50 protein-coding genes, 1 tRNA gene and 1 riboswitch (1 of these 52 running past the window's edge) are annotated in these 57,671 nt (G+C 42.3%); of the genes, 17 read left to right on the top strand and 34 right to left on the bottom strand.

Annotated features, from left to right (window positions below; genetic code table 11):
* Together D0T51_RS00255 and D0T51_RS00250 are read left to right on the top strand one after the other, a co-directional pair.
* Positions 1 to 1,020 carry the 3' portion of an ABC transporter permease gene (locus D0T51_RS00255; protein WP_163723734.1) on the top strand. Its footprint begins 282 nt before the window's first position, so only the last 1,020 of its 1,302 coding nucleotides appear in the window; its start codon lies beyond the left edge, outside the window; its stop codon occupies positions 1,018 to 1,020.
* A gap of 5 nt (positions 1,021 to 1,025) precedes the next feature.
* Positions 1,026 to 2,321, top strand: coding sequence for an ABC transporter permease (locus tag D0T51_RS00250; RefSeq protein ID WP_163723732.1), 1,296 nt, complete (start codon positions 1,026 to 1,028; stop codon positions 2,319 to 2,321).
* 108 nt (positions 2,322 to 2,429) lie between these two features.
* On the opposite strand, the gene D0T51_RS00245 is transcribed toward D0T51_RS00250, so the two are convergent.
* The 5 genes from D0T51_RS00245 to pruA form a co-directional block, all read right to left on the bottom strand.
* Positions 2,430 to 2,987: a phosphatase PAP2 family protein gene (locus tag D0T51_RS00245; RefSeq protein WP_163723730.1), complete on the bottom strand. Its 558-nt coding sequence runs from the start codon at positions 2,985 to 2,987 to the stop codon at positions 2,430 to 2,432.
* 3 nt (positions 2,988 to 2,990) lie between these two features.
* Positions 2,991 to 3,494, bottom strand: a complete 504-nt coding sequence (locus D0T51_RS00240) for a gliding motility lipoprotein GldH (protein ID WP_163723728.1) — start codon at positions 3,492 to 3,494, stop codon at positions 2,991 to 2,993.
* A complete protein-coding gene (locus D0T51_RS00235; protein WP_239056599.1) occupies positions 3,448 to 4,788 on the bottom strand; it encodes a regulatory iron-sulfur-containing complex subunit RicT in 1,341 nt (446 codons plus the stop codon). Before D0T51_RS00235 ends, D0T51_RS00240 begins: the two co-directional genes overlap by 47 nt.
* 142 nt (positions 4,789 to 4,930) lie before the next feature.
* Positions 4,931 to 6,106 (bottom strand): proline dehydrogenase family protein, encoded by a 1,176-nt coding sequence (locus D0T51_RS00230; RefSeq protein ID WP_163723726.1) that lies wholly within the window; start codon positions 6,104 to 6,106, stop codon positions 4,931 to 4,933.
* A gap of 35 nt (positions 6,107 to 6,141) precedes the next feature.
* Positions 6,142 to 7,773 (bottom strand): L-glutamate gamma-semialdehyde dehydrogenase, encoded by a 1,632-nt coding sequence (gene pruA / locus D0T51_RS00225; RefSeq protein ID WP_163723724.1) that lies wholly within the window; start codon positions 7,771 to 7,773, stop codon positions 6,142 to 6,144.
* Positions 7,774 to 8,001: 228 nt separating this feature from the next.
* On the opposite strand from pruA, the gene D0T51_RS00220 reads away from it, so the two are divergent.
* The 5 genes from D0T51_RS00220 (at position 8,002) to D0T51_RS00200 (ending at position 13,597) form a co-directional block, all read left to right on the top strand.
* Positions 8,002 to 8,556: a helix-turn-helix domain-containing protein gene (locus D0T51_RS00220; RefSeq protein WP_163723722.1), complete on the top strand. Its 555-nt coding sequence runs from the start codon at positions 8,002 to 8,004 to the stop codon at positions 8,554 to 8,556.
* Between the two features lie 25 nt (positions 8,557 to 8,581).
* Positions 8,582 to 10,237: an AMP-binding protein gene (locus tag D0T51_RS00215; RefSeq protein ID WP_163723720.1), complete on the top strand. Its 1,656-nt coding sequence runs from the start codon at positions 8,582 to 8,584 to the stop codon at positions 10,235 to 10,237.
* Positions 10,234 to 11,307 carry a glutamate 5-kinase gene (gene proB, locus D0T51_RS00210; RefSeq protein ID WP_163723718.1) on the top strand — a complete coding sequence of 358 codons (1,074 nt, stop codon included), beginning with the start codon at positions 10,234 to 10,236 and terminating at the stop codon, positions 11,305 to 11,307. The genes D0T51_RS00215 and proB overlap by 4 nt, the downstream gene beginning before the upstream one ends.
* 23 nt (positions 11,308 to 11,330) lie before the next feature.
* A complete protein-coding gene (locus D0T51_RS00205; RefSeq protein WP_163723716.1) occupies positions 11,331 to 12,578 on the top strand; it encodes a glutamate-5-semialdehyde dehydrogenase in 1,248 nt (415 codons plus the stop codon).
* Positions 12,579 to 12,643: 65 nt separating this feature from the next.
* Positions 12,644 to 13,597, top strand: a complete 954-nt coding sequence (locus D0T51_RS00200) for an N-acetylornithine carbamoyltransferase (RefSeq protein WP_163723714.1) — start codon at positions 12,644 to 12,646, stop codon at positions 13,595 to 13,597.
* 1 nt (position 13,598) lies between these two features.
* Here D0T51_RS00200 and D0T51_RS00195 read toward each other — a convergent pair whose 3' ends face one another.
* Entirely contained in the window at positions 13,599 to 14,483 is an 885-nt protein-coding gene (locus tag D0T51_RS00195) for a 1,4-dihydroxy-2-naphthoate polyprenyltransferase (protein WP_163724582.1), read from the bottom strand.
* A 99-nt stretch (positions 14,484 to 14,582) separates the two neighbouring features.
* On the opposite strand from D0T51_RS00195, the gene D0T51_RS00190 reads away from it, so the two are divergent.
* The 3 genes from D0T51_RS00190 to D0T51_RS00180 all read left to right on the top strand — a co-directional run bounded on the left by D0T51_RS00190 (position 14,583) and on the right by D0T51_RS00180 (position 16,232).
* Complete coding sequence (locus D0T51_RS00190; RefSeq protein WP_163723712.1) at positions 14,583 to 14,984, top strand: hypothetical protein; 402 nt, start codon at positions 14,583 to 14,585, stop codon at positions 14,982 to 14,984.
* 154 nt (positions 14,985 to 15,138) lie between these two features.
* Complete coding sequence (locus tag D0T51_RS00185) at positions 15,139 to 15,345, top strand: hypothetical protein (protein WP_163723710.1); 207 nt, start codon at positions 15,139 to 15,141, stop codon at positions 15,343 to 15,345.
* Positions 15,346 to 15,623: 278 nt separating this feature from the next.
* Complete coding sequence (locus tag D0T51_RS00180) at positions 15,624 to 16,232, top strand: LysE family translocator (protein WP_163723708.1); 609 nt, start codon at positions 15,624 to 15,626, stop codon at positions 16,230 to 16,232.
* Between the two features lie 12 nt (positions 16,233 to 16,244).
* On the opposite strand, the gene D0T51_RS00175 is transcribed toward D0T51_RS00180, so the two are convergent.
* The 4 genes from D0T51_RS00175 to D0T51_RS00160 form a co-directional block, all read right to left on the bottom strand.
* Complete coding sequence (locus tag D0T51_RS00175) at positions 16,245 to 17,924, bottom strand: putative transporter (protein WP_163723706.1); 1,680 nt, start codon at positions 17,922 to 17,924, stop codon at positions 16,245 to 16,247.
* Between the two features lie 69 nt (positions 17,925 to 17,993).
* Positions 17,994 to 18,197: riboswitch (cobalamin riboswitch) on the bottom strand.
* A 77-nt stretch (positions 18,198 to 18,274) separates the two neighbouring features.
* On the bottom strand, positions 18,275 to 19,006 hold the full coding sequence (gene pflA, locus D0T51_RS00170) for a pyruvate formate-lyase-activating protein (protein WP_163723704.1): 732 nt from the start codon (positions 19,004 to 19,006) through the stop codon (positions 18,275 to 18,277).
* 98 nt (positions 19,007 to 19,104) lie between these two features.
* Complete coding sequence (pflB, locus tag D0T51_RS00165) at positions 19,105 to 21,342, bottom strand: formate C-acetyltransferase (RefSeq protein ID WP_163723702.1); 2,238 nt, start codon at positions 21,340 to 21,342, stop codon at positions 19,105 to 19,107.
* Positions 21,343 to 21,507: 165 nt separating this feature from the next.
* Positions 21,508 to 22,290, bottom strand: coding sequence for a formate/nitrite transporter family protein (locus tag D0T51_RS00160; protein WP_163723700.1), 783 nt, complete (start codon positions 22,288 to 22,290; stop codon positions 21,508 to 21,510).
* A 177-nt stretch (positions 22,291 to 22,467) separates the two neighbouring features.
* Between D0T51_RS00160 and D0T51_RS00155 the strand changes: the two genes are divergently transcribed.
* Both D0T51_RS00155 and yidC read left to right on the top strand, forming a co-directional pair.
* A complete protein-coding gene (locus D0T51_RS00155; RefSeq protein WP_163723697.1) occupies positions 22,468 to 24,081 on the top strand; it encodes a CTP synthase in 1,614 nt (537 codons plus the stop codon).
* 5 nt (positions 24,082 to 24,086) lie between these two features.
* Positions 24,087 to 25,994, top strand: a complete 1,908-nt coding sequence (gene yidC, locus D0T51_RS00150) for a membrane protein insertase YidC (RefSeq protein WP_163723696.1) — start codon at positions 24,087 to 24,089, stop codon at positions 25,992 to 25,994.
* Positions 25,995 to 26,107: 113 nt separating this feature from the next.
* Here the strand turns inward: yidC and D0T51_RS00145 are convergent, their stop codons facing one another.
* Complete coding sequence (locus tag D0T51_RS00145; protein WP_163723694.1) at positions 26,108 to 26,401, bottom strand: hypothetical protein; 294 nt, start codon at positions 26,399 to 26,401, stop codon at positions 26,108 to 26,110.
* 203 nt (positions 26,402 to 26,604) lie between these two features.
* On the opposite strand from D0T51_RS00145, the gene D0T51_RS00140 reads away from it, so the two are divergent.
* Positions 26,605 to 27,807: a multidrug effflux MFS transporter gene (locus D0T51_RS00140; protein WP_163723692.1), complete on the top strand. Its 1,203-nt coding sequence runs from the start codon at positions 26,605 to 26,607 to the stop codon at positions 27,805 to 27,807.
* Positions 27,808 to 27,863: 56 nt separating this feature from the next.
* On the opposite strand, the gene D0T51_RS00135 is transcribed toward D0T51_RS00140, so the two are convergent.
* The 3 genes from D0T51_RS00135 to mltG all read right to left on the bottom strand — a co-directional run bounded on the left by D0T51_RS00135 (position 27,864) and on the right by mltG (position 31,170).
* Positions 27,864 to 28,445, bottom strand: a complete 582-nt coding sequence (locus D0T51_RS00135; RefSeq protein WP_163723690.1) for an indolepyruvate oxidoreductase subunit beta — start codon at positions 28,443 to 28,445, stop codon at positions 27,864 to 27,866.
* Positions 28,442 to 30,043 (bottom strand): thiamine pyrophosphate-dependent enzyme, encoded by a 1,602-nt coding sequence (locus tag D0T51_RS00130; RefSeq protein WP_163723688.1) that lies wholly within the window; start codon positions 30,041 to 30,043, stop codon positions 28,442 to 28,444. Before D0T51_RS00130 ends, D0T51_RS00135 begins: the two co-directional genes overlap by 4 nt.
* Before the next feature lie 83 nt (positions 30,044 to 30,126).
* Positions 30,127 to 31,170, bottom strand: coding sequence for an endolytic transglycosylase MltG (gene mltG, locus D0T51_RS00125; protein ID WP_163723687.1), 1,044 nt, complete (start codon positions 31,168 to 31,170; stop codon positions 30,127 to 30,129).
* A gap of 135 nt (positions 31,171 to 31,305) precedes the next feature.
* Between mltG and D0T51_RS00120 the strand changes: the two genes are divergently transcribed.
* Positions 31,306 to 31,392 (top strand) — tRNA-Ser (locus tag D0T51_RS00120).
* 404 nt (positions 31,393 to 31,796) lie between these two features.
* Here D0T51_RS00120 and D0T51_RS00115 read toward each other — a convergent pair.
* The 17 genes from D0T51_RS00115 to D0T51_RS00035 all read right to left on the bottom strand — a co-directional run bounded on the left by D0T51_RS00115 (position 31,797) and on the right by D0T51_RS00035 (position 48,648).
* On the bottom strand, positions 31,797 to 32,909 hold the full coding sequence (locus D0T51_RS00115; RefSeq protein ID WP_163723685.1) for a universal stress protein: 1,113 nt from the start codon (positions 32,907 to 32,909) through the stop codon (positions 31,797 to 31,799).
* Positions 32,910 to 33,022: 113 nt separating this feature from the next.
* Positions 33,023 to 33,298 (bottom strand): DNA-binding protein, encoded by a 276-nt coding sequence (locus tag D0T51_RS00110; RefSeq protein WP_163723683.1) that lies wholly within the window; start codon positions 33,296 to 33,298, stop codon positions 33,023 to 33,025.
* A 126-nt stretch (positions 33,299 to 33,424) separates the two neighbouring features.
* Positions 33,425 to 34,126, bottom strand: coding sequence for a phosphatase PAP2 family protein (locus D0T51_RS00105; protein ID WP_163723682.1), 702 nt, complete (start codon positions 34,124 to 34,126; stop codon positions 33,425 to 33,427).
* 3 nt (positions 34,127 to 34,129) lie between these two features.
* Positions 34,130 to 34,897 carry a tetratricopeptide repeat protein gene (locus D0T51_RS00100; protein ID WP_163723680.1) on the bottom strand — a complete coding sequence of 256 codons (768 nt, stop codon included), beginning with the start codon at positions 34,895 to 34,897 and terminating at the stop codon, positions 34,130 to 34,132.
* 4 nt (positions 34,898 to 34,901) lie between these two features.
* Positions 34,902 to 36,722, bottom strand: a complete 1,821-nt coding sequence (locus D0T51_RS00095; RefSeq protein ID WP_163723678.1) for a BatD family protein — start codon at positions 36,720 to 36,722, stop codon at positions 34,902 to 34,904.
* A 29-nt stretch (positions 36,723 to 36,751) separates the two neighbouring features.
* Positions 36,752 to 37,474: a tetratricopeptide repeat protein gene (locus D0T51_RS00090; RefSeq protein ID WP_239056598.1), complete on the bottom strand. Its 723-nt coding sequence runs from the start codon at positions 37,472 to 37,474 to the stop codon at positions 36,752 to 36,754.
* A gap of 44 nt (positions 37,475 to 37,518) precedes the next feature.
* Positions 37,519 to 38,538, bottom strand: coding sequence for a VWA domain-containing protein (locus D0T51_RS00085; protein WP_163723675.1), 1,020 nt, complete (start codon positions 38,536 to 38,538; stop codon positions 37,519 to 37,521).
* A gap of 15 nt (positions 38,539 to 38,553) precedes the next feature.
* The gene (locus D0T51_RS00080) at positions 38,554 to 39,540 is read right to left on the bottom strand and encodes a VWA domain-containing protein (RefSeq protein ID WP_163723673.1); all 987 of its coding nucleotides are present in this window, start codon (positions 39,538 to 39,540) and stop codon (positions 38,554 to 38,556) included.
* A 2-nt stretch (positions 39,541 to 39,542) separates the two neighbouring features.
* Entirely contained in the window at positions 39,543 to 40,544 is a 1,002-nt protein-coding gene (locus D0T51_RS00075) for a hypothetical protein (protein ID WP_239056596.1), read from the bottom strand.
* A gap of 8 nt (positions 40,545 to 40,552) precedes the next feature.
* Entirely contained in the window at positions 40,553 to 41,422 is an 870-nt protein-coding gene (locus D0T51_RS00070; RefSeq protein WP_163723671.1) for a DUF58 domain-containing protein, read from the bottom strand.
* 88 nt (positions 41,423 to 41,510) lie between these two features.
* A complete protein-coding gene (locus D0T51_RS00065) occupies positions 41,511 to 42,506 on the bottom strand; it encodes a MoxR family ATPase (RefSeq protein ID WP_163723669.1) in 996 nt (331 codons plus the stop codon).
* A 157-nt stretch (positions 42,507 to 42,663) separates the two neighbouring features.
* Positions 42,664 to 43,800, bottom strand: a complete 1,137-nt coding sequence (locus tag D0T51_RS00060; protein ID WP_163723667.1) for an HU family DNA-binding protein — start codon at positions 43,798 to 43,800, stop codon at positions 42,664 to 42,666.
* Complete coding sequence (locus tag D0T51_RS00055) at positions 43,793 to 44,083, bottom strand: HU family DNA-binding protein (protein WP_163723664.1); 291 nt, start codon at positions 44,081 to 44,083, stop codon at positions 43,793 to 43,795. The genes D0T51_RS00060 and D0T51_RS00055 overlap by 8 nt, the downstream gene beginning before the upstream one ends.
* Before the next feature lie 77 nt (positions 44,084 to 44,160).
* Positions 44,161 to 45,453, bottom strand: a complete 1,293-nt coding sequence (gene rimO / locus D0T51_RS00050) for a 30S ribosomal protein S12 methylthiotransferase RimO (RefSeq protein WP_163723662.1) — start codon at positions 45,451 to 45,453, stop codon at positions 44,161 to 44,163.
* A gap of 92 nt (positions 45,454 to 45,545) precedes the next feature.
* On the bottom strand, positions 45,546 to 46,499 hold the full coding sequence (ftsY, locus tag D0T51_RS00045; RefSeq protein ID WP_163723660.1) for a signal recognition particle-docking protein FtsY: 954 nt from the start codon (positions 46,497 to 46,499) through the stop codon (positions 45,546 to 45,548).
* 70 nt (positions 46,500 to 46,569) lie between these two features.
* The gene (gene nspC, locus D0T51_RS00040; protein WP_163723658.1) at positions 46,570 to 47,709 is read right to left on the bottom strand and encodes a carboxynorspermidine decarboxylase; all 1,140 of its coding nucleotides are present in this window, start codon (positions 47,707 to 47,709) and stop codon (positions 46,570 to 46,572) included.
* 126 nt (positions 47,710 to 47,835) lie between these two features.
* Positions 47,836 to 48,648 carry a DUF3108 domain-containing protein gene (locus D0T51_RS00035; RefSeq protein ID WP_239056594.1) on the bottom strand — a complete coding sequence of 271 codons (813 nt, stop codon included), beginning with the start codon at positions 48,646 to 48,648 and terminating at the stop codon, positions 47,836 to 47,838.
* Between the two features lie 210 nt (positions 48,649 to 48,858).
* Here D0T51_RS00035 and D0T51_RS00030 point away from each other — a divergent pair, with 210 nt between their 5' ends.
* Together D0T51_RS00030 and D0T51_RS00025 are read left to right on the top strand one after the other, a co-directional pair.
* A complete protein-coding gene (locus D0T51_RS00030) occupies positions 48,859 to 49,785 on the top strand; it encodes a cation diffusion facilitator family transporter (protein ID WP_163723657.1) in 927 nt (308 codons plus the stop codon).
* Between the two features lie 17 nt (positions 49,786 to 49,802).
* Positions 49,803 to 51,371 (top strand): PepSY-associated TM helix domain-containing protein, encoded by a 1,569-nt coding sequence (locus tag D0T51_RS00025; RefSeq protein ID WP_163723655.1) that lies wholly within the window; start codon positions 49,803 to 49,805, stop codon positions 51,369 to 51,371.
* A gap of 33 nt (positions 51,372 to 51,404) precedes the next feature.
* On the opposite strand, the gene D0T51_RS00020 is transcribed toward D0T51_RS00025, so the two are convergent.
* Complete coding sequence (locus D0T51_RS00020; RefSeq protein ID WP_163723653.1) at positions 51,405 to 52,004, bottom strand: nitroreductase family protein; 600 nt, start codon at positions 52,002 to 52,004, stop codon at positions 51,405 to 51,407.
* 252 nt (positions 52,005 to 52,256) lie between these two features.
* On the opposite strand from D0T51_RS00020, the gene D0T51_RS00015 reads away from it, so the two are divergent.
* Positions 52,257 to 53,393: an acyltransferase gene (locus tag D0T51_RS00015; RefSeq protein ID WP_163723651.1), complete on the top strand. Its 1,137-nt coding sequence runs from the start codon at positions 52,257 to 52,259 to the stop codon at positions 53,391 to 53,393.
* A gap of 16 nt (positions 53,394 to 53,409) precedes the next feature.
* Here the strand turns inward: D0T51_RS00015 and D0T51_RS00010 are convergent, their stop codons facing one another.
* Positions 53,410 to 55,623 carry a cation-translocating P-type ATPase gene (locus tag D0T51_RS00010; protein ID WP_163723649.1) on the bottom strand — a complete coding sequence of 738 codons (2,214 nt, stop codon included), beginning with the start codon at positions 55,621 to 55,623 and terminating at the stop codon, positions 53,410 to 53,412.
* Positions 55,624 to 55,886: 263 nt separating this feature from the next.
* On the bottom strand, positions 55,887 to 57,167 hold the full coding sequence (gene eno, locus D0T51_RS00005; RefSeq protein WP_163723646.1) for a phosphopyruvate hydratase: 1,281 nt from the start codon (positions 57,165 to 57,167) through the stop codon (positions 55,887 to 55,889).
* Positions 57,168 to 57,671: the final 504 nt, after the last annotated feature.

Here is a 57,671-nt window from a genome sequence, read left to right as displayed (position 1 = left end):
GCTGTGTCGGTAATGATAGATTGGGATGAAGAGCATTATGCCCAGTTGCCCAACAATAAAGAGCAGTTGCAAATCATTCTGAAGTTTGTCGATGTTCCTTTCTGGACGGTTTTCCCCTTTCATTTTATCGAAGGGAAGCCTTTTTCGGAGGCGGAGTTTGAGTCGGGTATAACCTCAGTGGTTGTCTCTGCCTCTACTGCCAAGCGGCTATTGGGCAGAACGGATGTTGTAGGTGAATACATCAGTATTGATTTCAAACAATACCGGATCAGCGGGGTTGTAAAGGATGCCTCGTATGCCACCGCCACTACCTATGCCAATGTATGGCTGCCCTATACGATCAATCCAACCTATAAAGAAAGCTACGGAAAGGGGAATAACATCGGTGATATGAAAGCTTTTATACTCGCATCTTCCGTTGCTGATATTGCCGGCATCAAAGGGAAAATAGAAGCACGCGTAGAGCAACATAACCGCCAGGAAAAGGAGTTCACCCTTAATCTCAACGGACAGCCCGACCGCTACTGGCAGTCGACCTTCCGCTTCTGGTCGAATGTAGGGCCTAACTTCAGGATAATAACCATGCAGTATAGCCTTCTTTTCCTTATTCTGTTGTTGGTGCCGGCCATTAGTCTTTCCGGTATGACCGATTCACGTATGGAGAAAAGGCTTGCCGAGATGGGTATACGCCGTGCCTTTGGGGCACCTTCGGGCAACCTGATTACACAGATCATCTCCGAGAACTTCCTCTTCACTCTCTTGGGTGGACTGGCAGGTCTGTTGTTCTCTTATGTGTTGATTCTTTTCAGTGCCGATTGGGTGATGAGTATTGGCGAGAATTTTGTCGATCTGCCACCCGAAGGAACGAAGGTGTTGTTTACTCCCTCTATGCTAATCAACCTGCCGGTTTTCTTTATCACGCTATTGATTTGCTTCCTGTTAAACCTATTGACGGCTGTGATTCCTGCCTGGCGGGCTTCACGTAGAAATATTATTTATTCCCTGAACGCTAAACAATGACGATTATGTGGAGAACATTATTAAAACAAATGTGGAATCGCCGACGCAGCAATATCTGGATTGCCCTTGAACTATTGTTTGTATTTTGCTTAGTCTGGTACATTGTCGATTATCTTTTTGTCTACAACTATAATCTGTGTATTCCCGATCACCGTGACATGAACCATACTCTGCAGGTGAACCTTGCCGAATTGCCCGAAGAACATCCTGAATACCGGGCGGAAGAGAGCGAAGGCGAAGCGAAGCTGAGTAATTACAAGCGCATCATTCGCGTAATAGAGGACTTTCCGGGAGTAGAATCTCTTGCTGTTTCTTTCTATGGAGGGGCTCCGGGCAGTGGTAGTTATTCGAGCAGGACAATCATCAATAGCAATGACACCACCTTATATTCCGGCGGACAATGGATCACGATCGACCCAACGTATGATTTCTTCGGGGTATTCAAATACACCACGGACAATGGAAACAAATCAGTCTCTACTGCCGATTTTGATTGGGATGCCGCTAACGGAATTGTTATTGGACAACAGGTGAAGCAATCTCTTTTCCGCGAAGAACCTTTCTTTAGGAAAGAGGTAGAGGGGTGGCGACGCCCGGAGAGCCGCTATCTTATTATAGGGGTGGTCGACGACATAAAGCGGTTCGATTACAATCGTCCACAGAGCGCTATTTATGCAGCGCAACTGCTACAGGCCAATAATGTGGGCAATGCGGAAATATCTATTCGTCATACCTCTACCGTTTCTACCCAGGCATTCCGTGAGAAGTTCAAGACGGAGATAGCGGAGCGGCTGCGCATTGGCAACTATTACCTGTTGAGCGTTATTCCCTACACAAAGATCGGGGAGGACACGAAGCAGGTATTTGGAGTGACAAACGACATCAGGCTACGCCTCTATCTGATGTTCTTCTTTCTTGCCAATATTTTGCTTTGTGTGATGGGCACTTTCTGGTATCGTATCAACCAACGCCCGGCGGAAATAGGCTTGCGCAAAGCCTTGGGAGCTACCCGTATAAGTATCCATGGCAGCCTTGTTCTGGAAGCCCTGCTGTTACTTGCACTGGTCACAATTCCTGCCATGATTATTGAATATCAGTTTATACATACGGATGTAATCAGAACTTTGGGACGCCAGGGTGCTCCGAATCCGGCTTACCTGCCCGACCGCACCCTGTTGCGTTTCCTGATAACCAATGGCATTACCTTTGTTTTTATGGCTTTTATCACAACCATTGCCACCTGGCTGCCAGCTCGCAAAGGAGCGTTTCTGGCTCCAGCGGAGGCATTGCATCATGAGTAGTGATTAACGATTAGTGTTTAGTGATTAATAGTGGCCGCAAGCGACCATAAAGTATTTAACATATAGACATAACTAATGACCGGTACGGTCACCATTAATCACTAATCACTAAAATATTATCGAGGCATGGAGTCCATAACATCCTTTTCCTGCTACAGGGTTAATGGAGAGATTGTATTTTTCAGCAAAAGGACGGGTAAAGAGGTATGCGCTTCCTACTCCAAGAGCAGCACCGGCAGCTACATCCCACCAGTCGTGTTTCTTGGCATAAGTTCTACTCCATCCTACATAAGAAGCTACCGCGTATGCCGGTACTCCCCACTTCCATCCATATCGTTTCTGGATAAAGGCGGCTCCGGTAAATGATACCGAGGTGTGCAATGATGGAAAAGAATGATTGTTGCTCATGTCCGGACGGTCTTTGTCGACCAGATATTTCAATGCATAAGAAACGCCGACAGTCGTTGCAGCGGCAAAAGCGCCCTGCTTCATCCCCTCCCAATCCTGCATGACCAAAACAGTAGCTATACAAGCCACCGGTGTAACGGCAGCCATTATATCACTCGATGTTTTAACGGATTTACGCCTACCGGATATTTCTGTTTGGGCATAAACGGTAGAGAAAGAGAGTAGAAGAAGACTAATGAAAGACAGAAAACGCACCATAACTTATTGTTTTTCTTTTTCCACCCGAAGTCCTATCTTCTGAATGCCTGGCAATTTGTCTGTACGCATCCCCTGACGAATACTCAAGGTATAAGTCCCTGTTTCGGGGAAAAAATAATGCGTCCGTAATGGGAAGTTGGAATCAAACAAAGAGATTCCTTTGCCAAGCCATTTGCCATAATCATCCGCCAATATACATTCAAGCGTATCCCGACTGATACTACCTGCCGGTAGTGTCTCCTGCCAGAATATCCACAAATTCTGGTAAGGATACAGGTTGTTATTCCTTATATCTAACGTCAGATCATAAGGAATTGTATTATCCTCTATCTCAAAGGTAAAAGAATATGCCTTTTCTTTTTCCCAATGTTTGTTCTCTATGGATAGGTATTGATTATATACACTGCCTCCTCCACAGGACAAAAGGAAAAAGCTAAAGACTGAAATGACAAGAATACTCTTAAGCTTCCGGATTCGGTTGACTCGGTTTATTGTGATTGTTCCCATTTCCTTTTCCTTTGGAATGATTCCGGTTATTATTCCTCGGATTATTATTCCGGTTGTTTTCATTATTTCGGGGCGTTTGCTGCGGTCCTCCGTTCCCGTTTTCACGGGGAGTGACTTGTTTGGGACCATTTTCACGAGGTCTTACTTGCTTCGGTCCGTTTTCACGTGGCGGATGTTGTCCTCCGTTCCCATTCGTGTTGTTTGCCGGTCTCTTTTTCTTCTTCTTCTTTACATTATCAAAGCGAGTCACACTCTCCTGACCAAGAATATCCAATGCATCACGTTTGGGCGGTTGCGGTTTGACATCCGCTTCCAGGGTAATAGGTCTATTCCCTTTTTTGTTCATATTGATCACATCAAAGGCACGGCTGGCGGGAATGGTAACCAGGTTAGCAGCAAACGATTTGTCTGTTGAATAGGTAATCTCCCGTTTGAAGATGTCCGTTTTGAAATGATAATAATTATTGTCTTTTGTCTCCAATACGATCTCCCGGGAGGGTAAGCGTTTTTGTGCTTCGACGTAAGCATCGACCTCATAGTTGATACAACATTTCAGTTTGGCACATTGTCCGGCCAGTTTCTGCGGGTTCATGGAGATATCCTGATAACGGGCTGCGCCGGTAGCAACGGAAACAAAGTTAGTCATCCAGCTGGAACAACAGAGTTCGCGTCCACAAGGGCCAATTCCTCCAATGCGTCCGGCCTCTTGTCTGGCTCCGATCTGTTTCATTTCGATACGTACACGGAAAGCATCGGCTAAAACCTTTATCAGTTGGCGAAAGTCTACCCGTTCATCTGCGATATAATAAAAGATAGCCTTATTTCCATCTCCTTGATATTCCACGTCTCCTATCTTCATATTCAGTCCGAGATCGGCTGCTATCTGACGGGATTTAATCATGGTCGCATCTTCTTTTGCTTTGGCTTCCTCGTACTTTTCGATGTCGGTTTGCTTGGCTTTGCGGTATACTTTTTTGGGTTCTGTTCCTTCTGTGCGGACATTGTTCTTTTTCATCTGCAAAAGAACCAATTTACCTGTAAGAGTAACTGTACCAATATCATGCCCTGGGCTGGCTTCAACAGCAACAATATCCCCTTTTTCCAAAGGCAGTTTTGCCGTATTTACATAATATGCTTTGCGGGTGTTCTTGAATTGTACTTCTACATAGTCGGTTGCATTTTCCGCATCAGGTACGTCGCATAGCCAGTCATATGTATTGAGTTTATTATTTTGTTTTCTGCAGCAGCCTTTTTCACCCATGCAGCCACTGCCTTTATTTAGTTTAAAATCCATTGTTCGGAATATATAGTATTGTAAATTGTCTCGCGCAAAAGTAGTTAAATATTTGCAGATATGGAGGTCTAAATAAAAAGAATTCCTTTCAAGGAGAAGAGTTTCTCTTCGAAAGGAATTCGAAATGAATGTATAACACAGCTTACTTTGTTTCTTTTTTCCGCCGCTCCATCTCTATCTGTAGCATCCGAAGTTCCCGTCCGGTCTGTCCTGCCACAGAGGTATTTTCTTCTGCCCGACGAAGTAAATAGGGTAATACATCCCGTACAGGTGCATAAGGAACATATTTGGTTACGTTGTAGCCTTCGTGTGCCAAATTGAAAGAAATATTATCACTCATTCCCAAAAGCTGGGAGAAGTACACCCGTGAATCATTCCGTTTTAACCCTTTTTGATCTATCAAAGCGGCTAACTTATAATTACTCTCCTCATTATGCGTACCCATAAAAAGTTCCATCCGGTCTATATGCTCCATCACAAAATGCACCCCGGCGTCGTAGTTTTCATCCGTTGTTTTTTTATCTTTACAGATAGGATCGGGATATCCCATGATAGCAGCCCGCGCCCGTTCTTCTTCCATATAGGCTCCACGTACAAACTTTATGCCGGGAAAATATCCTTTTTCCATAGAATCATCCAGTATCCGGCGCAGGTAAGGCATCCGGTCATGCCGATACATCTGCAAGGTGGCAAAAACAATCGGACGTTCTTTGTTAAACTCACGCATAGCCGTATCTGTCAATTCATCAATAGCATCCTGAAAGCAATAATCTTCAGCATCTACAAGGATACGTACGTCATTCTCATAGGCACGACGGCATAAAGCCATAAAACGTTCTTTGAATGCACGAAATTCCTGTATTTCTTCTATCGTCATCTCTTCCCTCTTCTCAGAAGCTTTACAAAGAACTTCATCCCGGGTAATTGTTGACGGCTTGAATACAGTATAGGCAATATCCGGATTGCCTTTGGCATAATCAATGGAAGAGAGTGTCTCTTTAAAAGTGGCTTGTATACCTTGAGGCGTCTGCTCCCCTTCAGCAGAGAAATCCATTGTAGACTTTACATTAAACTTTTTCAGGTGATGAATTTGCTTTTCACACTCTTTCAGTGTCTCACCGCCTACAAATTGTTTATACAAAGTAGGTTTGACAATCCATGCCAAAGGGAAATGAATCTTTATCGCTATCAGAGAGGCATATTTACCTAATTTCACTACCCACGGATATTTCATTACCGTGTACAACATATACGCATTTTTTAATTCCTTCTTCGATTTTGACGAAAAAGCAATCTCGGTATTCATAAAGTCCAGCATATACTTCGTTTTAAATTGACAGTAGGCAATGACTATTATTTCTCTCCTAAGAATGGATAACTGAAATGCGTTGGTGGCACAAAAGCCTCTTTGATACAACGGGCATTGGTCCAACGAGTCAGGTTTAACGGCCCTCCGGCTTTGTCATTTGTTCCTGAAGCACGGGATCCTCCAAAAGGTTGCTGAGCAATTACGGCACCGGTCGATTTGTCATTGATATAAAAATTACCTGCCGAGTAGCGTAGTTTATCAAATGCCATCTGAAGGGCGTAACGATCACGGGCAAAAATAGAACCTGTCAAGGCATAAGGAGATGTACGGTCGCAAAGTTCCAGGGTTTCTTCGTACTTATTATCGTCGTATACATATACTGTAATAACCGGACCGAAAATCTCTTCCACCATACTTTTGTATTGCGGATTGGTAGTCAGAATGACTGTCGGTTCAACAAAATAACCTACGGATTTATCACATTTACCTCCGAAGATAATCTCTGCATCGTTAGCTTGTCCGGCATGATCGATATAGCTCTTTATGTTGTCAAAAGAGGTTTCGTCGATCACCGCATTGAAAAAGTGGGTGAAGTCCTGCGGGTCTCCCATCTTGATTTCACTCAACTGAGCAGCTATCTGCTCTTTTATTTCTTTCCAAAGGGATTTGGGTATATAGGCACGGGAAGTAGCCGAACATTTTTGTCCCTGGTATTCAAAAGCTCCCCGTACAATAGCAGTAGCCACTTCCAATGTCGGAGAAGACGGATGAACAAAAATGAAGTTCTTCCCTCCTGTTTCACCTACAATTTTCGGATAGGATTTATACGTTTCCAGGTTGTTTCCCATCTGACGCCACAAGGTGTTGAAGGTTGCAGTAGAGCCCGTAAAATGAAATCCTGCCAGATCCGGACTGGCTGTAATCACTTTGCCTATCACACTGCCCTGACCGGGTATAAAGTTGACAACACCATCGGGCAAGCCGGCCTCCTGGAATACTTTCATCAACAGATAATTGGAATGAATAGCTGTCGTTGACGGTTTCCATACGGCCACATTCCCCATCATAGCCGGTCCCATATTCAGGTTACTAGCGATAGAAGTAAAGTTAAACGGACTCAAAGAAAAGACAAATCCTTCCAAAGCACGATACTCCATCCGGTTCAGGATTCCTTTATCCGAATAAGGTTGATCGGCATAGATCTGGCCGGCATAAAAAGTACTATAACGTAAAAAGTCTATCAACTCACATGGGGCATCTATTTCAGCTTGAAAAGGACTTTTACTTTGTCCCATCATCACCGAAGCATTCAATAAATAACGGTATTTGGTTGCGAACAATTCTGCTATACGCAACATGATCGAAGCACGTTCTACCCAGGGCAGTTCAGACCACTCCCGATGTGCTTTCATGGCTGCATCAATAGCCATTTGCACTTCTTTCTCACCTGCTTTGTGATAGGTTGCCAAGACGTGTTTATGATCATGCGGCATTACCACCTTGCCGGTGTTCCCGGTTCTTACTTCTTTGCCTCCGATAAGTAAAGGAATATCCCATTCCTCTGTACATATCTGTGTTAAAGCTTTCTTCAATTCTCTTTTCTCATCTGATCCCGGTGCATAGGATTTGACCGGTTCGTTTCCCGGGTTGGGGAATCTAAAAATAGCGTTGTTCATGTTGTGTTTAGATAATAGAGGTTATTCGTAATGTACTTTAGCGCATAAACTTAATAAATTTATTGGAAAAAGAAGTATGATTCACACCTTTTCTTTATCGGATGCGCTATTGTTTTTCATGCCCGCTCGTTTCTAATAAAAAGACAATAAAACAAACGATTCATTGTCTTTTTGCTTTTTTTATATCTATCTTTGCCCAAATAAATCAATCACATAAATCCACAGAAAATGAACGAACAGATAAAGCAGATAGCAGAACGTTTGGTGGGGCTTCGTGAAGCACTGGATGTTACTCCGGAAGAAATGGCAACAGTATGCCAGCTCACTCCCGAAAAGTACCTGCAATTGGAAAGCGGTACAGTAGATATTTCAGTCAGTGTTTTACATCAGATATCCCAGGCTTATCATGTGGAGTTAACCACGTTGATGTTTGGTGACGAACCCAAGATGAGTTCTTATTTTGTCACCCGCAAAGGAAAAGGCATTGCTGTTGAACGTACAAAAGCCTATAAATACCAGTCACTTGCTGCCGGATTTGCAGGAAGAAAAGCCGACCCATTCCTGGTGACCGTACATCCGAAGCCGGAGAACGAACCTATTTATCTCAATACACATCCCGGACAAGAATACAATATGATCTTAAGTGGTCGTTTATTACTTCAGATCAACAAGAAAGAATTGATCCTGGAAGCAGGAGACAGTATCTATTTCAACTCCGAATTACCCCATGGGATGAAAGCCTTGGACGGAGAAATTGTAAATTTCCTTGCAATCATATTATAATCACTACAATCAATAGTTTAATACAATGTTAGAACGTTTCATGGATCAGACGACGTTTACGTCGCAGGAAGATTTTAAAGAAAACTTTAAGGTAAATATTCCTACAGATTTCAATTACGGATACGATGTAGTGGATGTATGGGCAAAAGAAGAACCTGCCAAAAGAGCGATTTGCTGGACAAACGACAAAGGGGAACATCACGACTTTTCTTTTGCAGAGCTAAAAGAACAAACAGACAAGACTGCCTCTTATTTTCAGTCGTTAGGCATAGGAAAAGGGGATATGGTTATGCTGGTATTGAAACGTCGCTATGAATTCTGGTTTTCCATTATTGCATTACATAAACTGGGAGCTGTGGTAATACCAGCCACACACCTGTTGACAAAGAAAGACATCATTTACCGAAACAATGCAGCAGACATCAAAATGATTGTTTGTGTCGGAGAAGAGAATGTGACCAAGCATGTCATTGAAGCCATGCCCGAATCACCCTCTATAAAAAGATTGGTTTCCGTAGGGCCTGATGTACCTGATGGCTTTGAGGACTTTCATAAAGGTATTGAAAAGGCAGCTCCTTTTGTGCGTCCAGAAAAGGTGAATACCAATGACGATATATCCCTGATGTATTTTACTTCCGGCACAACAGGCAATCCCAAAATGGTGGCACATGACTTTACCTATCCGTTGGCACATATCACTACCGGTAAGTATTGGCATAACCTGCATAAGGACAGCCTGCACCTGACCATTGCAGATACCGGATGGGGAAAAGCCGTATGGGGCAAATTGTATGGCCAATGGCTTGCCGGTGCTACGGTATTTGTCTATGACCATGAGAAGTTTAATCCGGCGGATATGCTTCAGATGATACAAGACTACCGGATTACTTCCCTCTGTGCCCCTCCTACCATCTTCCGTTTCCTGATACGTGAGGATGTAACCCGATACGATTTATCTTCTTTAGAATATTGTACCATCGCTGGCGAAGCCTTGAATCCGGCTGTTTACGAGTCTTTTCTCAAATTGACAGGCATAAAGCTGATGGAAGGTTTCGGACAAACAGAAACAACACTTACCGTATGCACCTTTCCCTGGACGGAACCAAAGCCGGGTTCTATGGGTAAAGCCAACCCACAATATGACGTACATCTGTTGCGCATGGACGGCAGTCCGACGGAAGATGGGGAACAAGGAGAAATTGTGGTACGTACCTCCGAGCTTAAACCTCTCGGACTCTTTAAAGAATATTTCCGTGACCCTGTGTTGACAAAGAACACGTGTCATGACGGTTACTATTATACAGGTGATGTTGCCTGGCGGGATGAAGACGGTTATTTCTGGTTTGTAGGCCGTACTGACGATGTCATAAAAAGCTCCGGATACCGGATCGGACCGTTTGAGGTAGAAAGTGCATTGATGACCCATCCGGCTGTTGTGGAATGTGCCATCACGGGGGTACCGGATGAGATACGCGGGCAAATAGTAAAAGCGACAATCATCCTGTCTAAAGAGTACAAAGAAAAAGCAGGAGACGCTTTGGTAAAAGAATTACAGGAGCATGTAAAAAAAGTAACCGCCCCCTATAAATATCCTCGTGTCATAGAGTTTGTGGAAGAACTGCCCAAAACAATCAGTGGCAAGATCCGCCGGGTAGAAATCAGAGACAAAGACAAAAAATGAAAAAAATAGCGGTTAAGATAGGCAGTAATGTATTGACCCGGCAGGATGGTACCTTGGACATAACACGTATGTCTGCTTTGGTCGATCAGGTAGCCGAGTTGCATCGTCTTGGATTGGAAGTCATTCTGATATCCTCCGGGGCGGTAGCCTCCGGCCGCAGTGAGATAAAAGCCGGCAAAAAATTGGATCCGGTATCTGCCCGACAGCTTTATTCAGCAGTGGGTCAGGCTAAGCTTATCAACCGTTATTACGAGCTTTTCCGGGAACATGGTATACGGTGTGGGCAAGTGCTTACCACCAAAGAAAATTTCAGTAGCCGTACCCATTACCTGAATCAGAAACATTGTATGGAGGTCATGTTGGCCAATAAGGTTATCCCGATCGTGAATGAAAACGATACGATCTCGGTTACCGAATTGATGTTTACCGACAATGACGAATTATCCGGCTTGATTGCCACGATGATGGACATGGACGCCTTAATCATTCTCAGCAATATTGACGGTATATACAACGGGGATCCGGCCGATCCTGCCAGTACGGTTATACGTGAAATAGATACGAATGCGGAAGATCTATCTGCCTACGTACAAACCAGTCGTTCTTCTTTTGGACGGGGAGGCATGCTTACTAAATGTCGCATTGCCCGGAAGGTAGCAGATGAAGGTATTGCCGTAATCATTGCCAACGGTAAAAAAGACCATATCCTCCCTCTCCTACTCAACCCCAACGACCCTATGGTATGCACCCGTTTCATTCCTTCTTCCAAACCGGTAAGCAGTGTTAAAAAATGGATTGCCCATTCCGATGGTTTTGCCAAAGGCGAAGTACATATCAACCGGGGAGCCACGGAAGCCCTGTCTTGCCCTCAGGCTACCAGCATACTCTTTGTGGGAGTAACCCATATCATCGGGGACTTTGAAAAAGGAGATATAGTACGCATATTCAACGATGAAGGTTCGCAAATAGGCGTTGGCTGTACCGACTATGACAGCAAAGAGGCGGTCTCCCTTATAGGCAAACGCGACTTGAAGCCCCTCGTGCATTACGACTATTTATATTTAGATTAAACACTACTATTAATCGACCGCTTATGATCAACGAGCTGATTAAACGAACCGTTACAGCTTCTCGTTCCCTGTGTATGCTTCCGGACGAGAGAATCAATCAAATCTTGCAAGAAACGGCTGAAGCCTTGATGCAAAACTGCGATCATCTCTTGATGGAAAATGCCAAGGATCTAGCCCGTATGGATCTGGCTGATCCGAAATATGACCGGTTGGAGTTGACCGAATCCCGATTGAAAGATATTGCTGACGACATGAAAAAGGTGGCCACCCTGCCTTCTCCTCTGGGAAAAGTACTCATGGAGAGTAAATGCCCCAATGAGATGGTAATAAAAAAAGTAACGGTTCCTTTTGGAGTGATCGGCATTATCTATGAAGCACGTCCCAATGTGACCCTTGACGTATTCTCCCTTTGTCTCAAAAGCGGAAATGCCTGCCTTCTGAAAGGAGGATCCGATGCCGACAACTCTAACCGGGCCCTGGTAGAGGTCATCCACAAGGTATTGGTAAAACACACGATAAATCCGGATATATGTATCTTGCTGCCTCCCGACCGGGCTGCCACCACCCAGCTCTTGCATGCCGTAGGTTTAGTTGATTTGATTATTCCCCGGGGAAGTAGTGCCTTGATCCAATATGTAAGAGAACATGCCCGGGTACCGGTTATCGAAACCGGGGCAGGTATCTGCCACACCTATTTTGATAAAAACGGTGAAAAAGAAAAAGGACAAGCCATTGTCACCAATGCCAAGACAAGACGCGTCAGTGTATGCAATGCATTGGACTGCCTGATTATGCATAAAGACCGTTTGAGTGATCTCCCTTTCATCTGTCAAAAGCTCAAAGACAAAAAGGTGATAATTCATGCCGACAAAGAGGCTTATCAAGCCTTGTACGGACATTATCCCGATGATCTCCTGCAAGAAGCGACCGACAAAAGCTTCGGAACGGAATTCCTGGATTACCAAATGAGTATCCGCACAGTTTCTTTCTTGGATGAAGCATTGGATCATATAAGTCTATACAGTTCCAAACACAGCGAATGTATTGTCAGTGAATCGCCGGATACCATCCGGTTGTTCCAACAAACTGTCGACGCTGCCTGCGTCTATGCCAATGTCTCTACAGCTTTCACCGATGGTGCACAGTTTGGCTTTGGTGCCGAGATCGGCATCAGCACACAGAAACTTCATGCCCGCGGTCCCATGGCACTGCCCGAGTTAACAACGTATAAATATATCATTGAAGGCAATGGACAAGTTCGGGAAAATTGATTTCTTCCTTGTGAATATATTGTATTCTTCCTAACTTGCCGTCTCTTTTATAATAAAATAAGAATATGAGAAATTTTACATGTGTGCAAGATATCGGCAATCTGGATCAGGCACTGACAGATGCTTTTGAGATAAAAAAAGATCGTTTTCAATTTTCAGAACTGGGAAAGAATAAAACACTGATGATGATATTCTTTAACTCCAGCCTACGCACCCGCCTGAGTACACAGAAGGCCGCCATGAACCTGGGAATGAATACGATGGTCTTGGATATAAACCAAGGAGCCTGGAAGCTAGAAACCGAACGGGGAGTTATTATGGATGGGGATAGACCGGAACATATATTGGAAGCTATCCCTGTGATGGGTTCCTATTGTGACATTATCGGTGTCCGCTCTTTTGCCCGTTTCGAAAATAAAGAGGAAGACTATACAGAAAAAATATTGAACCAATTCATTCAATATGCAGGACGTCCGGTGTTCAGCATGGAAGCAGCCACACGCCATCCCTTACAGAGTTATGCCGACCTGATAACGATTGAAGAATACAAAAAGAAAGCCCGTCCGAAAGTAGTCTTAACCTGGGCCCCCCACCCCAAAGCACTGCCTCAGGCTGTACCCAATAGTTTTGCCGAATGGATGAATGCCGCAGACTATGAGTTTGTTATCACTCATCCCGAAGGGTATGAACTGGATCCTTCTTTTGTTGGCAAGGCAACAGTTGAATACGATCAGAAAAAGGCTTTTGAAGGGGCTGATTTCATCTATGCCAAAAACTGGGCCGCCTTTGCGGATCCTCATTACGGACAGGTACTGAGTAAAGACCGGAGTTGGACTGTGGATACTGAAAAGATGAAACTAACAAACGATGCTTATTTCATGCATTGCCTACCCGTACGTCGCAATATGATTGTGACAGACGAGGTTATTGAAAGCCCACAAAGCATTGTTATACCCGAAGCTGCCAACCGGGAGATCTCTGCCCAGGCCGTCTTAAAGAAGATCTTATTGGGACTCTGATTCAGAAAAGTAGAATCGCTGTGAGAAGTAAAGCATATAAGAAAACAGACATCGCTGTTTTTCCCAATATTTTATTCAATGCAGCTCCTTCGGAATGAATAAATTGCCACCAGAGGGTAATAAAAACGGCAAAGAAGAAAGATAAACCTATTTCAATGAAACGACGGTCGTTCTCTATAAAAGGAAGGGTCAGTATAATCGCTAACAAACCGTTAGTCAGATAAAATATACGAGCAAACCTTTTCCCAAAGAGAACGACCGTTGTTCGTTTGCCGGATATCTTATCTTGTTCATAATCACGGTAATTATTGACAACCAATATGTTGATAGAGAGAAAACCAACAGCCAACGACAACAGGAACGACAAGAAAGAAAAAGTATTTGCCTGTACATAATACGTGAAACAAACAGGTACAATGCCATAAAAAAGCAAGACACAGACATCCCCCAGTCCATAATAAGAAAGCGGATAAGGACCTGTCGAATAGCCCAATACACAAAGAGCCATCAACAAACCTACCGGCAGTAGAATCCACCCTCCATAAAACAACAACAGACAACCGCAAAGACAAGCGATTCCCAACGTCAGAAAGGTGGCTCTGAACATCGCTTTCGGACTGATCCAGCCGGAAGCCACCGCACGTGCCGGTCCTACACGGTCTTCCCGGTCTGCCCCTTTCTTGAAATCATAATAATCATTGGCGAAATTGCTGGCAATCTGGGCCAATAAAGCAACGCATAGGCATAAAACAGCCGGAACGAATTGAAAGACCCCCTCCTGCCAGGCCAATACACAACCTATGCATACCGGGCTGAATGAGGCTAGTAAAGTTCTCGGACGTGCTGCCTCTACCCAGGCGGCAACCAGCGGTTTCTTTTCTTTCATTGGTTTCATTTCTCTCTTACATTCGTAAATAAATGCAAAGTAAGAACAAAAAAAAGATTCAGTTGTTATCCTAATACTAAAAGATCGTATATTTGAGCCATGAAAAAGTTTCTTTTCATATGGGGATTGCTTCTGACTGTTTGGCTATTCATCCCACAAGAGGATGCTAGTAGCCAATCTATACGTGTGCATGAACGCGAAACCGTCATGAAAGAGAAAAATACGTTGACCGACATACAGCATCGTATCGAGGTGCTTAATAAGGACATGAAGAGTAATCACTTCCTGCCTCCCTGTCGGCATGTTCAGTCTACTTATTATCTGCCTCCTCTGCGGGTTATTAAAAACGCCCAACGTATGGTACAAGACATACGCCTGAGAGGTACTGACCAGTTGCAGAAAACGATTGAATATGTTTCTTTACGTCAAACCATAAATTATGCCGCCCTCCTTCGCCGTGCAGGATACCATGTGTATGCTTTACGGAAAATCATTATTTAATTAAAAAATAAGTAATTAAGATAGATTGTGTTTGGAAACGATTGTTTGCAGATGCATTCCCCTATGTACCCATTGGTACAAGATTTATTTATTACCGGCTTTTGCTGCAGAGATAGCAAAGCCTGATTATTTACTTATTTAAAACGATTACAAAATGTCTAAAAAAACAAGCGGAAAAACCCGCATATACCTATATGTTCTATTAACAATCGCCGGCTGTATCCTGGCATGTACTTCTATTATCCCAAACGATTACCTGAAACTAACCATCGTTATGGTTACATTATGTATCGGTTTGTATGGTATTATGAAAGGACTAAGTGCCTCCAGCAATTCGGAAGAAACAACGATTGGAGAATAATAGACGGATTTACGGATAATAAAGATCCTTTTATATATATAAAGGCTGCCTGGGAATATACCCGGACAGCCTTTGTTTGTTTAAAGATAAACAGATACTTTTTTTCAAATTCAGAGACAATTCTACTGTTGATAGCTATCGTCAGTACTGATGATAACTATCGTTACTACTGATGATAGCTATCGTTACTACTGACGATAGCTATGGGCAGTAGAATAATGGTAATTGCAAACTCGCAAAAAAGAGATAAATTTGTATTTTATAAAGAAATAAAACGTATGAATATTGGGGGATTTCTTAGTGCTGCTCTATTAGTGACTCTGATACCGGGTCCGGATATATTGTTTGTTATCACACAAAGTATTGTGCAAGGGAAAAAGGCCGGCATTCTATTTGCTTTGGGATTATGTACCGGTTTACTCTTTCATATAGCCGCCATCAGTTTGGGTGTTTCTGTGTTGTTGAAAGAATCGCCTACGGCTTTTTCTGTGTTGAAAATAGCTGGTGCGGCCTATCTTTTCTATCTGGGGATAAAAGCCTTCCTGAACCGTCGGCAGTCTTCTTTTCAGGCAGAGGGTAAGAAACGGGGAATGAAGAAATTGTATTACAAAGGAATTCTTATGAATTTACTGAACCCCAAGGTGATCTTGTTTTTTCTGGCTTTCCTGCCTCAGTTTATAGATATAAACGCAGAAAACCCAGCCATACAAATCTGTATACTGGGTTCTCTGTTTATCTTACAAGCTTTTATCCTCTTTACCCTGGTGGCCATGTTGGCCTCTAAACTGGCCGGAGGCCTTATGCAAAATCCCCGTACGGCCGTATGGGTAAATATAGGTGCCGCTTTGATTTATATAGGGATAGGTGTCAGTATCCTCTTTGCCTAAGAGCGGTCACTGTCAGGCATAGAAAAAGAGAATCAATACCTGTGCCACCAATACCCGCAAAAACATCGTTATCGGATAAACGGTAGCATAACTTACCGCCGGGGCATCGTTTCCGGCAGTCGTATTGGAATAAGCCAATGCTGGGGGATCTGTCATGCTTCCTGCCATAAGTCCCATCAAGGAAAAATAGTTGAGTTTAAAGAAATAACGTCCGACAAAACCGATAAGTAACAAAGGAATCGTTGTGATGGCAAAACCATATCCTATCCAGGTAAAACCGCCTTTATTGACAATGGTATCCACAAAACCGCCACCGGCTCCAATTCCCACACAAGCCAGGAACAGGGCAATGCCGACTTCGCGCAACATCAGGTTCGCACTTTGTGTCGTATACGTGATCAGTTTGTATTTATAACCGAAACGGCTGATCAGGATAGCTACGATCAACGGTCCACCGGCTAATCCCAATTTTACCGGTTGGGGAATACCCGGGAACATAATCGGTATACTTCCTAAGAATACCCCCAAAGCAATACCAATAAAAATAGTGATCAGGTTGGGTTCATTCAAACGTTTCATCGAATTACCTAAAATCTCTTCCACCTTAGCAATAGCAGGCTCACTACCGACAACAGTCAGTTTGTCGCCTATCTGCAGGTTTAATCCACGCATAGCCACCAGATCCACGCCGGAACGATTGATACGCGTGATATTCACTCCATGTAAATTACGTAATTGCAATTCTCCCAATCGTTTTCCATTCAATTCCGGCTTTGTGACCAGGATGCGCCGGCTGATGAGCTTACTTTCTGCCGGAATCCATTGTTTCCGATCCATGCCCACTTCTTGTCCGACAAAGGTCTTAATCGTCTCGGCATCTTTTTCGGTCGTGATCACAAAAATCTTATCATCCTCCTGCAAAACCGTTGCTCCGGAAGCAATACTCACCTTATGCGTATCATGATGCATGATACGGGAAATTACAAACTCCCGGTGTTTCAATAACTCTGAAAGTTGGATGATATTTTTGTTAAAAATAGCTGGGTTCTTTACGACCAAAGAGATGGCTGTAGCTCCCTGTATCTGTTTGTTTTCTTCCTGGCAGATTCGTTCGGTCTCTTTTTGCAAGTTCACGCGGAAGATATAACGAACGAGTAACATAGAGAGTATGATACCTACTACCCCCAACGGATAAGCAACAGCATATCCCAATGCGATCGTATCATCCGTATGACCAAACAAATCGGTAAAGGCTTGTTGAGCCGCTCCCAGTCCGGGGGTATTGGTGACCGCTCCGGACATCACACCGACCATCGTCGCCATAGGCGTACCCGTTATATAATGTATAACCAATGTCGTGACAGCCCCCAAAAGAACAATGCCACAGGCCAATAAATTCAATGTAATACCTCCTTGTTTAAAAGAAGAAAAGAAACCGGGTCCTACCTGCATCCCAACAGAGAAGACAAAAAGTATCAAACCAAATTCTTTGATAAAATGAAGTACTTCTGCATCTATCGAGAACCCAAAATGCCCCAGGAATATGCCTACGAAAAGCACCAATGTAACACCTAAAGAAATACCAAAGATCTTGATTTTCCCTAACTGAATACCTAAAGCAATCACCACCGCAAGGAGAAGAATAGAGTGAGCTATTCCATGCCCCCACAACAAATCATTAATCCATTCCATTTTCGAATACCTATTTTTACTTATATACAATAATCATGACGACACTGCTACTCTAACCCACGAGAACAACAGCCTTTTGACACGAATGGCAGGTCTTCTGACTGACTCTTCCCTGAAAGCCTTCCCGTCCCATTATCCGGAACAGTGGCAAAAGTGTTGTTTCAAGGCTTATTAGAGCTTCACAGCAGCGGGACTGTCCAGGATTTTCACCTAATTCCCTTTTAATCCGCCTATCCGAAAAGACAGGCCGGAACCAATTCGGGCGCAAAGGTAGACATTATTCTTTATCCATAACAAGGAATAATGACATTTGTTTCTTTTTCGAAAAAAGAGGGTGAAAAACAGAAAGGTTATAAAGGAAGATGATATTTCTCGAATAGCTGTTTCGCTTTTGCCAACGAGTGGACAGAAAGGGGCTCTACCCCCTCCAATTTGTATGAGAGATTCATTTGTTCATATTTATGTATTCCCATTACATGGTAAGGCAGAAGTTCTATTTTTTTTATAACCGTATAATGCGTCAGGTATTCTGCCAGTCTTTCCAGGTCTTGCTCTTTGTCGGTCAGGCCGGGAACAATTACGTGCCGGATCCAGGTGTCAATATGTTGTTCCTCCAGGTAATCCAGAAATTTCAAGGTGTTATTTATCTTTACTCCTGTTACGCTCTGATGCAGATCCGGATCGATTGCTTTTATGTCCAATAAGACTAAATCTGTATACGACAAAACTTCTTTGACTTTCTCATTATATATATAACCGGAGGTGTCCAATGCCGTATGGATGCCTTCGTTTTGGCAAAGGGCAAAAAAATCCTTGACAAATGCGGCCTGCACCAAAGGCTCTCCTCCTGTCAGGGTAACTCCCCCTTTTTTTATATAATTCTTATACTTCAATACTTCTGTCATTAATTCGGAAGCTGTCATAAGGTATTTGCCAGGTGTATTCACTTCCCATGTATCCGGATTATGGCAATACAGGCAACGCAGGGGGCAGCCTTGCAAGAAAACGACAAAACGTATGCCAGGACCATCTACTGTTCCAAAACTCTCCAGAGAATGTATGTTGCCTTTGATTGTATGCATAAGGGTATGTCTATATGTGTTTTTGTAAAGAAAACAGCAGGCAGTACCCATATGTTTACTGCCTGCTTTACATAACAAAAATAATTTCTATCTAAAGATCAAAGGGAATGATTGATCGTTCTTGATATCACATCCAGTTGTTGCTCTTTTGTCAGTTTGACAAAGTTCACTGCATAACCGGATACACGGATGGTCAATTGCGGATATTTCTCCGGATGATTCATCGCATCGATTAATAATTCTTTGTCAAAGACATTTACATTCAGATGCTGTCCGCCATCCGGGGTAAAGTATCCATCCAACAAACCTACCAGGTTGTCTATACGGGTGGGTATATCTTTACCTAAAGTAGCTGGAGATATGCCAAACGTATAAGAGATTCCGTCATGTGCATGTTGGAAAGGCAGTTTGGCCACCGAAGCCAAGGCAGCAATAGCTCCTTTGGTATCCCGTCCGTTCATTGGGTTTGCTCCCGGAGCAAAAGGAGTTCCGGCAGGACGTCCGTCAGGTGTTGCTCCCGTCTTTTTACCATATACCACATTCGAGGTAATGGTAAGGATGGATTGTGTCGGAACGGCATTCCGGTAGGTCTGGTGTTGACGCAGGTAATCCATAAATTTCTCCGTGATCTCTATCGCTATTTCGTCTGTCCGGTCGTCGTTGTTACCAAAAGGTACATACTCCCCTTCCCGTTCAAAATCGACAGCCAGTCCTCTTTCATCCCGAATTACTTTCACTTTGGCATCCCGGATAGCGGCCAAGGAGTCGGCAACAATAGAAAGACCGGCAATACCGGTGGCACGGATACGCTCCACATTGGCATCATGTAATGCCATTTCAAAGGCTTCATAAGCGTATTTGTCATGCATATAATGAATCACTTTCAAGGCATTCACATATACTTTGGCCAGCCAGCGCATCATATTTTCAAATTTAACCATTACCTCTTCGTAATCCAGGTATTCGCTGCGTACCGGTTCGTAAATGGGAGAAACCTGCACACCGCTTTTTTCATCCCGTCCCCCGTTGATTGCGTACAACAGACATTTTGCCAGATTCGCACGGGCACCGAACAATTGCATCTGCTTTCCGATAACCATCGGAGAGACACAACAGGCAATACCATAGTCGTCTCCATAATCAGGACGCATCAAGTCGTCGTTTTCATACTGAAGGGCAGATGTCTCTATAGATACTTTGGCACAATAACGTTTCCAGTTTTCCGGAGCATTATTGAACCACAAAACCGTAAGATTAGGTTCCGGAGCCGGACCTAAGTTCGTGAGTGTATGCAGGTAACGATAGGATGTCTTTGTCACCAAAGAGCGACCGTCTACCCCTTGTCCTCCTAAAGCTTCTGTTACCCAAACCGGGTCACCGGAGAATAAATCGTTATAGTCCGGAGTACGAAGGAAGCGAACGATACGAAGTTTGATGATAAACTGATCGATCAATTCCTGCGCTTCTTTTTCTGTCAGGATACCCGCTTTTAAATCTCTTTCTATATATATGTCGAGGAAAGTAGCCGTACGGCCCAATGACATGGCAGCCCCATCCTGATCCTTTACGGCAGCCAAATAGGCAAAATAAAGAAATTGCACGGCTTCTTTGGCTGTCGTTGCCGGCTGGCTTACGTCAAAGCCATAGCTGGAGCACATCTTTTCGAATGCCTTTAATGCATTGATCTGATCGGCGATCTCTTCGCGTTGCTGAATAATCACCTCCGTTATTTCCTGGATATCGAGACGCTCCATGCTTTTCTTTTTCTCTTCCAACAGCGCCTTTGTTCCGTATAAAGGCACCCGGCGGTAGTCTCCGATAATCCGTCCACGCCCATAAGCATCGGGTAAACCGGTGATAATTCCCGATTTACGAACAGCCATCATCTCATCTGTATAAACAGAAAAAACACCCTCATTGTGTGTTTTTCTGTACTTGGTAAATATTTCTTTGGTTGCCGGATCCAGTTGATAACCATAAGCGTTCAGGGCATTTTCCACCATACGCACCCCTCCTTTAGGGAATATACCTCTTTTCAAAGGGGCATCTGTCTGCACACCGACAATGACCTCGTTCTCTTTGTCAATATATCCGGGACCGTAAGTGTCTATTCCTTGGGGTAGTTTGGGTTCTGCATCATAGACTCCTTTCTCTCTTTCTACTTCAAACATTCCGGTTAACTTTTCCCAGATCTTGTTTGTCTTCTCTGTAGGTCCTTCCAAGAAGGAGTCATCACCGATATAAGGCGTATAATTACGTTGTATAAAATCTCTTACATTAATCTCTCTTTTCCACACTTCACCTTCGAAGCCTTTCCAACTCTCTTTTTTATTCATAATATTATTCTTCTAAAAAAATACTAAACACACTGCAAAGATAGGGCTTTGTTTTTGGAGAAAAAACAATAAAAGAATAGGCTTTATCTATCAACAGATAAAATCCCTATATATGGGGACTGAAAAACAGTCAAATAACTACATATAGGTATGGGAGGAGAAAATTCAATCTTTTAGGTATAAATACCAATAAACACAGCCTACCAAAACAGCTCCACCGATCAGATTACCCAGGGTTGCCGGGATCAAATTGTGTATGATAAAATCACTCCACAGGATATCTGCACCGGAATAAATCGCAGCCGGCATGAAAAACATATTGGCAATAGAGTGTTCATAACCCAATGTAACAAAAAGCATTACAGGAATCCATATACCTATACACTTTCCGATAATATCTTTCGAGGCATATCCCATCCACATACCCAGGCAAACCAGCCAGTTCGCTCCGATGCCTTTGATGAAAACAGTCAAAAAGTCTTGATTGACTTTAGCCGCTGCATAATGATGTAAATAACTTTGCCAGGGATCCTGAGAGAAGGATCCTATACCCGACGAAAATAGATAAGCAACAAGTTGGGCTCCAACAAAATTGAAAATATAAGAATAGGCAAGTAATTTCAGAAAACTCATCACAGGCAATTTCTTTTGCAACAAAGGCAAGGTAAAGGCTGTGCAATCACTTGTAAACAGGTCTGCTCCGGTAACGGATACCATGATAAGCCCTATCGGAAAAAGAGAGCCGGCAATGCATTTTATCAATCCCGGATTTTCGGTCCCTATACCAGGCATCCCCCCGGCAACCATTACCGATAATAAACCTCCGAAAGCGATAAAAGCGCCACCCAATATAGCGATTGTAGCAAATTGAGTGAAAGACAATTTACTCTTTTTCATTCCAGCTTCCGCAAACTTTAGGGCTATCTCTCTCGGACTATTATAATGCATAAACAATTTCCTTTTTATCTTAATTTCGGGGCGCAAGTTATAATTATTTCCTAAGGTATCCAATATGCACACGAAAGAGGAATTTATCCTCTGGACATTGGGTGGTATGGATGAAATTAATTAACTTTGCACTTTTTAAAGCAAACGAGCCAATAACGAAATTAAAATATTACTAACGTGACTGATACTAAGTACATTTTTGTAACAGGTGGCGTGGTCTCCTCCCTGGGAAAAGGGATTGTTTCCGCTTCTTTGGGCAAACTGTTACAATCCAGAGGATACAAAGTGACTATTCAGAAGTTTGACCCATATATCAATGTGGATCCGGGTACATTAAATCCATACGAACACGGAGAATGTTATGTGACCGTGGATGGACATGAAGCGGATCTTGACCTGGGACACTACGAACGCTTCTTGAACGTGCAGACTACGCGAGCCAACAATATTACGACCGGACGGGTTTATCAAAGTGTGATCGATAAAGAACGCAAAGGGGATTACCTGGGAAAAACGGTTCAGGTGGTACCGCATATTACAGATGAAATCAAACGCAATGTCAAATTGCTTGGTTCTAAATATAAATTTGACTTTGTCATCACGGAAATTGGTGGTACTGTCGGTGATATTGAATCCCTTCCTTATATAGAGAGTGTGCGTCAGTTGAAATGGGAACTGGGCAAGAATTGCCTCTGTGTGCATCTGACATATGTTCCTTATATCGCAGCAGCTAAAGAATTCAAAACCAAACCGACCCAACATTCTGTCAAACAATTGCAAGAATTGGGAATCCAACCGGATATGCTTGTCTTACGTACGGAACAGGAGTTGAATACGGAGTTGATACGCAAGGTCGCCCTTTTCTGTAATGTGGCAGGGGATTCCGTCTTCCAATCAATCGATGTACCTACCATCTACGAAGTACCATTGGTGTTACAACGTCAGAAAATGGACGAAATTGTTCTACGCAAAGTAGGTATGGAAGCAGACAAACCTTCAGACATGAAACAGTGGAAGGCTTTCCTGGATATGAAAAGTACAGCTACCCAAAGTGTCAAGATCGCCTTGGTGGGTAAGTATGTAGAATTACAGGATGCTTATAAATCCATTGACGAATCGTTGATGCAGGCTGCTATCTACAATCATCGGAAATTGGATCTGCATATGGTGCATTCGGAAAAGATCAATGATAAAAACGCTGCCGAAATGTTGAAAGGCATGGATGGTATACTGATTGCTCCTGGTTTTGGTCAACGCGGTATCGAAGGTAAATTTTCGGCGATCAAATATGCACGTGAGAACGATGTACCTTGTTTTGGTATATGTTTGGGTATGCAATGTATGGTGATCGAATATGCCCGCAATGTATTGGGATTAGAGAAAGCCAACTCCACAGAAATGGAACGCAACACCCCGCATAAAGTAATCGACCTGATGGAAGAACAAAAAAATGTAACCAACATGGGTGGTTCTATGCGTCTGGGAGCGTATGACTGTGTTTTACAGAAAGATTCCATAGCGTATAATGCTTATGGGAAAGAGAATATACAGGAGCGTCATCGTCACCGTTTCGAATTCAATAGTGAATACAAAGACCGTTTCGAAAAAGCCGGCATGAAGTGTGTGGGCATGAATCCGGAAACAAACCTGGTAGAAGTTGTAGAAATACCTTCCTTAAAATGGTTTGTCGGGGTACAATACCATCCGGAATATGGAAGTACTGTAGTAAACCCCAATCCACTTTTCCTTGATTTCGTAAAGGCGGCTATTGCAAATAAAAAAAACGACTAATATAAATGGATAAAAATACAATAATAGGCTTCCTGCTTATAGGGGTTGTTTTGTTTGCTTTTACCTGGTTAAATAAACCATCTCCTGAACAAATCGAAGCCCAAAGACGCTATCAAGATTCAATCGCTCAAGTTGAATATGCTCAACAAATAGAAATTCAAAAACAAGAAAACGGAGTCATTCAGGGAGAAGAACTGGCAGCCGGGCTTTCTGATTCGATACTTCAGGCACGTCTGGAAAACAATTATGGCGTATTCGCGAATGCCATGCATGGTACCGATGGATATGTTGTATTGGAAAACGAATTATTGGAAATACACCTGAGCCATAAAGGCGGACGTGTCGTTTGGGCTCGTTTGAAAGAATATGACACTTACGAAGGCAAGCCATTGGTTTTATTTGATGAGAAAGAATCTGTCTTCGATTTCACATTAGTTACGGCTACCAACCGGGTTGTTAATACACGGGATCTTTATTTTACTCCGATAAAAGGAAATGAACCGAATCAGGTAACCATGCGGATGTCCGCAGGGGTGGACAGTTATTTAGACTTTGTCTACGAACTGAAACCGGATGATTATATGATGACCTATTCTATCAAAGGCGTTGGTTTGAATGGGGTATTAGCCCCTAGCACCAATGCACTTGACCTGGTATGGGAACAGGATATCCGTCAACAGGAAAAAGGCAAGAAGTTTGAAGACCGTTATGCTGCATTGCATTATAAATTTATGGCAGATGATGTGGAAAGCCTGAGTGAAGGAAAAAGCGACAGTAAAAAACTATCTAACCGTTTGAAATGGATCGGTTATAAAGATATGTTCTTCTCTACTGTCCTGATCGCACATAATGAAGGATTCGAATCAACTACCCTGGAGTCAAAAACGTTGACTACCAATGGGTACCTTAAACATTATAAGACTACAACATCTGTACCATTCGATATACAAGGCAGAGAAGCAACGAACCTCCAATTCTACTTTGGTCCGAACCATTATGCCAAGTTAAAAGAATACGACAAAGATGTTGCCAAAGAAGATCAATTGGATCTGGAAAGACTCGTTTCTTTAGGAGCCAGTGTATTCCGTTGGATCAATCAGTACTTTATCATTCCTGTATTTGATTTCTTAGGTAGACATTTATCCAGTTACGGATTGATTATCTTCCTGTTGACATTAATCATAAAGATTGTCATCTTCCCGATGACCTACAAATCTTATATCTCTTCCGCCAAGATGCGCGTATTGCGTCCGCAGGTAGAAGCTCTTAACGAGAAATATCCCGGACAGGAGAAAGCCATGGAACGTCAGAAAGCAACGATGGAGTTATATAGTAAAGCCGGAGCCAGTCCGATGAGCGGATGTATACCGATGCTCTTACAAATGCCTATCCTGATTGCGATGTTCATGTTCTTCCCTTCGGCTATCGAATTACGCCATGAAAGTTTCTTATGGGCAAAAGACTTATCAACCTATGATGCGATCTTCAGTTGGGATGCGTATATACCTATTATCACTCCCTATTTCGGAAATCACATCAGTCTGTTCTGTCTTTTGATGACTATCGTACAGATATTCTATACCAAGTTTAATATGGAAATGACCAATACCGGGCAACAACAAATGCCAGGTATGAAGGCGATGATGTATGTAATGCCGTTGATGTTCCTGGTATTCTTTAACCAGTATGCATCCGGATTGACCTATTACTATTTCATCTCTACCTTGATGACCATTATGCAAACAATCGCTTTCCGTTTCTTTATAAATGAAGAAAAGTTATTGGCTAAACTGGAAGCAAATAAAAAGAAACCGCAAAAGAAATCCAGCTTCATGAAGCGTTTGGAAGATGCCCAAAAGATGCAGGAAGAGCAGTTGCGGAAACAAAAAGAGCAACAAAAGAAAAAAAGATAATACCCCTCATTGCCTTTAGGCATGGATAAAAAAAAGGAGGCTGTTTCGTGTTGAAACAGCCTCCTTTTTTTGGAAGCAAACTGGAACCGTTTCAGGACAGTTCCAGCCTGCTGTTATAAGATGAATGTCTGGAATAACTTATCATCGCGTAACTCATCATACGCTCTTATATTCACCCCCATCATTTGAGATAACATCTTTACCCAATCATCCACCTTTGAAACATAAATTTCATTCACCTTATTGGTGAGCGCCCATAAGGATAGAGAATACTGCTTGGTTGCATCTATCGTCTCATTCTCCACTCCTATCACTTTGTCGTTTTCGATAGTGAAAATAACCACTTGACTGACATGCCTATCGACTTCATCTTGTCTCTTCTGATCTAATACCAATGCTATCCTCATCTCAATATCAGTTTTAATTACTTTTCAAATATACATTATTAAAAACGTATATCGAAAGTCTATATTGCATCTTTAATGTTCCAAATAACAACTGTTTAAGGCTTTTTAGTATGCATAAAGACTTCTTCCATATTGTTTAACAGTTAATCCATAGAATTTGTTCTTCCGTTATTAATATTTACTTTTGTACCCCAAAAAAAGCAATGAAAAATTTCACCTGGATGCAATGGATAGTGATCCTTATCCTTTCCCTGTTGACGGCCCTTGAGCCCCTTTGTATTGATATGTATCTGCCCGGCTTTATTCAGATAGCAGAAGCCTTCTCCACCCCTATGGCTGCAGTACAAATCTCTCTTTCGACTTTCCTGGGTGGTTTTGCTATCGGACAATTAATATGGGGTCCTTTAGCGGATCGGTTCGGCAGAAAAAAGCCGATACTCCTCTCCCTCTTTATCTTTATACTGGCTTCGGTAGCCTGTCTGTTTGTTGAAACCATCGAACAGCTATGGGTAGTTCGTTTCATTCAGGCAATTGGCGGTTGTGGCGGGGTTGTCATATCCCGTGCAGTGGTAACGGATTATTTTGATAAAACCAATACGCTTAAGATATTTGCCCTGTTGGCATTGATTATGGGAGTGGCTCCCATTCTGGCTCCGGCTATCGGTAATGCCGTATTAAATCGTTTCGAATGGATTGGTTTATTTCATGCCATGGTTGTTCTGGGAGTAGCCTTATTTCTCCTGACACTTTTGGGTTTGCCGGAGACATACACCTTCCGACAGGATAACAAACATAATAATGTATGGCGAAGCTACTGGGATATATTAAAGGTTAGAAAATTCCTTGTATACTCTCTTTTGGCAGGATTAGCCAACGGAGCTCTGATGATATATGTAGCGAACGGTCCTCTCCTGATCATGGAGTATGGTGGGTTTTCCGGTAATATATTCAGTCTCGTTATCGGTATAAATGCTTTGGGACTGATGATTGGCTCTTACCTGACCACTGTCCTGCAAAAACATATACCGACAAACAAACTGGTCAAACAGGCTTTATTGTTCATGGGCATAGCCAGTGTCATATTGCTTATCACAATGTATATGAATGCCGGTATCATACCGATCCTTTTCGTTTTGTTCTTTTATGTCTTTCCTATCGGTATATTATTCCCGACGACTACAGAATTAGCAATCACTCCATTCATTCATAATAGCGGTACAGCATCGGCTCTCTTCGGCTCCATCCAGTTGATGGTTGCTTTCATTTGTTCGCTCATATCCAACGCCATCAGTGACGGCTCTATTTTGACAGTAGGCGTAGCCTTCCTATGCTGTTGCCTGGCTTCTTTTATTGTGGTATTCAGTCCGATAAACTCAAAAGAAAAATATACTTACAAAACCAATTGATATCAAAAAAAAGAGGCTTTCTAAAAAGCCTCTTTTTTCTTTCTTTCTGTTGTGTCTTATTGCATTCCTTGCGCCAACTCATAACCAGCTCTCAGCGCTTTCAGGTTCATTTCTACGATTTCTTCCCCTTTCCGTCCGAAAATAGAGCGAATACCCTCTTCTAACTTAGAAAATTCAATATTTATAAAAGGAGCAGCAGCTCCTAACATCACAATATTGGCTGCACGTGCCGAACCGGCTTCTCTGGCTATTGCTTCTATATCAAATACGACTTTATGAGGCAACTTATCCAATTCTGCCTGTACCTTTTCTATCTCCGGATAATTCGGAATATTGATAAAGGGTTGTGAATTGGTCACCAGCCACCCCTCTTTTTTCAAGAAAGGCAGGTAACGAAGACTCTCCATAGGCTCCAGGGATATAATCAGGTCTGCCTGTCCCAAAGCAATAAGGTCAGAGGCTATCGGCTTATCCGATAAGCGCAGGTTGGATTGCACATCCCCTCCCCGCTGGCTCATTCCGTGTACTTCTGCTTGTTTCATATACAAACCGTCTTTCAGCGCCGCTTCACCAATTACCGCTGCAATGGAGAGGATACCCTGTCCTCCTACTCCCGATAAAATTATATCTATCTTCATTTTTTTGCTGCTTTTTTCTTTCTTGCTAATGTTTGAATACACTCACGGCGTGGAATCAACACCGATACACCTTTATATGCGATCTCTTCCCGAATTATGGATTTCATTTCTTCGAAATTCTTCTTCAAAGGAATCATCACCCGGATATGCGCGGGATCTACCCCTATGCCTGCACATATAGCTTCCAGACGTCCGGTTCCGGCTGAATCCTGCCCACCGGTCATGGCGGTCGTTTCGTTATCGGAAATAACAATGGTTATATGTGTTTCTTCATTCACACAATCCAATAAGCCGGTCATTCCCGAATGGGTAAAGGTCGAATCCCCGATTACGGCAACAGCCGGAAACAATCCTGCATCAGTTGCTCCTTTGGCCATGGTGATGGATGCTCCCATATCGATACAGGTATCTATAGCCCGGAAAGGAGGCAAAGCTCCTAAGGTGTAACAGCCGATATCGCTGAATACTTTGGCTGCTCCGTTATATTCCAACAAAACCTCGTTCAGGGCTTCATATACATCCCGGTGTCCACAACCCTGACATAAAGCCGGCGGACGTTGTTCAACCACTTCAGGTATATTATAATAATGAGTAACCGTTTTACCCAAAGCCTTACCGACAGCATCCGGATTCAATTCTCCGTCCCGTTGCAATGTACCATCCAAGCGACCGTGTACGGTAATTCCTTTCCCCAGGAAGCCTTTCAGTTGTTCTTCAACGATTGGAAAGCCTTCTTCCAATACCAGTATCTCTTTGCATTCACTGACCAGTTTCTCTACCATCTTTTTCGGTAAAGGATATTGAGTGATCTTCAATACAGGATGTTCAAACCCTTCCGGATAATTTTCCGATAAATAGTTGAATGCAATACCGGTAGTTATAATACCCAATTCTTTGCGGGGCGCATCAAAGTATGTATTATATCCTGAAGTCTCCGACGATTCGGTAAATATGTCCTGTGCTTCCAACAATACTTTATAACGCTTACGCGCCAAGGCTGGAAGCAAAACAAAGCGTTGACGTCCATCTTCCGGAGTATGAAGTTTATTGGGCTCTTGTCTGGGACGAGTCACCACCCCTGCCCGTGAATGGGCCATACGGGTAGTTATACGTAAAAGGATAGGATAACCCAATTTTTCAGAAAGGGCAAAGCCATCATATACCATATCATAAGCTTCCTGTTGATTGGAAGGCTCCAGGATCGGTATCATCGCAAAGTTACCGTAGAAACGATTGTCCTGTTCGTTTTGAGACGAGTGCATAGAAGGGTCATCGGCGGTAATAATAATCATTCCCCCATGGATACCACTCATAGCTGCATTCATAAAACAATCAGCGGCCACATTCAGACCGACATGTTTCATACAGCACAATGCCCGTTTGCCGGCATAACTCATACCCAGGGCAGACTCCATTGCTGTTTTTTCGTTGGTACTCCAGCGGCTGTGAATCCCTCTTTCCTTGGCTACAGGAGATGCCTGGATATATTCGGTGATTTCTGTAGAAGGGGTACCGGGATACGCATATACACCGGAAAGTCCGGCGTCGATTGCTGCTTGCGCAATGGCTTCATCCCCTAAAAAAAGATGCTTTTCCATATATAATGTTTTTCAAATTGTTGACTATTTACGATAATCGGTTGACAAAGATACGCTTTTTACCGCATAAAAAAGATGAAATGTTATCGAATCTTCCTTCTGTTTAGCTCGGAACGATACCGGTTTGCATTCCGGTTATGCTCTGTCAATGTCGTGGCAAAATTATGACGTCCCGAGAAGTCTTCTTTAGCTACCATATAGAGGTAATGGTGCTTGGTGTAATTCAACACACTTTCCAAACCTTTTATACTCGGGATACGCAAAGGACCTGGAGGTAATCCGGGATGGATATACGTATTATAAGGGGAGTCTACTTCCAGATGCACAAAGAGTATGCGTTGCAAGGTGACATCTCCTACCGCATATTTCACTGTCGGATCAGCCTGTAACAACATGCCCCGTTGCAAGCGATTGATATACAAACCTGCAACAACAGGATATTCATCCGCTACAGCTGTTTCTTCTTCAACTATAGACGCCAGGATGGATACTTCAACGGGAGTTAATCCGATAGCTTCCGCCTTTTTACGTCGCTGCTCTGTCCAGAAATTATCATATTCTTTCTTCATCCGGTTTAAAAAGCCGTCCGCAGATATATTCCAGTATACTTCATACGTATTGGGCAGAAACATGGACTTAATCGTTTCCGTGTTGAATCCTAAAGAATCGCAATAAGCCGGATCTTCCAGTCGACTCAATAAATCAGAGGCGCTCAGCATCAATTGTTCTTCCAGTCGCTTTGTCAGATCTTCCAAGAAACGGATATTATGAAAGGTGATGCGCGTAGCCGTCTGTTGCCCCCGACGCAATTTATTTAAAAGTTCCATATTACTCATATGGGGAGTTACCGCATAACGTCCTGTCCGCATCAGATCCGGATATTCCAGTATCTCAGCCAATATTTCAAAAGTCTCTATATGTTCCACAGTAACCGAATCTTGTAACTGCAGACAAAGAGCATCAAAATCCGTCTGCCTGTCCACATATATATATACCGTTTCTTCAGACATGAAATTGGGACCCATAACTTGCCTATATCCCCAGCATCCAATGCCTATCAAGAAGGCGCAAACCAATAAAAGTACACTCCACTTGATGATTCTCTTCACACGGTCCCACTTTTCCATATATTTTAACTCGTTGACTATCAGATTTAGGTCACAAAAGTAGCATCTTTTTCTCTAAAAATAGACGCAAAAAGCTTTGTTTATTAAAAAATAGGCCTATCTTTGCAACGCAATTTTAGCAAAACTAACATTGAAGGAAGTGTGGGTGAGTGGCTGAAACCACCAGTTTGCTAAACTGACGATATCGCAAGGTATCCGCGAGTTCGAATCTCGCCGCTTCCGCAAAAGTCGCTTAAACAGCGACTTTTTTTGTGTCATTACGTTTCCGGAATCCCGGATCTGCAGCAATCAGAATTCACAAAGGAACCCAAATAAAAAGTGTAGCCGTCTCTATTTTTTTGCTGATAATTGTCGACACAATTGCTGATATATATCGGCAAAATTGCTGACGTATATCGGCAATTTTGCCGACAATCGTCAGCAATTTTATTTTATCACGGAAAAAAGCTGTTTATTACAAAAAAAAGAATCCGTATACAACTTCACAGCTATATACGGACAACAAATAACAAACTCTACTTATATGAAAAAACAAATACTACTAACTAATTCTCTTTACTATTAAAACAAAAGAAAATATCTTTTGTTCATGAGATTCAGTCTTTTTTTATCCGAGACTTTAAAAATCAGGTATGCATGATTAATAAAGGAGTATCTGTATGAAATAGCATCTTCCGAGCCATGCTCGGATTAAACATGCGGGCCAGGATATTTCGCCTTTGGGTACTTATCGTCAGGATATCAATATGATTATCACGAACAAATTTCTCTACAGCTAAAAGAAGGTCCCCATCTGCCAAAACGGTATGAGAGATATTCGCATCCGGGTATTGTTTTTTGAAATATTCCGTCACACCTGTCAAACGTATTTCATTCCACTCATCTTTACTTGTCGACACATTAAATAAATGGATATGCGGATTGTATCCTTTTATTATCTCCATGAATTTATCAAACAATAATAGATCTTTTTGATTGAAAGAAGTGGCAAATCCGATATTCTTTACCTCCTTTAGATCGGTAAAAGGTACATTTTCCGGAATAGCCAGAACGGGGATCCTGTTTGCTTCGATAACTTCTCCGGTAACGCTTCCAATCAAATCCATTTCTTTCTGATTCTTCCCGCGTGTACCCATTATTATCAAGGTTGGATTATAGTCTTTGCTATAAGCAATAATTTCCTCTTCGGGCAATCCTTCCCGTAAAATATAGTCGTATTTGACTTTGGGGAGTTCTCCTGCTTCTATTTTCCGTTTTATCAGTGTACAGAGGTTTTCCATATCCACTTGTACCCGTTTCAATATCTGAGAGACCGATTCTTCTTCATTCACCTGATAGACCAATGAATCACCAATAGGCACTGCGGATGGAAAATAAGGGCTAAAATAGGCATGCATAAGCATCACTTCCGCTTTCATCTCGTATGCATAATTCAATCCTATCTCACAGGCTTTTATCGAATAGTCAGAGAAGTCTATCGGTATGAGAATCTTTTTTTGTTTATCCTCTTTCCCCTCCTTTTCCGGTGAATCTACTGCCCATTGGGTATCCTCAATAATGCGCAGGGCATGCGGCAGGTCACTCTCTTTTATTCGTACACGTACCCCTGCTGAGATAACCGGTTGTATCTGATTCACATTATGAATATACACCTCTATCCCTTCTGTTTCCAGGATCGTTTTCAAGATCTGAGCCTTTTCATAGGTATGAATGGCTATTGTTATTAATTTATCTTCCATGATTACACTTTTTTATTATATATACATTAAACAAATTCGACAAATAAAAAGTTACAAAAAAGTCCCAAAGCCTTCATGGTAGCTGTGGGACTTCATACTATGTTGTCAACGGGTTACGCTTGCGGCACTTCAGATGTATCCTGGCTCTCTGCCAATATATCCAAAGCACGTTCGTATATGGTTATATCATCTAAAACGACTAATCCTCCATTGGGTCCTGGTTCCATATGAATACCGCAACTTTTACCATCTTTGAAGTTTTGTCCCCCAAAATAATTTCGAACAGTTTCGACAGATAAACCTAATTCATCTGCTATACGGTGAGTACTTCCGTCGGGTAGACTGTCTTTCAGCTTACGTAACTCATTAAAAGTGATTGTTTTTGTCATGGTCTCTTTATTTATAAGGTTTATATTCTTGTTTCTTATTATGCCACTAACTTAATCAATATATGTTAGTAGGACAAATTAATAATCTCAAAATTAACATGCTTTACGGCATGAAATTCATTACCTCTACCTCAATAAAGCGACCAATTGCGTATGGAATATCATCAGCATGACTACCGTAAGGAAAATACCCCATACGATAAGACGTTGGCGGGTAATTGAATACAAAGAAGCAGGAGCAGGTAAGTCTTTTCCTCCTCTTCCCAAGAGCTTTTTCCGGACATATATGTATAAATGGTAGACCAGATATCCGAAAACTATTCCGGCAATGGCTCCCGGTATGATATCAGTAATAAAATGTACTCCCAGGTAAATGCGCGTATAGGCTGTAATCATAGCCCATAGGAAGATAACAGTTGTAAATAAAGGACGGTATCTAAACAACAGGGTCATAAACATAGCAAAACCAAAAGCATTCGCTGCATGACTGGAGATAAACCCATACAATCCGCCTCTATACCCGAATACGGTTTGAACCTCATGCATAAATGCCGGATGATGCGTCGGACGAAAACGCAAAAAGGAAGGTTTGATAAGATGGGAAGCAAATTGATCACATAAGGTTACCACCAAAGCAATGGCTAAGAGAATCAATAGTGACTCCCGCCAATTTTTCTTATAAACCAATACGATCAGAAGAAAGAAAGCCAGAGGTAGCCAAACGATCTTTCCGGAATACAGCCACATGACATGATCCAGAAAGGCAGAATCACTACCATTTAACAGAAAGAACCATTCCCGTTCATAATCCAGTATTCTTTCCAGCATGTATTAGATTATTTCAATATCTTTTTTCGGCATCCATCCTATATTGCCATCTTCTAACTCTATTTCATTCCATTCACCCAATGTGCTTTTAACAGATACTTTCGTTCCTTCATGCAAAATGAAAAGATCTGTACCACTGGCATCCGGTGAACTTTTAACAGTGACTGTTTGGGAAAAGACAATACCTTCGGTACGGTTTTTCAGTTCTCTTTTTTGATTATGTGCAAACACATTACTGACTATGACTATAAGTAAGAAAAAACCTCCCAGGTAAAACCCAGTTTTTTTCAGACGCAGCCAACGAGAGAAGAAAAACAAGAGAAGACAACCTATAAACAGAATAAAACTTACAATCCCCATCCTTGCCCAAGAATCAGCAGCTCCCATATTCTGAATGGAATGAAACCATTTCATTAAGAAAAACTCCCCTATCGGTTCGATCCGATCAATCGTCTTTTCTTTGGCCATTTGAAGGTTAAACCGGATATCCTTATCTCCCGGATCCAGTAACAAAGCCCGTTCATAATTTAATATAGCCGGTGCTACCTGCCCTGTTTTATAGTAGGCATTTCCCAAATTGTAATAGACTTGCGAAGATTCTCCATATTCTTTCAATAGAGATTCATATTGTTCAATAGCCTGGGCATATTCTCCCTGAGAATAGGATGTCTCTGCCTCCTTTAGTCTAGCCTCCTGGGCATATAATGGTATTGCCAAGTATTGAATCAATAAAAGCAAGAGTATCTTTTTCATATATATTCCAGTTTTCATCTTTTTACTTTTTAATTGTGTTTTCCATTTTACCAATGGCATCCACTGTCAGTTCATACAATTTATCCATGGCATCCGACGCCTGAGAGGGGGCATAACGTGCAAATTCGCAAGTATTCAGAATATCCATAAACTCTCTGATCAATACTTCATCTACCCCATATTTAGATAATTCTGTCTCCACATTATCTTTGGACAAAGCCGACTGGGGTATATTTAACTTATCACTTAAGTATCCCCACAAAGCACGTAATACTTCATCATAAAATGCTTCCTTTTTATTTTCTTTCATCAGTTTGCCGGCATTCTTCAAACGTTTCACAGCCATTTTATTCGCCTTCTTCGTTCGTACCAAGGCGATATTGGCATTGTCTTTTATTTGTTTGCGATAGATAAAGAAAAAGACAATAAACAAAAGTGCCGGAATCAGATAACACATATAATACATAAAAGAGCCGAAGAAAATATCATCAGTAGAGACAAAAGAGACTCCTTTTACTTTAAGGAAACGTATATCCTGTCCTAAAAAACGAACATTCTCCCGATTCGTAAAATTCGTTACTGCCGGACCGGCTGCAACATCTCCTTCTCCTTTTTCCACATGGATTTTATAGGGTTCACTATTTAGTGTTTTATAAGATCCTGCCTTAGGATCGAAATACGAAAACTGAATAGCCGGAATCTCAAAATCACCGCCAAAACGGGGGATGGCCATGTATTCAATTGTTTTACTACCACTGACACCTGCAGAGGTTATTTTTACATCCGGTGTTACTTTGGGATCATAGATATCAAAATCATTCGGGAATTTCACTTCCGGACTCTTGATAAGTTTGATATTCCCTGTTCCTGCAATCTTTACTTTAATTGTGATCGCTTCATTCGCTTTCAGATTCGTTGCATTGATACTTGATGTCATCGTATAATTCCCTACATCTCCTGAGAAGGATGCCGGCTTTCCGGAAGGCAATGTTTTCACATCAATTGTCACAGGCGATGTAGTTAAGGTTTTCTTTACATTGGTGTACATATTATCGAATAAGTCATCGAATAAGCTACGTGACCTTTGCTGGGGACGAGCCACACGTACATTTACATCATATGTTCCACCTTCAATAGTAAGTTTTCCCGGTCGCTGGGGAAATAATAACACTTGTTTCAATACCGCTGTTTGGTAATTCCGTCCATTATAATTTTCCAATTTGGTTTGTATTCCGTCTTTGGATTGTTCTATCTCCTGCACCCAAAAACCTTCAAATTCGGGGAATTTCAGATTTTCAATAGCCGGTGCTACAATGAAATACAATTTGAATGAAACCAGTATAGCTTCTTGCTCAAAAACATTCCGGCTGGAAACATGCATACGCATAAAAATATCCTTATCAGATACGCCGGATGCATTTCCTTGATTCTGGGATGCAGCTTCATTGACTTTATCTTGCGGCAATACCCTGACAGTCACCCCGTTGGAGGTGTAAGTCGAATTATTCACCTTGATCGTTGCCGGAGGAAGATTAAATGTACCTTCCTTCTTTGCCATCAGAATATACGTAAATGAATTGGATACCTCACTGGAACTTTTACCATTCACCCAACTTGAACTATAAGACGTCGAAGGGGTTGGTCCCATCAATACGTCAAAATCCGACATCTCCCCCTGTACGCGTAAATCTTTTGCTTCGGCATTTACGGTATAGGTTAACCGGAATTGTTCCCCTACGACTACTGCTTCCGGAGCTATTGCTTTAAAGACAACATCCGCTGCCTGTAAATAAGTAATTCCGGTAGCTACTATAAGAATAAATAAGAAAATAATCTTCCTCATTATATATATCTATTTTTTCGTTTTATCAATTACCATTCTTTTTCACTGCGGCGACGTTCCTGCTGTTGTTGTTGCGCCTGTTTCACTTTTTCCTGTGTGTCTTTTTCATCTTGCAGGAAGGCATCCAATATTTGTTGTGCATTATCCTGACTCATCTGTTCATTGGGTTGCTCCTGTTCCTGGGTTTTATCTTCTTTGTTTTCATCCTGTTGTTGTTGCTGCTGCTGATCTTGTTGTTGATCTTTATTCTCATCCTCTTTCTTTTCATCTTTATCCTTATCCTCATTTTGCTGATCCTGGTTCTGATCTTCATTTTGTTGATCTTGCAGTAGTTTCTGGGCTAAGGCCAGGTTATAGCGGGTTTCATCATCTTTCGGATTCAAACGAAGCGCTTGTTTATAGGCTTCCACACTTTTCCCGTAGTCTTTATTTTGCATAAAGATGTTTCCGGTATTATGGTATACTTCTGATAAATGCGCCTTGCCTTCCTCAGTCTGAAGTAACTTTTCCCCTTGTCCGGCAACCAACTGATATTGCTCTGCTGCTTCCGGCAATTTATTCTGTTTATAAAGGGCATTCCCCAGGTTATACATACCTTCCGTGGAACGCGGATTTACATCCACACTTTTTCTAAAAGCAATTTCCGATTCGGTATACTTTTCGTCATGATAGAGTTTGTTCCCTTCCCGTACATTCTTACGTTCCGCTTTTTGTGCAAATACTACTCCATGACAAAGTAGAAATGCTATCATCCATATAATTGTGTTTTGTTTATGTCTCATCGCTATCAACTTATTTAAGAGAATAGTTTCACTTTTCTGAATATCCGGTTTTTCCGATCCAATGTTAGACATTCGGCTATTAACAGAAATAAGACTATCCAGGCTAGTATCTGAAATTGTTCATCATATTCTGAATAGATCTTACTGTCCTGTTCGGACTTATTCATTTTCTCAATCTCACTTTGCAGAGCCTTCAACGCTGAATTGGTATTGTCTGCACGCACATACAAACCATTGCCTGCTGCAGCTATTTCTTGACACATCTGTTCATTTAATTTGGTAACAACCACATTTCCCTCTTTGTCTTTCAAGAAATTATTATTCGTTCCAATGGGGATAGGCGCACCCTGAGGTTGCCCCATTCCAACAATATTCACATGTATGCCTTTTTCTGCCGCCTTTTTAGCCGCACCAATCGCATCATCCTCATGGTTTTCACCATCTGTAATCAAGATAATCGCTTTATCCGAAGTTTCATTGGGTGTAAACGAACGATTCGCCAGATTAATAGCGGCTCCGATAGCTGTGCCTTGAGAAGAGACCATCGAAGGATTGATTGACGATAAAAACATCTTGGCCGATATATAATCCGAGGTTATGGGTAATTGGGTAAAAGCATCTCCTGCAAAAACAATCAGACCCACTTTATCATTGGTAAACCCATCCGTCAGACGGGATAACATCTGTTTAGCCTTATCCAACCGATTGGGTGCCACATCTTCGGCCAACATGGAATTTGAAACGTCCAGGCAGACCATTATTTCTACCCCCTGACGTTTAACAGTCTCCAATTTAGAACCAAACTGCGGACCGGCTATCACAAAAATAACACATGTTATAGCGGCAAATAAGAGCCAGAATTTCAGATATTGCCGTTTAGGAGATACCTCTGGCATTAACTCCTGGAGTAAATCAGGATTCCCATAGTTTTTAACGGCCTTTCTCTTCCATACAATTGAGTAGATATAAAAGCCTATAAGCAGGGGAAGTATACATAATAAATATAAAAAGTCCGGATTTGCAAAACGAAACATAAGTCTTTTCTTTATTTATGGAATATTTCTCAACAACGTATTTCTCAACAAGATCTCAATCAGTAACAAAGCAAAAACCAATAAAGCCCAGTATGTATACTCTTCTTGTTTTTTACTGAATTGTTGTACACTGATCTTTGTTTTTTCCAACTGATCGATTTCAGTATATATTTGTTTCAGAGTAGCATTATCTGTCGCACGGAAATACTGTCCGCCAGTCATAGCAGAAATCTGCTTCAATGCCGGTTCATCAATTTCTACAGGTACATTCTGATACTGAACACCAAACGGCGTTGGAAAAGGATGGGGAGCAGTCCCCTGCGTACCAACTCCAATCGTATACACACGTACACCAAAGGTTTTTGCTATTTCTGCGGCTGTTATAGGGGCTATTTCTCCTCTGTTATTCATACCGTCTGTAAGCAAGATAATAACTTTGGATATAGCTTGGCTGTCTTTGATACGGCTGACTGCATTTGCCAGTCCCAAACCGATAGCCGTCCCATCCTGAATCATCCCGCTTTGGATATCTTTAAACAGGTTCAACAACACCGTATGATCCGTAGTCAGAGGACATTGGGTAAAACTCTCTCCGGAGAAAAGCACCAAACCTATATTATCGTTCGGGCGACCATTGATAAAAGAGGCAGCCACATCTTTGGATGCTTCCAACCGGTTCGGTTTTAAATCTTCCGCCATCATACTGCCGGATATATCCATGGCAAGCATTATATCTATACCTTCTGTAGAGGAAGATTGCCAACTGTTCGTTGATTGTGGGCGGGCTAATACAACAATCAGTAAAGCGATTGCAGCCATTCGTAAGGCAAAAGGCAGATGGCGCAGATAGACCTTCCAGGATGTTGCCTGAGGCAAATCAAATGCTTCCGAAGAGGAGACCTGCAGACTTGCCTGACTTTTACTTAATTTGTAAATATACCATCCTGTCAATGGAATAAGTAATACTAATAAATAGAGATATGTGGGATTAGCAAATACCATTTTTATTCTTGATTTTTAATTGACTCGTCCGTTTCATCATTTTCTTTCTCCAACGACTTTTCAGCGGTTTGAGGCGTTTCTTCTTTTTTTGTCTGATTAACGAACAAATACGCATTCATCATACTCAAATCATTCTCGTCCGGTAGCGGATGCATTTTAGCAAATTTAACCAGGTCGGCTAATTGCAATATCTGTTTCAGGTTATCATAAACCGATTCAGCTTCTGTTTCCTGCCGGATAAAGTCTAATATCTCACCCGAGGTCATCTCCATGGCATTGGCACCGAAGCGTTCTGTTATATAACGGCGCAATGTATCTGTTATAAGCGTAAAATAGTCTTTATTACGCCCTTGTTGCCATAACTTCTGTTGCTTAATCTCATTGAGTTCTAGAATAGCTTGCTCATGCGGGGGCAACTGCGGCTCCGGTTTCTTAAACGGAAGAATAGACTTCTTACTACGCAGACGTTTTATCACATAAGCAAGTACACACAACAGGAAGATCGCCAATAAAATACCCAATATAATAGGATAATAATCAGCCAACACAAAAGGAGGCTTCCATACATCCTTGATATCGTAGAACTCTTCCGGTGCATCCACATTAACTGGCAAGGTGGATACTTTCAATGCAACCTGGTTCGAATAGACCGTATCTACCCCATCTATCACCTTCAGGGGAGGCAATAAATACAAAGAAGAATCAAAAGAAGTAATCAATAAATCCTGTTTGATCAACAAACGATTATTCTCAATAAAGGTAGAGTCCGGTTTGCCTATATTGACCACCTCTACCCCACGCATCAAAGTGTCTGCGGGTATCAATATATGTACCGGTCGATCTTTATCGGCCGTAACAGTCAGTCGCATGAGAGTCTGCTCGCCTATAAGTATGGATGCCGAATCAACTGCAACATCGATCAATGTCCGTTGTGCATATACATTCCCCCCCATAGCAAAGACCGCGAATAAAAGAAACAGTATGCTTTTATATATCAATTTCATCTGTATACTTAATTACGTTTACCAAAAAGAGCCATTAATGCTTTCACATAATCATCTTCCGTGCGTACCGAAACAGCATCGACGCGACTCTTTTTAAAGGAGTCATTCATCTGCTTTTGTCTGCGTTCCCACCATTCTTTGTATACTTCGCGTACACGGGAGGAAGAACTGTCGATCCAACGTTCGACACCTGTTTCCGCATCTTTGATTTTCATCAATCCAACAGCTGGCAGTTCCGCTTCGCGACGGTCATAGACCTGGATCGCAACAACATCGTGTTTGCGGTTTGCTATAGTCAAAGCATCTTTGAAATCCCCTTTGTCAATAAAATCCGATATCAAAAAGGCCGTACACCGCTTTTTGATAGCACTTGTCATATATTTCAAGACTTGGGTAATATCTGTTCTTTTCTCTTCCGGATGAAAATCAATCAATTCACGGATAATATACAAGATATGCTTCTTCCCTTTCTGAGGAGGGATAAATTTCTCAATCTTATCAGAAAAGAAAAGGACCCCAATCTTATCATTATTTTGGATCGCTGAGAAAGCCAAGGTGGCGGCAATCTCTGTAATGATTTCTTTTTTCATTACAGAAACCGTACCAAAGTCGCGACTTCCCGAAACGTCTATTAATAACATAACCGTTAATTCGCGCTCTTCTTCAAACACCTTCACATACGGACGGTTATACCGCGCCGTCACGTTCCAGTCGATATCCCGAATATCATCCCCAAACTGGTATTCCCGCACCTCACTAAAGGCCATACCCCGTCCTTTAAAAGCCGAATGATATTGCCCCGCAAAGATATTGCGCGAAAGACCACGAGTCTTAATTTCTATCTGACGAACTTTTTTGAGTAGTTCACTTGTCTCCATAATTGTCAATTGACAATTGATAATTGACAATTAACAATTAGTAATACAAAACTTCATTGTCCATTGTCAACTGTCCATTGTCCATTCTTTAGGGTACTTCTACTTTATTCAGAATCTCACTAATCACTTCTTCGGAAGTCAGGTTATTGGCTTCTGCCTCATAACTCAATCCGATACGATGGCGCATTACATCGTGACAAACAGCGCGGATATCTTCCGGGATCACATATCCTCTGCGTTTGATAAAGGCATAGGCACGTGCTGCCAAGGCCAGGTTGATAGATGCACGGGGAGAAGCACCGAAAGAAATCATATTGGATAAATTAGCCATTCCGAATTCCTGAGGGAAACGGGTGGCAAATACAATATCTACAATATAACGTTCGATTTTTTCATCCAGGTAAACCTCCCGAACGACTTCACGGGCTTCCAGTATTTCTTTTTTGGTAAGAATCGGTTTGATCTCCGGGCTTGCGCCTGATATATTCTGACGGATAATCAACTTTTCTTCTTCTTTCTTTGGATAATTAATTACCACTTTAAGCATGAAACGGTCCACCTGTGCTTCCGGCAACGGATAGGTACCTTCCTGCTCTATCGGGTTCTGGGTAGCCATTACCAGGAAAGGTTTAGGTAATGGATACGTATGTTCACTGATTGTCACTTGACGTTCCTGCATCGCCTCCAGTAAAGCACTCTGTACCTTTGCCGGTGCACGGTTAATTTCATCCGCCAATACAAAATTGGCAAACACGGGACCTTGTTTAACCTGGAACTCTTCATTTTTTTGACTATAGATCATCGTACCGATAACATCGGCAGGCAATAAGTCCGGCGTAAACTGAATACGACTGTATTTCGCATCGATCAAGGAGGCCAATGTTTTAATGGCTAAGGTTTTTGCCAAACCGGGCACCCCTTCCAAGAGGATATGTCCATCGGATAGCAAACCAATCAATAACGATTCCACTAAATGTTTCTGGCCAACAATTACCTGGTCCATTCCCATCGTAATCATATTCACAAACGAACTCTTACTTTCAATTCGCTCATTCAACTCACGAATGTCTACTGTCTGACTCATAGATTTTCTATTATTATTATATTATTGACAAATATATATCTTCCTTTTTTTAGACGTACAAAATTAGAAATGTTAAATTCGTATGATACACTTTTGCAGTTAAATAATTCTAACTGTACGGCATGGTTTATTTATTTTATTAAAAGGAAAAAACTTTTTACTTTTTCCCTGTTAATATTTCGGTCTGAAGAGCGGATGCTTTCTCTATGGAACTGCGATCTTTGGCATTTATACCATATTGTTCCGGTGAAGGCACCTGTATCTCCGTGCCAATAGGTATATTATTGGGGTCATTTATCTTTTCTTTATTAAATGCATACAAATACACCCAGAAGATCTTATTTCCATAATGTTCAAGGGCTATTAAGGTCAAGCGGCTACCGGCTTCAATCTTGACAGTCTTCAATATCTTAGGTGTCTCTACGGTTATCTTCTCCGGTTGTTTTTCTTCTTCCGCCACAACCACAATGCTGTCATTTACACTCTCTTCGGATTCAATCGGTATTTGCTGTTCTTCCTCCTGTACCTCAGGCCCCGAAATAGCAATTATTTGCTCAATCCTTCTTTCTTGTTCTATTTCTTGTAAATAGATTCTATATTTATAACCGATTATACCTATCACCAAAAGGATTATACCCCAAAGCACAAACAACCACCCTCTATTCTTCTTCCCTTTTTGAGGCTTTTGAGGCTCTTGGGATGGAGATTCTTTATCCTCCTGTCTGGAGGGGGCTATTGGCTCGTCATGAACCTCGGGCAGCTCTTCCGGCATCTCCGGTTCCTCTACACTTTCTTCTATTTCAGGTAAAACCTCCTCTTTCGACTCTGGTATTTGTGCTTCTTTCTGCTCTGGTATCTGTTCTTCTTCCGGTTCAAGTATTTGTTCTTCTTTCTGCTCTGGTATCAAAGCTTCTTCCGGTTCCGCTATTTCCTCCTCTGTTTCGGCTGTTAATAGTTCCGAAATATCTTTCCCCTCCTCTATTTCTGTGGTATCAAAGAATGAAAAAGGTTTGTTCACCAACTCTTTCAGGTCTTTATCCGGTGTGAAATTGAATCTGAAATGACCGGGAATAACAAAACGTTCACCCGTATTTACATTGACACTCTCCCGATCTTCAACCTCTATGATCTTAAAAGTTCCCAACCCTTTTACTTTCACCAATCTGTCAGTAAAAGCACCTTGAGTCACTGCGGAAATAAATTCTCTGATAAATTGTTCGGAATCTTTCTTTGTTCTACCGGTCTTCGTTGCCAACAAACCGGCTAAATCTTGTGTCGTCAACCGGTTATTCATTGTCTTTTAATTCTTTAAGTTTTGTTTTGATCGTCATGCCCGGGCGAAAGACTGGAGCCAATTTGGGAGGAACCAGGTAACGTTTTCCACTGACGGGATTCACGGTTATACGTTCGGCTTTTTTCTTTACTTCAAACTGTCCAAATCCCTGAAAATAAGCGGTATCATTATCGACCAATGCATTGCTTATAACAGAGCTCAGACAAGACATCATTTCTGCCACTTCCTGCTGGGTCCACCCCATACGTTTGGCCAACTCTGCAATAAGTTCTTTGTTTTTCATATTGCCTTTTTTAAATAGGACGGCTATATTAGTTATTTTTTTGTTAACATACAAATATACAGGGCATTTTGTCCATTTCAGACCTCCCCATACAATTCAAAGGGTTGCGCATCCGTTACTTTCACCTGATAAAACTGCCCCGGGATAAGTAACTTTTCTTTTTTTATTAAAACCTCCGGGTCTACATCCGGTGAGTCAAACTCCGTTCTTCCCATATAAAAGTCTTCCTCTTCTCTATCCACTATTGTCCGGAAAGTCTGACCGATCTTCTGTTCATTGATTTCTGCAGATATATTCTCCTGGATACGCATGATATAATCCAGTCTGTCCTGCTTCACCTCCTCAGGTATTTCATCCGCATAATGTGTATGCGCATAAGTACCTGTTTCATGACTATAAGCAAAGGCTCCCATGCGTTCGAAACGTACTTTCTTTACAAACTCAACCATCTCCTCAAAATCCTTTTCCGTCTCACCGGGATGCCCTACCATCAGGGTAGTACGCAAATGAATACCGGGAACTTCCTCACGCATACGCATCAAGAGGTCGTAAGTCTCTTGTTTTGTGATATTCCTGCGCATTTTTTTCAACAGAGGGTCACTGATATGCTGCAAAGCGATATCCATATATTTACACACATTGTCACGGGTACGCATCACTGGCAATAATTCATAAGGGAAATGGGAAGGATAACCATAATGCAAACGAATCCATTCCACTCCGGATATATCCGAGAGGCGTTCCACCAGTTCGGGTAATGCCTGTCGTTTATACATATCCAACCCGTAAAAGGTAAGATCCTGTGCGATGAGCTGAAACTCTTTCACCCCTTTTTCCACCAACAAACGCACTTCCGTTTCAAGAGATTCTATTGAACGAGAGCGGTAAGGACCGGTTATTATAGGTATGGAGCAATAGGAACAAGTACGGTTACAGCCTTCTCCGATCTTCACATATGCATAATGCTTGGGGGTTGTGAGTATACGGTCGGTAGCAAGGTCTTTATAATATGTTTTTCCCAAATGAGTCAATAACTCATTCCAATCAAACTTTCCATAAAAACGATCTACTTCCGGCAGTTCCGCTTGCATTTCCTGTAAGAAACGTTCCGACAGGCATCCCATCACATACAATTGCCCAATCCGTCCTTTTCGCTTCGCCTCACCGAGTTCGAGGATCATTTGAATCGATTCCTCCTGTGCATCCCCGATAAAACCACAGGTGTTCACCACCACGATCTCTCCATTTATCTTTTCCGGATCATGGGAAACCGTATACCCGTTGGCAACAAACTGACGCAGTAACTGCTCCGAATCCACCAGGTTTTTCGAACACCCCAGCGTGATTATATCTACTTTATTTTTACGCATACGACAAACTCTACTTATAAATGTTTAGGCACAGATCACGTGCATGTAACCTGTGCCTAACTATAATATAACAAGCTACACACAATAGCCTTTTATTCTCCAAATAAAGAATCCACAAATTCTTTTTTATTAAACACCTGCAAGTCTTCCATACCTTCTCCCAGCCCTATATATTTCACCGGGATATGAAAATGATCCGAGATACCGATCACCACACCGCCTTTTGCTGTTCCATCCAATTTGGTTACCGCCAAGGCATTGACTTCTGTGGCTGCCGTGAACTGCTTGGCCTGTTCAAAGGCATTTTGTCCGGTTGAACCATCCAATACCAACAAGACTTCATGAGGAGCATCAGGAACCACCTTTTTCATTACATTCTTGATCTTGGTCAACTCATTCATCAGGTTGATCTTATTATGCAAACGACCTGCCGTATCGATAATAACCACATCGGCCTGATTGGATTGGGCAGAACTCAAGGTGTCATAAGCCACGGAGGCAGGATCAGACCCCATCTTTTGTTTGATGATAGGTACCCCTACCCGCTCACTCCAAATCACCAATTGCTCCACAGCCGCTGCCCGGAAGGTATCAGCCGCTCCCAAATACACACTCTTTCCGGCTTTCTTAAACTGATAAGCCAATTTACCGATTGTCGTTGTCTTTCCAACACCATTCACGCCAACAACCATAATCACATACGGTTTCTTGTCTTCCGGAAGCACATAGCCTTCCTCTTTATCAGGATTGTTTTCCGTCAGCAATTCGGCGATTTCTTCCCGAAGAATCCTTGTCAATTCATCGGTGTTTATGTATTTATCCCGGGCTACACGCTTTTCAATACGGCTAATGATCTTAAGGGTTGTATCTACTCCTACATCCGAAGTGACCAATATCTTTTCCAAATCGTCCAGTACATCATCGTCTACCTTACTCTTTCCTGCAACAGCACGTGTTATTTTAGAAAAAACATTCTCTTTGGTCTTAGACAATCCTTTATCTAACGTTTCTTTTTTATCCTTACTGAAAAAACTAAAAATACCCATCTTTTTCTGGTGTTTTGTATAATAATGCGAAGGTAATATTTAAATTGACAACTCACAAGGGAGAAGTGATTTAACTCATGCGGTGCTTATAATCCTCATACCCGAAGGTACGGTAGAGAATCAATTCATCTTCCCTACTCCACAAGGCAAGAGCCGGATGCGGAATACCATTAAACATATTTGTTTTGACAATCGTATAATGAATCATATCTTCAAAGATCAGGTTATCCCCCACCTGCAACGGTTTGACAAAATGCCAGTCGCCCATAAAATCACCGCTCAAGCAACTGTTTCCACCGATACGATAGGTGTATGCACCCTCCTCCTGCGATACAGCCTGCCGGATAGCCGGTTGGTAAGGCATCTCCAGGCAATCGGGCATATGACAGGTGAAAGAAGCATCTATAATGGCGGTACGAATTCCCTTATTTTCTACAACATCGACCACCGTTGTCAACAGAAAACCTGTCTGCCAGGCAAAAGCACTTCCCGGTTCCAGGATGATCTCCAGGTTCGGATACTTGGCTTTAAACCCTTGTAACAACTCTATCAGATGTTCTACATCGTATCCTTTGCGTGTCATCAAATGTCCCCCGCCCATATTCAACCACTTGATATGCGGCAGAAACTGTCCGAAACGCTCCTCTACGACTGCCAGTGTTTTCTCCAGGTCATACGAGGTCGATTCACAAAGAGTATGAAAATGGAGCCCTTCTACTCCTTCTGGCAAACTTTCGCCTAAGAGATCCCGGACTACTCCCATACGCGATCCGGGCGCAGTCGGATTGTATAAATCCGTTTCCACCACCGAATATTCGGGGTTTATACGAATGCCACAAGAGACACGGTTTCCATCTGCTTCTACCATCGGGTAGAAACGGTTGAACTGAGACAAGGAATTGAATGTCACATGGCTGCTATATCTTAAGATAGCCGGGAAATCCTTTTCCGTATAGGCCGGCGAATAGGTATGCGCCAGACTGCCCATCTCTTCATAAGCCAGTTGAGCCTCATAGATTGAACTGGCTGTCGAATAAGGTATATACTCCCGGACAATCGGAAATGCTTTCCATAAGGCAAAGGACTTAAACGCCAATATAATATTTACCCCTGCACGTTCCTTGACACTTTTTATAAGTGCCAGGTTATTGCGTAACAACCGCTCTTCCATTACATAACAGGGAGAAGGCAACTGGTCTATTCTGATCATCTGTGATAACTTTGTTTTAGTATTGAGCCGGCAAAGATACAAAAAGATATCACACCTCCCATGGCCTGCACGGCCTGTACATAAGACAGAAGAGTGACCGTCGTGATTCCAATAAAAGAAAAACTATTAATTTCTTTGCCCTTTATATGCCTTCAGTACCGCCCGGGTGGAGCCGACCTTCAACTTGGAATCAATCCGCACGGGGATGCGGTTGTAATCGTTGGTGATGAAGACTTTCATCGCCTCATTTTTATCTTCAAAGGCTCTTTCATTCATCATTAGTACCAGTTTGATGCAATTATACTTCTTCCCATCGTTGGCGGAAACTTTCTCCACCCCATGGTATTCTATATCCATATCCACCTTTTTCCTGCCGGAGAAAAAAGAAACGGTTTTCTTATCTCCCTTTTTCATTGTGGCATACTCCAGGGTTCGGGCATAATAGACGATACTCAACATATCATACATGCAATTGTCGGAAACCAAGGTGGTATCATAACGCAATTTTTCATTTCGTATGTTGATATTCCGAAGGGATACGCCGCCTTCCGGTAAATACGTATAGACAGCCCGTTCATTTGTATAATCCCCATTTTCATGGGCATCCTTCGCATATGCCAGGGGCACGAGTTTTTTCGTCATCCAGGAAGAGAGGGTGTCCGACATTGAGAAAAAAGATTTGGCTATACCACCGGATTTAGCCTCTAAGGTCATTCGATAGGCATCATTGCCCGCATAGGTATCATCTGTCACAGACAGAGAAGAGGTTCCCGCCTTTGTGTAAAGAATACCATACTTGAAATACATATCGTATGTCAAGACTTCACCTGTTTGAAAATACTGATTTTCAACTTTACATTGCGCCTTTAGATTCATGCCACACAAGAGACAAAGTCCCAACACCATATACTTTAAAACCATTTCATTTCTATTTTTCATGTAAAAGTAGCTATTTTATTATAAAACGAAAAAAGACCTTTGTTGTTACGCAAATTAGTAATTCTTAACCTTATTCCTTCTTAGACAAAGGATTGAACAGCTATTTTTTTGTCATTTACTCCCTAACAAAAGAGACAGGCAGAAAAGAATAAATATGTTTTCCAACAGGAAGTTTTATCTTTGTACATTTAATCGAATAAAAAATCGTTCATGCATCAACCCGCTTCAAGAGAAAAAGTATTAATCCGCACCTCCTGGATCAGTACGATTGGGAACAGTATATTATCCGTTGCTAAAATCACCATCGGTCTATTATCAGGCAGCCTGGCTGTTTTAGGGGATGGCATCGACTCCGCCACCGATGTAATTATTTCTATTGTAATGATTTTTACCGCCCGTATAATCAACAAACCTCCCAGCCGGAAATATGTGTACGGATATGAAAAAGCGGAAAGCATAGCCACAAAGATCCTCTCCCTGGTAATCTTTTATGCCGGGATGCAAATGTTACTTTCTTCCGTACAACGGATATTTTCTTCCGAGCCGAGAGTTCTTCCCGGCATGCTGGCTCTTTATGTCACGCTCTTTTCTATTTTCAGTAAGTGGGGATTGGCATACTACCAGATGCGACAAGGGAAAAAGATAAACAGTTCATTGCTCATCGCCAATGCCAAAAACATGCAGAACGATGTGATTATCTCGATCGGTGTTTTGCTTGGGCTCTTTTTCACCTTTATATTACATCTTCCGATCCTGGATACAATCACCGGGTTGATTATCAGCATTTTTATTATTAAAACATCGATTGGTATTTTTATGGACTCCAATGTCGAATTGATGGATGGAGTGAAAGATGAATCGGTTTATGAAAAAATATTTGAAGCCGTAGACCGGGTCCCCGGAGCAACCAATGCCCACCGGGTCCGTTCCCGCCAAATGGGGAATATGTATATGATAGACCTGGATATTGAGGCGGATGGCAACATCTCCCTGCAGGAGGCCCATGCCATTGCCGATGCGGTGGAACAAAGCATAAAAGACGCTGTAGAAAATGTATACGACATCGTTGTGCATATCGAACCGGAAGGCAAATGTCATGCAGAAGAGAAATTCGGAATAGATAAAGACATGTTATAAACAGGCGTTTTTTTTATATGGATAAAATGAAGAATCCCCCGAAATACAACAATACAAGATCCTCCTCCCGCCAAATGAAAAAATGGCATAAATGGGTAGGATTACCCTTTGCCTTTTGCCTCTTGCTGTTTGCCACTTCAGGTATTTTCCTGAACCACCGCCGGGCGATCTCTTCGGTTGATATGCCCCGCACCCTCCTGCCGTCTACGTATCAGTACGCTAACTGGAATAACGGATCGATCAAAAGCAGCATACAGGTATCTGCAGACACGGTCTTCTTATTCGGCGGAAGCGGTATTTGGTTGACGGATCCGGAACACCGCCATTTTCAACCTTTTGTACAAGGAATGAAAGAAGGGGCCGACAACAGGATTGTCAATAACATCATCCGGACTCAGGAAGATATATATTATGCTGTGACTACATTCGATCTGTATAAACTGGACCGGACAACACATACATGGATAAACCAATCGCACCTCATTGGAGATACAGAAAGATTCACAGACCTTGCCACTCAGGGAGACAGTTTGGTCTTGATGACCCGTTCGCATCTCTATATAGCGACCTATCCTTTCACCCGATTCGAGAAAAAAGAACTGCCTGCACCGGAAGGGTACCAAAAAGAATCCACCGTATTCCGGACATTATGGACATTGCATAGTGGGGAATTATTCGGCATAACCGGCAAAGTGATAGTAGACATCCTGGGGCTCCTGGTTATTCTCCTGTGCATAACGGGAATCCTTTTGTTTCTTTGTCCTTCCTTTATTAAACGGAAAAAGAGAAAAGGAGAAGATGCCCAACGCAGTCGTTCCCTGTTTACATCGTCATTGAAGTGGCACAATAAAATCGGCGCTTTCTTTTTTGTTTTTTTCCTGATCCTGGGAGTTTCCGGCATGTTTCTGCGTCCTCCCTTATTGATTGCGATTATCCGGGCAAAAACAAAGCCGGTTCCGGGTTCGGTCTTAGACAATACAAACCCCTGGTTTGATAAGCTACGCTGCCTGCGCTACGACCCTCATGACAAAGAATGGATACTCTATTCATCCGAAGGGTTCTACCGGTTTGAGAATCCGGACCTTCCCCCGCAGAAAATACACCAGGCACCTCCCGTTAGTGTCATGGGAGTAAATGTATTCTGTCAACAGGATTCCACGACCTGGATAACCGCCTCTTTCAGTGGTATCTATCTATGGAATAAAAAAACAGGCGAAAGCTTCGACTATTTCACCGGTAAAAAGATGGAACGAAAACGACCGGGAATGCCGACACTGACAAATGCCGTCAGTGGTTATTCCGCTGATTTTAAAAACAAACAGGTTGTTTTCGAATACGGACCGGGAGCGAGAGTCCGGGGCAAGAATGATTCTTTTGCCCGTATGCCTGAGGCTTTGAAAGAAGGACGCATCTCTCTTTGGCACCTATGCCTGGAAATACATGTGGGCAGAATATATACATTCCTGCCCGGTTTATGGGGGGATCTTTATGTTTTCTTTTCCGGTATCTTTTTTCTGATTGTCTTTATCACCGGATATGTTATTTACCGAAGACAACACAAAAAGAAGAAGGGGACTCAATCCTAAAATGGAGAGCCCCCTTCCCTGTTTTCTCATGTGTCAAATAAACACCATACTTCTGTTTTCCAAAGGTTGAAATTCTTTTGCTGCCGGCTCACTCACCGGGATACCGAAAGGCATCTGAGCCACTAACTTCCACCGGGGATTCAATTTCCAGGTCCGGATAACCTCTTCATCTATCAAAGGGTTGTAATGTTGCAAAGAGGCACCCATACCGGCCTCTTTCAACAATGTCCAGATGGCAAACTGATGCATGGCTGATGTATGTTGAGACCAAACCGGGAAATGTTGACTATAACTGGGGAATTTCTTTTGTAATCCTTCTACCACCGCTTCGTCTTCAAAGAAAAGCACCGTTCCGTGGCCGGAAGCGAATGCTCCGTCTATCTTAGCTTCTGTTGCTTGAAAGGCTTCTACGGATATTCTCTTCTTCAACACATCCTTTACAATATCCCAGAGTTTTTTATGGTTCTCGTTCAACAATAGAACCACCCGGGTCGATTGGGAATTAAATGCGGAAGGTACATTCAAGACAGCAAAATCGATTAACTCCTTGATCTCTTCGTTCGAGATCGGACTTTTATCACTTAGACTGTAATAGGTTCTGCGACTTTCTATCGCTTTTTTCAAATTTTTCATCCGAATATATTTTTGACGTTTTTAGTTCTATGTGTTTATAGAACAAGGAAGGAAGCGGAAAAGTTGCCTGGGAATAAAATTGCTGACAATTGTCGGCAATTGTGCTGATAATCGTCGGCAATTGTGCTGATATATATCGGCAATTGTGTCGATAGTTATCGGCACTTTTATTTACTCTCCTGTTTTCCTTCCGGGAAAGAGATTATTTCTGTACTTTCGTGCGGTTTTTAATATCTCAAAAAGAAAGACAATATGCAAACAACAAAGAGAGAGCACATAGTATGGGTTGATTTACTACGGGTAATCGCCTGTTTTTTAGTTATTTTATCCCATTCCTGCGATCCGTTTGTGGGGCAGTTTGAGAATAATCACGCTGAATTCCTAACCGGAGCATTCATCGGCAGTTTTGTCCGTTCCTGTGTGCCTTTGTTTGTGATGATGTCAGGCGTATTGTTATTACCGGTTCATATGGATATGCCTACGTTTTATTCCAAGCGGGCCAAGAGATTATTATTACCCTTTGTTTTCTGGTCGCTGGCATTACCTATCCTCTATTACCTTTATGTGAATTCGGGTATAGAGATTGTCAGTCCGAATATCCTAATGGAAGACTATACACCTGCGAAGACATTTCAGAAGTTGTATCTTTTCCTTTTCAACTTCAATTACGACACGACTCCGCTTTGGTATCTATATATGTTGATCGGTCTCTACCTGTTTATGCCCATCATCAGTGCCTGGCTTAATCAAGCGGGGAAAAAGGATATCCAATATTTTCTAGGCATCTGGATCATCAGCATGTGTTTGCCTTATGTGCAAATGTTTGCCCCTTTATTGGGTTATACCGGTAATTATGGCAATATGGGTATATTAGGTATATGCGATTGGAATGCCTACGGCTTGTTTTATTATTTTTCCGGTTTCCTGGGTTATATTGTTTTGGCTTATTACCTGGTGAAATATCCCTTCCAATGGAGTTGGAAGCGGACATTGGCTGTCGCAATACCTCTTTTCCTGGTAGGTTATGTCATTACAGCCGGTGGATTTATCCTCACACAACAATATCATCCCGGCAGTTATGCCAATTTGGAGATTATCTGGTATTTTTCGGGTATCAATGTATTTCTGATGACATTCTCTGTATTCATCCTTATACAGAAAATAAAGATCAAGCCCTCTCCCCTCTTAACAAAGACAGCCTCACTGACCTTTGGCATCTATCTTTGTCATTTTATCCTGGTGCAGTTCGCTTATGATCTTATATACCCGCATATGCAGGTGCCTGCTTTTGTGAAAATTCTGTTGATTGCATGCTTATCCTTTGTTCTCTCCTTATTGGTAACCTGGATAATGAGTCTGCATAAAATAACGAAGAAGGTAGTGATATAAGGCCGCGTTTATTTCCTTATTTCTTCCACTTCAGGCGCAAACTATTTGTCACCACACTTACACTGCTGAGAGCCATGGCGGCTCCGGCAATCATCGGGTTCAATAAAAATCCGTTTAATGGATAAAGAATACCTGCGGCAAGAGGTATTCCGATCAGATTGTATATAAAGGCCCAAAACAGGTTCTGCCGGATGGTGGCTACGGTTTGTTTCGACAAACGAATGGCTTCCGGAATCTTGTTCAAGTCAGAAGAGATAAGAGTCATCTTTGCCACATCGATAGCGATATCACTGCCTTTGCCCATGGCGATACTGAGGTCGGCCTGTGCCAATGCCGCACTGTCGTTAATACCGTCTCCCACCATGGCCACAGTATGGCCTTCGGCTTGAAGTTGCTGTACAAAGGCGGCTTTCTCCTGTGGCAATACACCGGCTTTATAGTGGCAGATACCAGCCTGAGAAGCTATTTTAGCGGCTGCCGCTTCGGTATCTCCGGTAAGCATATAGACCTCTATACCGGAGTGTAACAACTGGTATACAGCGTATACGGAACTTTCTTTTATCTTATCGGCTATGGCTAATAGGGCCAGTACACGTTCGGTATCGGCAAAGCCTATGACGGTGTTAGATGCTGCAGTAAACTCAGCAGCCTTTTTTTCCAAATCCTTATCTATTAGAATATGATTTTCTGTAAGTAAACGTTTGTTTCCTACATAAAAGGTCTGTCCGTTAACCCTTCCTTTCACTCCTTTCCCCGTCACGCTTTCAAAATCGTCGACCGCCTCTTCTGCTTCGTCATGGAAAAAACGAACCACCGCTTCTGCCAACGGATGCTCCGATTGTTTTTCAATACTTAATAAAATACTCTTTAAACGATCGGGGGTATCATCCGCCCAAAGTATATCTATCACCTGAGGTTTTCCTTCCGTAAGGGTGCCAGTCTTGTCCAAAATGACAGTATTTACTCTTTGGGCTGACTCCAGGCTTTCGGCATCTTTAATCAAAATTCCCTTTTCCGCCCCTTTTCCTATACCTACCATAATAGCCGTAGGGGTTGCCAATCCTAAAGCGCAGGGACAGGCTATTATCAAGACTGTCACCAGGGCCAACAAACCGTGGGTAAACCCGTTCACGGGATCCAATACAAGCCACAACAGAAAAGAAAGAAGAGCGATGCTGATCACTATAGGAACAAAGACAGCGGCTATTTTATCCACCAGCTTTTGCACAGGAGCTTTGCTACCTTGTGCTTCCTGTACCATGCGGATAATTTGGGCAAGCATAGTCTCTGACCCTACTTTCTCTGCCTGAAAGCGGAAACTTCCTTTCTGGTTGATGGTTCCGGCAAACACTTTATGGTTTGTTTCTTTCAAGACAGGCACCGGTTCACCGCTAAGCATGCTCTCATCCACATAGGACGATCCTTCGGTTACCCAACCGTCGACAGCGATCTTCTCACCCGGTTTCACAAGTAATATATCTCCTACAATCACCTCTTTGATGGGGATTTGCCGTTCTTGTCCGTCAGTCGAAAGAACCGTTACCGTTTTGGGTTGTAAGCCTATCAGTTTTTTTATAGCCGAAGAGGTATTGCCTTTGGCCCTCTCCTCCAATAAACGTCCCAAAAGAATAAAAGCAATGATTACAGCGGAAGCCTCGAAATAAACATGGGGTTGAACACCTCGCTGAATCCAGAATGCCGGGAAGAGCGTATTGAATACACTGAACAAATAAGCTATGCTTGTACTCAAAGCCACCAAAGTGTCCATATTGGCCGTATGGTGTTTGGCCTGTTTCCAGGCATTGACAAAGAAGTCTCTGCCAAGCCAGAATACAACAGGGGTGGAAAGTAGCCACATGACTTCGTTGGCATACGGCATATGCATAAAAAACATGCCGATCACAGCAATAGGCAGAGCCAATATAACCGCCCAAAGCGTACGTCTCTTAAGTATCTGTTCTTTCTCGGCATACAATTCTTCCAGGACTTCGGCTTCTTCCTCTTCCTTTTCTATAAATAAATCATATCCTCCTTCCCGGACTGCCTCCCGGATCTTTTGGGGAGAAGTCTTTTCCGGATGATAGTTAACCCTCACCTGGGATGCAGCGAAATTCACGGTCGCCTCCTCTACACCCGGCAGGGCATTTATAATCTGTTCTACTCTGGCAGCACAAGCAGCACAACTCATCTCCAATACCGGAAATGTTTCTTTTCGATTCTCTTTATTCATTTTAAACAGGCGATAGTATAATGTATTTATCACTCATAAATTCATTCTATTATGGGCTCTCACCCGGCAAAAAAGCAATGCGAATGGTTTATGGAACAAAAATAATACTAATTTATAAGATAGTAGCCGGAGGATGCCCCCAGATAAGTGTTTCGAGAACACGGCAAACAAGAAAAAAGAGAGAAGTCCATCAGACAACTCTCTTTCTTTGTTCCAGATCCTGGTTAATAAATTAGCAATTATGTGATTATATTTACTTCTATTTATTTCAGTTTCTTATATCCGTAGACAGCCAGATCACCTAATTCTTCTTCAATACGAAGCAATTGGTTGTATTTAGCCATACGGTCGGAACGGCTCAAAGAACCGGTCTTTATCTGTCCACTGTTCGTGGCAACAGCAATATCTGCGATCGTTGCATCTTCTGTTTCCCCTGAACGGTGAGAGGTTACGGTGGTATATCCATTGCGGTGAGCCATTTCAATGGCATGCAATGTTTCTGTCAATGAACCGATCTGATTTACTTTGATCAGGATGGAGTTGGCACAACCTTCGATGATACCTTTCGAGAGGAAGTCTACGTTGGTAACAAATAAATCATCCCCTACCAATTGACAACGGTTTCCGATACGGTCAGTCAGCTTCTTCCAACCTTCCCAGTCGTTTTCATTCATACCGTCTTCAATCGAATCAATCGGATATTCATTGATCAGTTTCTCCAGGTAATCTACCTGTTGATCGGATGTACGTTTAACACCCTTGGCACCTTCAAACTTCGTATAATCGTATATACCGTCATTATAGAATTCCGAAGAAGCGCAGTCCAGGCCGATCATCACGTCTTTTCCCGGTTCATATCCGGCCGCTTTGATAGCAGTCAGAATCGCATTTAAGGCATCTTCCGTACCTTCCAAGGCTGGGGCAAAACCACCTTCATCCCCTACGGCTGTGCTCAGTCCCCGGTCATGTAATACTTTCTTCAATGCATGGAATACTTCTGTACCCATACGAAGACCTTCCCGGAAGGAAGTGGCACCCACCGGACGAATCATAAATTCCTGAAAAGCAATCGGAGCATCACTATGTGATCCGCCGTTGATAATATTCATCATCGGTACAGGCAATACATAGGTATTGGTGCCCCCGATATATCTGTATAGAGGGATATCCAGGTAGTTGGCAGCAGCCTTGGCAACAGCTAACGAAACACCCAGGATAGCATTGGCTCCCAGGTTGGATTTTGTTTTTGTACCATCCAGTTTCAACATTGCCTGGTCGATAGTCATCTGGTTCAACGCAGACATACCGATCAAAGCCGGAGCAATTGTTTTATTGATATTCTCAACTGCTTTCTGAACCCCTTTGCCTCCGTAACGGTTCTTATCCCCATCACGCAATTCCAAGGCTTCATGTTCACCTGTCGAAGCACCGGAAGGCACAGAGGCACGACCGATAACACCACATTCCAATACGATATCTACTTCTACGGTAGGATTTCCTCTTGAATCAAGGATCTCACGTCCAATAATCTTCTCTATTTTCATGACTTATATATTTTAATACGGATGCAAAATTAAGAAATACAGGGCATCCGGGGTATACCCATTTGTAGGTATTTCATCCCCTGTTTTCGTTTTTTATAAAGATTTACAGAATGTTCTGTTTAATTAGCGAATATATGCAAAAGGGCTAATTGTTTCTCACACGGATCCTCTTTCCTTTTGTGGATAAAAAGAAGAGTCTTCAACTCCTCCAGTTCGGCGAGGTTGAGACAAAAAAAGAGATTCTTTACCGGTGGAAAATCCTCTCCTCGTTGACCCCTGTTCGCCAATCGAAACTGATCCCCTCCGCCAATTGAAATTGCCCCCGTTTGCCAATTGAAATTGATCCCCTTCAAAAGAGTCATTTGTTAGTTGTTGTTGAGCCTTCTTAAAGTTGTTTCTTTAAACAGATTTTAAGAAAACATGATTTATGGCCAATAAACAAATTAGTATGCAAAAGATTCGACAAGTGCTGCGTTGTTATGCACAAGGAAAAGGGACTAAAGC

It is taken from the genome of Parabacteroides sp. 52, from assembly GCF_010500925.1.
In the GTDB taxonomy this organism is placed as follows: Bacteria; Bacteroidota; Bacteroidia; order Bacteroidales; family Tannerellaceae; genus QVMG01.
The sequence above is the reverse complement of the archived record's forward strand: the minus strand, read 5'-3'. Positions and strand labels throughout refer to the sequence as shown.

What these genes read in the sequence shown, in the direction of transcription:
- D0T51_RS00250 (WP_163723732.1), top strand. Translation starts at nt 1,026, where the DNA reads ATGTGGAGAACATTATTAAAACAAATGTGGAATCGCCGACGCAGCAAT.
- D0T51_RS00245 (WP_163723730.1), bottom strand. Translation starts at nt 2,987, where the DNA reads ATGGTGCGTTTTCTGTCTTTCATTAGTCTTCTTCTACTCTCTTTCTCT.
- D0T51_RS00240 (WP_163723728.1), bottom strand. Translation starts at nt 3,494, where the DNA reads ATGGGAACAATCACAATAAACCGAGTCAACCGAATCCGGAAGCTTAAG.
- D0T51_RS00235 (WP_239056599.1), bottom strand. Translation starts at nt 4,788, where the DNA reads ATGGATTTTAAACTAAATAAAGGCAGTGGCTGCATGGGTGAAAAAGGC.
- D0T51_RS00230 (WP_163723726.1), bottom strand. Translation starts at nt 6,106, where the DNA reads ATGCTGGACTTTATGAATACCGAGATTGCTTTTTCGTCAAAATCGAAG.
- pruA (WP_163723724.1), bottom strand. Translation starts at nt 7,773, where the DNA reads ATGAACAACGCTATTTTTAGATTCCCCAACCCGGGAAACGAACCGGTC.
- D0T51_RS00220 (WP_163723722.1), top strand. Translation starts at nt 8,002, where the DNA reads ATGAACGAACAGATAAAGCAGATAGCAGAACGTTTGGTGGGGCTTCGT.
- D0T51_RS00215 (WP_163723720.1), top strand. Translation starts at nt 8,582, where the DNA reads ATGTTAGAACGTTTCATGGATCAGACGACGTTTACGTCGCAGGAAGAT.
- proB (WP_163723718.1), top strand. Translation starts at nt 10,234, where the DNA reads ATGAAAAAAATAGCGGTTAAGATAGGCAGTAATGTATTGACCCGGCAG.
- D0T51_RS00205 (WP_163723716.1), top strand. Translation starts at nt 11,331, where the DNA reads ATGATCAACGAGCTGATTAAACGAACCGTTACAGCTTCTCGTTCCCTG.
- D0T51_RS00200 (WP_163723714.1), top strand. Translation starts at nt 12,644, where the DNA reads ATGAGAAATTTTACATGTGTGCAAGATATCGGCAATCTGGATCAGGCA.
- D0T51_RS00195 (WP_163724582.1), bottom strand. Translation starts at nt 14,483, where the DNA reads ATGAAAGAAAAGAAACCGCTGGTTGCCGCCTGGGTAGAGGCAGCACGT.
- D0T51_RS00190 (WP_163723712.1), top strand. Translation starts at nt 14,583, where the DNA reads ATGAAAAAGTTTCTTTTCATATGGGGATTGCTTCTGACTGTTTGGCTA.
- D0T51_RS00185 (WP_163723710.1), top strand. Translation starts at nt 15,139, where the DNA reads ATGTCTAAAAAAACAAGCGGAAAAACCCGCATATACCTATATGTTCTA.
- D0T51_RS00180 (WP_163723708.1), top strand. Translation starts at nt 15,624, where the DNA reads ATGAATATTGGGGGATTTCTTAGTGCTGCTCTATTAGTGACTCTGATA.
- D0T51_RS00175 (WP_163723706.1), bottom strand. Translation starts at nt 17,924, where the DNA reads ATGGAATGGATTAATGATTTGTTGTGGGGGCATGGAATAGCTCACTCT.
- pflA (WP_163723704.1), bottom strand. Translation starts at nt 19,006, where the DNA reads ATGCATACAATCAAAGGCAACATACATTCTCTGGAGAGTTTTGGAACA.
- pflB (WP_163723702.1), bottom strand. Translation starts at nt 21,342, where the DNA reads ATGAATAAAAAAGAGAGTTGGAAAGGCTTCGAAGGTGAAGTGTGGAAA.
- D0T51_RS00160 (WP_163723700.1), bottom strand. Translation starts at nt 22,290, where the DNA reads ATGCATTATAATAGTCCGAGAGAGATAGCCCTAAAGTTTGCGGAAGCT.
- yidC (WP_163723696.1), top strand. Translation starts at nt 24,087, where the DNA reads ATGGATAAAAATACAATAATAGGCTTCCTGCTTATAGGGGTTGTTTTG.
- D0T51_RS00145 (WP_163723694.1), bottom strand. Translation starts at nt 26,401, where the DNA reads ATGAGGATAGCATTGGTATTAGATCAGAAGAGACAAGATGAAGTCGAT.
- D0T51_RS00140 (WP_163723692.1), top strand. Translation starts at nt 26,605, where the DNA reads ATGAAAAATTTCACCTGGATGCAATGGATAGTGATCCTTATCCTTTCC.
- D0T51_RS00135 (WP_163723690.1), bottom strand. Translation starts at nt 28,445, where the DNA reads ATGAAGATAGATATAATTTTATCGGGAGTAGGAGGACAGGGTATCCTC.
- D0T51_RS00130 (WP_163723688.1), bottom strand. Translation starts at nt 30,043, where the DNA reads ATGGAAAAGCATCTTTTTTTAGGGGATGAAGCCATTGCGCAAGCAGCA.
- mltG (WP_163723687.1), bottom strand. Translation starts at nt 31,170, where the DNA reads ATGGAAAAGTGGGACCGTGTGAAGAGAATCATCAAGTGGAGTGTACTT.
- D0T51_RS00115 (WP_163723685.1), bottom strand. Translation starts at nt 32,909, where the DNA reads ATGGAAGATAAATTAATAACAATAGCCATTCATACCTATGAAAAGGCT.
- D0T51_RS00110 (WP_163723683.1), bottom strand. Translation starts at nt 33,298, where the DNA reads ATGACAAAAACAATCACTTTTAATGAGTTACGTAAGCTGAAAGACAGT.
- D0T51_RS00105 (WP_163723682.1), bottom strand. Translation starts at nt 34,126, where the DNA reads ATGCTGGAAAGAATACTGGATTATGAACGGGAATGGTTCTTTCTGTTA.
- D0T51_RS00100 (WP_163723680.1), bottom strand. Translation starts at nt 34,897, where the DNA reads ATGAAAACTGGAATATATATGAAAAAGATACTCTTGCTTTTATTGATT.
- D0T51_RS00095 (WP_163723678.1), bottom strand. Translation starts at nt 36,722, where the DNA reads ATGAGGAAGATTATTTTCTTATTTATTCTTATAGTAGCTACCGGAATT.
- D0T51_RS00090 (WP_239056598.1), bottom strand. Translation starts at nt 37,474, where the DNA reads ATGATAGCATTTCTACTTTGTCATGGAGTAGTATTTGCACAAAAAGCG.
- D0T51_RS00085 (WP_163723675.1), bottom strand. Translation starts at nt 38,538, where the DNA reads ATGTTTCGTTTTGCAAATCCGGACTTTTTATATTTATTATGTATACTT.
- D0T51_RS00080 (WP_163723673.1), bottom strand. Translation starts at nt 39,540, where the DNA reads ATGGTATTTGCTAATCCCACATATCTCTATTTATTAGTATTACTTATT.
- D0T51_RS00075 (WP_239056596.1), bottom strand. Translation starts at nt 40,544, where the DNA reads ATGAAATTGATATATAAAAGCATACTGTTTCTTTTATTCGCGGTCTTT.
- D0T51_RS00070 (WP_163723671.1), bottom strand. Translation starts at nt 41,422, where the DNA reads ATGGAGACAAGTGAACTACTCAAAAAAGTTCGTCAGATAGAAATTAAG.
- D0T51_RS00065 (WP_163723669.1), bottom strand. Translation starts at nt 42,506, where the DNA reads ATGAGTCAGACAGTAGACATTCGTGAGTTGAATGAGCGAATTGAAAGT.
- D0T51_RS00060 (WP_163723667.1), bottom strand. Translation starts at nt 43,800, where the DNA reads ATGAATAACCGGTTGACGACACAAGATTTAGCCGGTTTGTTGGCAACG.
- D0T51_RS00055 (WP_163723664.1), bottom strand. Translation starts at nt 44,083, where the DNA reads ATGAAAAACAAAGAACTTATTGCAGAGTTGGCCAAACGTATGGGGTGG.
- rimO (WP_163723662.1), bottom strand. Translation starts at nt 45,453, where the DNA reads ATGCGTAAAAATAAAGTAGATATAATCACGCTGGGGTGTTCGAAAAAC.
- ftsY (WP_163723660.1), bottom strand. Translation starts at nt 46,499, where the DNA reads ATGGGTATTTTTAGTTTTTTCAGTAAGGATAAAAAAGAAACGTTAGAT.
- nspC (WP_163723658.1), bottom strand. Translation starts at nt 47,709, where the DNA reads ATGATCAGAATAGACCAGTTGCCTTCTCCCTGTTATGTAATGGAAGAG.
- D0T51_RS00035 (WP_239056594.1), bottom strand. Translation starts at nt 48,648, where the DNA reads ATGAAAAATAGAAATGAAATGGTTTTAAAGTATATGGTGTTGGGACTT.
- D0T51_RS00030 (WP_163723657.1), top strand. Translation starts at nt 48,859, where the DNA reads ATGCATCAACCCGCTTCAAGAGAAAAAGTATTAATCCGCACCTCCTGG.
- D0T51_RS00025 (WP_163723655.1), top strand. Translation starts at nt 49,803, where the DNA reads ATGGATAAAATGAAGAATCCCCCGAAATACAACAATACAAGATCCTCC.
- D0T51_RS00020 (WP_163723653.1), bottom strand. Translation starts at nt 52,004, where the DNA reads ATGAAAAATTTGAAAAAAGCGATAGAAAGTCGCAGAACCTATTACAGT.
- D0T51_RS00015 (WP_163723651.1), top strand. Translation starts at nt 52,257, where the DNA reads ATGCAAACAACAAAGAGAGAGCACATAGTATGGGTTGATTTACTACGG.
- D0T51_RS00010 (WP_163723649.1), bottom strand. Translation starts at nt 55,623, where the DNA reads ATGAATAAAGAGAATCGAAAAGAAACATTTCCGGTATTGGAGATGAGT.
- eno (WP_163723646.1), bottom strand. Translation starts at nt 57,167, where the DNA reads ATGAAAATAGAGAAGATTATTGGACGTGAGATCCTTGATTCAAGAGGA.